Genomic DNA, 57,261 nt, shown 5'->3' with positions numbered 1-57,261 from the left:
CTGTAGGGGTACTAATTGCTATACCTTTACTGGTTTGCCTGAAGATAATTGCTTCTCATTTTGAGCTGTTTCCTTACTGGCGCATATTACTCAGTGCTGACAGCGACACAATAAGCAAAGAGTAATTGTCAGGAAAAAGTTACTCTGGCGTAAGTAATAATTGCTGATTTTTTGCTTTCCATCGTATGTTTATTTTAGAGTGCTAATTTTACCTTTTATAAATCAATGACTTGAGATTGGCTATTATTGGCATGCCATTCGCATAGTGAATAGCGAACTATTCACACTAAGTGCAAACCATGCACTAAGGAGCAAAAATGTTAGGATGGGCATTAACCTTTTTAGTTATCGCGTTGATTGCGGGTGTACTGGGTTTTGGCGGTATTGCCGGAGCTGCCGCCGGGATAGCGAAAATCATCTTTTTTATTTTTATTGTGCTGTTGGTTATCGCACTGATATCGGGTGCTATACGAGGCAAAGCGCCGAAGGTCTAGCCACAAGTACTTTGAGATCTGAAAAAGCCACTGCAACTTTGCAGTGGCTTTTTTTATCTGGCCGATTGAGGTGATTGATTCAGCGCAGGCGCTTTTTTTTAATATGCTGTAGCCGAAACTTGATTAGCCTGAGTTTGTCTGGCATGTCAGCGTTCTAATTGATATTTTTCCAGTTTGTTGTATAACGTTTTTACACTAACACCAAGCTGTTGCGCAGTATCTGTTTTATTACCGCCATTTTTAGCAAGGGTGCGCAATATTGCCGCTTTTTCTAACTCATCTAATCGCACCCCGGTTGGTATCGCGTCGACAACAATCTCAGCATCTGCCTCGCTTTTAGGTTCATCCAGTAATAAGTGTTCTGGCTCGATAATAGTACCCGCCAGAATATAGGCACGCTCCACGGCATGCTTTAATTCCCGGACATTGCCAGGCCAGCAATGATGAGCAATCAGGCGATGTGCTTCGGCGGAAAATTGCTTACTCTGTTGCTCCTGCACATTGCGATAGGCCAGAAAGTGTTGTGCAAGGCCAATGACATCATCTGCTCTGTCGCGAAGGGGTGGCACTGTTATTGGAAACTGGGCCAGTCGGAAATATAAATCTTCCCGCAGCATATCTTCGGCAATTGCCTGTATCGGGTCGCGGTTGGTTGCCGCGGCAATCCGCACATTGGCGGTAGACGTTTTATCGCTGCCGACCGGCCGGTATTCTCCGTTTTCCAGTACCCTGAGTAATTTTACCTGTTGCTCAAGCGGCATTTCGGTAATTTCATCCAGAAACAAAGTTCCGCCCTCAGCCTGAGAAAACACGCCCTGATGATCACGATGAGCACCGGTAAATGCGCCTTTGATATGACCAAAAAGTTCACTGTCGATCAACTCTGGGCTAAGTGCACCACAATTTATTGCTACAAAGGGCTTGTCGGCACGTAAACTGGCCAGATGCAGGGTATTGGCAACCAACTCTTTACCGGCACCACTTTCGCCTACTATCAGTACGTTAGCTTCAGTAACGGCTACCTTTCGTATAGTCCGGTACAGTTTTAGCATTGGCTTGGAGGAACCTACCAACATTCCGAATTGATCAAGTTCACTGGAGGTAGCCTTGATGTTTTTGCGCTCTGTACTTAGTTGCTGATAAAAATCCTGCAAAGTATCGATTACCGAACCGAAATCCAAAGGTGCCCGGAAATGATACCCTGCTCCCCGCTGCATTAATCTGTCCAGCAATTCAATGGGCTTACCGCTGCTAATAAAAATGAAATCGATCTCGGTGAGCTTTTTGCTGGCCAGCAGTCGGCTATAATCGTCGCTGTCATTCTCGTCGGACTCGATAAGGGCAAGATCACATTGCTGCTGAAGTTGTTCAGACCAGGCTGAACTGTCGCTGCTCTTTATGATGATAAATTGTCTGACGGCAGGCGATTGCAGTAATTTCTCAGTGAGTTCCGGGTCACGCAGATGAATAAATAACCGTGGTTTGCTCATGGCGTCACTCCTTCTATTCGTGCATTACTCTAGTTCAGCAATGTAAAATTAACAATGGCAATCAGTAAAATTTACTGAATTTATATTGAGGACACAAGACGCAATACTTAACTTATTAAAAATCAGAACTTTAAACTTGGTACATGAATTGAATATGAATTACTGGAAGTAAGTAGTTTAAGGAGATGGCATTGTGTTGGCATACGATTTAAAAGCAGCAAATCATTGTGCAGGCGATCAGGCAATTTTAAGTCTGGTGTTGGCAGTAAGTGAACAGGCAAGATTGTTCTATCAGCGAACCGCGCCATTAATAGCCGATAATAATATTCGACGTTATTTTATTGAGTTGGAATTGTTGCATCAGCAAGCGGCGACTTTTGCGGCAGCTGAAAATACCAAGGTTGCATCAGATCAGGATGTGAATGCGATTTGTCAGTGGTACAAGGACAACAGCGCAGAGCCAGAATCTGAACCAGAACAGCAGACATGGTTGGCAGAACTGCCACAACAACTTCGCTGGCAATTAGGCACATTTAAACGGTTGAACCGGGGCCTGACGCAGCCAGACAATGCCAGGGCATTGGCTAACTTAACGGCTGGCTTGCAAATTGTTACGGATCAGCTTTGCCCGCTATTATTGAGAATAAAATAGTGAATTATTTACCGGGTGATCGGTTAAAAATACAATCAAAAAATTAACACTAAATGAACGGTATTTAACATTTATTTGTAGATCAATAACTTGTATTTATTAAAGATGTTGGCATTAAACTGGCAAAGTTATTAGCGTCTCACAACGAAGGAGTGACTATATGAAACGTACAACTTTAGCCGTAATGATGACCGTGGCCCTGGCCGGTACTTCTCTATCAGCAACCGCCAACGACTGGAAAGACAGTTCAAAGGATGCCTGGATAGATGGCAAAGCTGAAACTACCTTATTACTGAACGGTAACCTGAACTCATTTAACATCAATACCGATGTAAAAAATGGTAAAGTCATATTAACAGGTAAAGTCGATAGGGAAGTAGATAAAGCGCTTGCTGCCGAACTAATTGAAAATCTGGATGGCGTAACATCGGTGGACAATAAATTAGTTGTTGTTAAAGACAGCAAAATGCGAAATAAGAAAGACCACGACGAAGACGTGGGTGGCTTAACTGATGCGAAATTGGCGACCGTAGTAAAAACCCGCTTGCTGTTTGAGTCGGAAACGAGTGGTACAGCTATTGACGTTGATGTTAAAAACGGCATGGTAATGCTGAAAGGTGAGGTCGATTCTGATGCAGAAAAAGATTTGGCTGAAGCTATTGCCAAAAAGACTAAAGATGTTAAGGGTGTTGATAATCAATTGAGAGTAGCAAAGAAAGACTACTAATGTGATTGCTTTCTGAGCAAATACCGATAACCCGTAAACAATAATACCGGCCAACTTAGGCCGGTATTTTTTTGCTGGTTTACCGGACAGTTATTGTCGAACCAGGTTAGATATAGGATGCACGACTGTGTTGTGAAATTGTGCGATTATGGGTGTGCTAACCAAGGGTTACTATGCTCGGGGTTTGCGATAAATTGCGGGTCGCTAAGGCTGTTTAAAAAAGCCAGGACTGCCTCACGTTCGCTGTTAGTAAGTTTAAACCCGCGGACAAACTGACTTTTAGCCGGATGTTGCCGACCATCACCTGCATAGTGCCCTGCTGTTATCGTTCTGCCGCCAGCCTGATAAAAATCCAAAACCTGCTCAAGTGTTGCCAGACTGCCATCATGCATATAGGGGGCGGTCAGGGCAATGTTGCGCAGGGTTGGCGCCCTGAAGCGACCATCGTCAGCGCTGTTCATGGTAATTTCTGCCAGGCCGCGATCGTGTTGCGGGTAGCCTGGTGCAGCCCGGCCGGGCCGTGCTGCAAAATATAACCCGGTGTTATGAAATGGTCGCAAGTCTAAACGCTGCTGACTATGGTTGGTAGCCTGAGTGAAATTAAAACCACCATGGCAGTGATGACATTCCAGCCGTTCAGAGAAAAACAGGTTCATGCCTTCAATTTGCACTGGGCTTAGTGCTGCATCTTCATTCTGATAAGCATAGCGGTCAAAATCAGACTGGAACGACAGTAAACTGCGGACAAAACTGGCCAGGGCAAATACGACCTGCTGCATATCAGGCTGCTCACTATTAAACGCCTGCTGAAATAACTGCGGGTAGGGGGGGCGTTCAAGTCGTTGCATCAGTTGCTGCTCAGCGCCGGTTAATCCCAGCTCCACCGGGGTCTCGCTAAATAGCGGAATCAGCAACTGTTGTTCAATGTCCGTCAGGCCATCGTGGGCCCAGGTAAGCGTATTGTTATACGCCACGTTTACCAAGGCTAATGCATTACGTCGATGTTGCTGACCGGTGCTGCCGACTGAGCGACCGCTTGGCTCTGCAAAGGCAAATTGCTGCTGATGACAACTGGCACAGCTTTGCTTGCCATTCGCTGACAGCTGCTTGTCATAAAATAAATAGCGGCCAAGCTCTACTTTTGCCCGGGTCATCGGGTTTTCTGCAGGTACAACCGGGTAAGGCATGCCTTCTGGCAGTGGCCATTGCCAGCTTGAGTCTGGCGAAGTTGGCTTGCCACAACTGGTAAGCATTAGCAGCACTATCATGCAGAAAGTGAGTGGCATTTGCTTGCAGGATGCGAATAATTTCATGGAGCAGAGCTCGCCGGGCTCAATTTCCACGGGGCGGTCAGGGTTAAATTATCAAAAAGCCGCTGACAGCTAGTCTGCAGGCTGTCAGACATGCAGCTGTTTTGTTGACTAAGTACAATGTCAGACAGCAGTGCCGCCAGGTTGAGCTGCAGTTTCTGATTTGGCTGATAATCCAGTGTTACTTCAAAGGTATTAACAGCGCGGCATGGCAGTGCCGGAGGGCGCAAAACGCTGGCGGACTGACAGCCTGTCGACCCCAGGTGAAACGCCCAGCCATAGTCGGGGCCTTGCATATCCAGCCGTAAAAACTTGTAACCCAGTTGCCAGCTCCAGAACATTTCGCTGAAATTCAGCGGTGAGATTGCAGTCAGGGGGTTCTGATGGTTAATCGCAAAGGGCAGGCCAAGGGTGAAACTCAGTTGACCTGGAGCCAGCGGTTCAGCAAAAGTGAGCTGCCAGTTATCGTTGCCATGACAATCGGTACCAAGCAACGCTAAGCCTGGCTGCTGCCATGGTGTAATTGTTAACAATTGCGGTTGCTGATTAAGCTTAAAATCGCTGAGATAAAACCGCAGATACTGCAGTTTCCACTGTTCGTTTTGTATCGTAATAGCCTCATGGCAAACTATCGGTTGTTGCTGCCAGGCTGGGTTGATATTCATAATAGTTAGTGCTTTACGATCAGGCTTGGGGTTGCAGGCAATTAAAAGGCCGCTAGCCACAACAAAGGTTATACTCAGAAAAGCGGTTTTAGCAATATTCATAATTAGGTTGTGTTTAAAAAATCTACGGTTAACAATACGCTAAACCTATTAAAAAATCGACTGGCGATACAGGCAAATGCCGGTAAGGCCCCAGCGATAAATAAGCACAGGCACCGCTATGAAAACGATTTACTGTTTGTCACTCTTTAGCCTAATTACCCTCTGTTGGTTTTGTCCATCGGTACTGGCGCATGCTGAGCACGACAAAGCCCGGTTTGTGGCGGAGACCGGGCAAGACACCGGACGCTGTGACAATGTGTTGCGGCCTTGTCGCAGCATCGGCTATGCATTAAGCCAGGCAGGTAAAGGCGATAAGGTGCTGGTAGCTTCAGGTCATTACCAGCTTAATAGTGTTGATGATGCGGTATTACTGCTAAGCGAAATTGTGCCAGTGCTGGGGGGTTATAACCGTTTTGATCACTTTTTACAGCAGGCGCCGCAATTAAATCAGACCGTATTAACCGGGGTGCCGGTTGCATTCGTCAATCAGTTGAGCAAGCGCGGTTTTCGGGTTATCAGCGATGGTCCCGGACGTTTTGGCGCTGAGCTTAACCAGCAACTTGCAGCCCATACTGCGCTGGGACAGTCGCAGCAGAGCGCAGCATGTGTGAATGGTAAGGCAGGTATTTTTAATTGCGATAAGATTGATTTGTTAGGCCATTTGCCGTTGACCGATTTTAGTTCTGCACCCAGTTCAGCCAATGACATCTGGGGCCATGTCGATCTGAACAGCGGTATTGAATATGCGCTAATCGGTTTGAATAACGGCACTGCAGTGGTCAATCTGGCAGACGTGGCAGCGCCGGTCGAGGTAGGAACCATTGGTGGCACTAATACCACCTGGCGTGACATTAAAGTATTGCAGTTTTTTAATGATGAACTGGGTCGCTGGCAGGCTTATGCTTATGTTTCCTCTGAGGCCAACAATAATATTCAGATTATTGATTTAAATAACTTACCGGCGAGTGTGAGCCTTGCCGTTGCAGATACTGCAGCTCGTTCAGCCCATAATTTGTATATTAGCAATGTTGATTACACCACTAATACGGCGTTAAGTGGTCAGGTTCCTGCGCTACATATCGCGGGTCAGCCAGAGCAAGGTGGGGCGGTCTCCAGTTATAGCCTGGCCAACCCTTTACAGTTAAGCGCCAACTGGTTACAAACCGGTGCCAGTCGCAGCGATTACAGTCATGATGTTGCTTCCATGCTGATTACTGATCAGCGCGCCAGTAGTCAGTGTGACCGGCCAGAGTGCCAGGTGCTATTTGACTTTAATGAACAGAATATCAAACTATGGGATATAAGCGGTGCCAGCAACCTGGCGCTGGCTGATTTTAGTTACAGCCTGGCCAGCTATGTGCATTCCGGCTGGTGGAGTGAAGATCAGCAATACTTGTTTGTGCATGACGAACTGGATGAGGTAAATCACGGTTTAAATACCACAGTACGGGTTTTTGAGCTGAGTAATTTAACGTCACCAAGCTTAGCTGCCACCTTCAGCGGACCTACCAGAGCAATTGACCACAATGGCTTTGTCCGGGGTAACCGTTATTACATGTCAAACTATCAACGTGGTTTAACTATCCTTGATATTACGGACCCGACAATGCCGGTGCAAGCCGGGTTCTTTGATACGTTTCCTGCTGCTGATAGCGCAGCGTTTAACGGCATGTGGGGGGTGTATCCTTATTTGCCTTCCGGCATCATCATCGGTAGTGATATTAATAGTGGTCTTTATCTCTTTCGTGATAACACCACTAATCTGCAAGCCGGCGCACTGGCGTTTAGTCAGAATGAGCTGCGGGTGAATCCTGGCGATGTGGCGCAGCTGCAGGTAATTCGCTTAGGTGGCACGGCAGCAGTAAGCGTTGGCTATGAAATCCTGGCCGGGCGGGCTGAACCGGGTCTGGACTATCAGAATAGCAGTGGTCGCCTAAGCTGGGTGGCAAATGACAGTAGTAATAAAACCATCAGTATTACCACCTTGGATCGGGGGCTGGACGCGGGGCGCGAGCTGTTTATCCGATTATTTGACCCGAAAAATGGTGCCAGCCTGCACAGCCCCTCTTATGTGCGACTGCGCTTTGGCGATGATCCTCCCAGGGCCGGGGTAATTAGTCTGGCAGAATCGGCACTATCGGTGTTAGAAGCTGATAGCAGTGTAGAGATAATCGTACGCAGGCTCGGTGGTAGCGACGGGGCGTTAAGTGTCAGTTATCAGTTACAAAGCGGCACCGCGACCATTGGTGAAGATATTATGGCGGCCAGTGGCGAGCTGAGTTGGCCGGATGGTGACAACAGTGAGCGACAAATTGAGCTGCAAATTGTCGCTGATACGCTGTTGGAAGAGGATGAAACGGCGATATTGCGGTTATCCGGTAGTAACGGCACAGAGATTGGCGCGAGCGCTGAGCTTACTCTGACAATTTTAGATGACGACGCCAATACGCCGCCGATGGTCACTATTGGTGAAAATCGGCAGCTTAATGCCAGCCAGAGCGTGACCTTAACCGCAGTGGCAACGGATGCCGAGGGCGATAGGATAGGTTATCAATGGCAGCAAGACAGCGGGCCAGGCGTTAGTTTGCAAAACGCCAATAGCAGTACGGTTAGTTTTATTGCACCTGCCAGTAGCAGTCAACTGGTGCTAAGTGTTACTGCTACCGATGCCAGAGGTGCTGCTGCCACCGCCAGCATTACCTTAACAATAGTGGCCGGCCCAACACCATTGCCAACGCCGCCGCCGGCTGCAGCAGAATCATCCGGTGGCAGTATGCCGTTTAGTATGCTGCTGTTGGGAGTGTGGCCACTGTGGCGCAGAATAAAGCAGGGGTATAAGCCTGTTAATACTGCAACTTAAACAGCAGCTCGGCTAAGTCAGGCTGCCAAAGCGTCGCTTTGCTCACCCGGTTATGTTTTAGCACTACACCCTCGGCGAGCAAGAGTTGCCGCTGTTCCAGTGCAGTGGCTGAACCTGGGGCAAATCCCAGGCTGCGATCACTTCGCAGTACCCGGTACCATGGCACGGCCAGTTCTGTGGGAGCGTAGCCTAGTGCTTTACCCACTAACCTGGCCCGGCCCGGCAGACCGGCTAAATCAGCAACCTGGCCGTAGCTGGCGACTTTACCAGCGGGAATTAATAATACGGTCTGCCAAATTTTCTGGTAGTTCTCTGCCGTCAAACTCTGCTCCCAGCCTATGGCTGTTTAATAACTGCATGCGTTAAATCGCGCGGCGTGCCACCACTGTTTTACCAATCGGTGCCAGGCTTAACATCGCCAGCTTTAAATGCTGAATGCCAAACGGAATACCGATGATCGTAATAAAGCATACTATGGCATGGCCTAAATGACCTATCGCCAGCCAAATTCCGAATAGCAAAAACCAGATAATATTGCCGAGCAGCCCTAAGGTACCGGTGCCAATATCATCATATCGGTTAACATAACGCCGGTTTACTGCATCCTGGCCGAATGGCCAAAACGCCATCTCACCAATGACAAAGCAACTGCGGCCAAACGGAATACCAATAATACTGATAAAACACAATACGCCAACCAGCCACCACAGCAGTCCCATCACAAAGCCGCCTAATACAAACCACAGTATATTAAATATCAGTCTGAACACACTCATTTTTAGTCCTTATTACTTTAATTTCATGTGTTACAGGCAGAAAACGAGCCAATATTTTTATAGCGTATAAACAATAGCTTAAGTGATTTTAGTGATGTTCGAAATTTGATTAAAACCAAAATTTAGCAAAACTGACTATCTGTTGCTTGATTTTATACTGTGCGTCGCCTAGTATGTTGCTGTGTGGCATACAGTATGCGTTGCACAGTATGCAACAACCGTATACAAGGACGGATTATGACATCAGCTCAACTAGATAAAATGCGCCTGGAATTGCGTCGCGGCGTGCTGGTGCTGGCGGTGCTGGCATCGTTACGTCAGCGCCACTACGGCTACTCGCTGCGCCGGCAGTTGCAGGATAACGACATTGATATAGACGAAGGTACCTTATACCCGCTGGTACGGCGCCTCGCCGATCAGGGCTTACTTGACAGTGAATGGCAACAAGGGGAAGGGCGGGAACGGCGCTACTATCAAATATCTGAACTGGGTGCTGAATTGCTGGCACAACTTACCGGAGAATGGACCACCTTAAACAATGCCCTGGGGCCGCTGTTGCAGCCAGAGCAAACCATGCTTATTCAGCAGGAAGAGGAGAAAAGCTGATGGATTTAGTTAAACGTTATATCGCGGCGGTGCAACGCGAACTGCCTGAGCCAAAACGGCAGGAAATTGGCCGGGAATTGCAGGCCAATATTATGGATCAGCTGGATGCACTGGCTGAACAAACTGGCCAAGATCTTACCGACCAGCAAGTGGCTGATGTTTTGAAAAATATGGGGCACCCAACACAGGTAGCCCGCCAGTTTTGCCCAACCGAACCGCTGATCAGGGCGCATCTGATGCCGCTTTATAAACATACCCTTTTTATGGTGCTAGGTGTGTTGTTTGTACTACAGGTGGTTTTTATGACCAAAGCCTGGTTAACGGGTGCTGATTTCGGCCTGATACGCTTTATTTTGGGACTGGCATCGGGGTTTATTGAAGATGCGGTATTTGGCTTTACTGCTATTACTCTGGGGTTTGCGCTGATGCCAGTTAATGCTGCTGCGGGCTCATCTAAAACTTATGATCAATGGCATCCGAAACAGTTGCCGCCGGTAGGTGCTGGTTGGCAGCATATTAGCCTTAGTGATATTTTCAGCGATTTGGCGACCTATGCCTTTCTGTTACTGATTATCTGGTTACCATTATGGCAGCAAAATTTTGCTGTCACTGCTGCGGCTCAATCCGTATTTAGCGCACACGTTTTACCGTTACTGATGTGGTTTAGTCCTGTTATTGTCTTGGGAGTTATTGGTAGTTTGTGGCAATTAAGCCGTCGATTGTGGCATACGCCATTGCTACGGTTAAATGTGCTGGTTAACCTGGCTTTTACGCTAATGTTGTTAACTCTGGCATTAAGCGGGCCGCTATTGCAATTGGACACAGATAATTGGGTCCGCCACTTTGATCCAAACTGGCTGCAGCGTACGATTAAATTCTTCGTGTTAAGTTTGGCGTTAATACCGGCTTACGAGGTGGTGCGCGATCTGCTGCGGTTAAAGCGGTTGTCGGTGAGTTAAGTCTTTTTATAGCGACACGAATAAAGCCCTGCCATGGTTAATCTGGCAGGGCTTTCCAGAAACTGCGGTTCGTCGGATGTTTTATTTAATACTGCTGCGTTTTGCGGTTGTCACGAATTAGCCACCATACCAGCCAGACAAACAGCAGTAAGGGTGCCAGGGTAACAATTGCAGTGATGCCCAGGGCGAATACTGCCGCGACCAGACCAAGCAAAATGCCAAATACTGAACCGATAATAGCCAAAATAGTTGGCAAGCAGTAAATACCCAGTGCGACAGCAATAATAATAATGATTGTTTTGTTCATGAGCATAGTTCCTTATGTTGGTATAACTACAGTAGTTCAAAAGCTATGCCATAAATTAAAAACTATATTTAACAATTATTTATGAATTTATTGTCGGGGTTTTTATATAATGTACTACCCGTAAAATAGTGATTTTGACTAATTAATAGTGAATTCTGTGACACCTAAAAAGCAAAAAGCTGCCGGCGAAGCGGCAGCAGTAATGGGCTAGCTACGTGCTCAGTTATAATTTATTAATTTGATCTTTCAACTGATATGATTTGTCGGTGACTATGCTTTCCAGGGTACTCACGCGTTCTCTGAGTCGTTGCAATTCAACACGTAGTGCCTCAAATTCACCTTTGCCAGCTTTAGCGTTGTTTTTCATATACACTTCGTAAGCTGCGTAAGCCAAGCCGCCGATAATCGCGATGGCGCCAACTTCAAATGGTCCCATGATGTTCTCCTTTCTTTTGTAAGTATGTAATGAAGTATGTAACGAAAAGCAAAGCTGATGCCATGTTTTAATTAATATATAAATCAATAGATTAATTTATTTTTGCTAATCCGGCTATAGTATAAAAACTAAAAGTTTAGTCAATATCACCAGATAGTAGTGGTAAACTTGTTCAAGGTGATGAAATTAATTGTAAGGGTTTATGACCGATCAATTCTGGATGGACAAAGCGTTACAACTCGCCAGTAAAGCCGAGCAGGCCGGAGAAGTGCCAGTTGGCGCGGTCATTGTCAAAGATGGCCAGCTGATTGCTGAGGGCTATAACCAGATGATCCGTTTAAATGATCCGTCAGCCCATGCTGAAATGCTGGCAGTACGCCAGGCTGGGGCAGTGTTACAGAATTACCGGTTAACGGACTGTGTTTTATATGTAACTCTGGAACCTTGCAGCATGTGCGCAGGCATGCTGGTGCATAGCAGGCTGGCACGACTGGTATTTGGTGCCAGTGATTACAAAACCGGTGCCGCTGGCTCTATCATGAATTTGGTCCAGCACCCGAAATTGAATCATCAGCTTGAGGTAACGGCTGGGGTGCTGGCAGAGCAATGTGCGGCTGCACTATCTGCTTTTTTTCAGCGACGTCGCCAGGAAAAGAAGTTAGCAAAACAGGCAGCTGTCAACCCGGCTCTGGCTGGGGCGGCTCCTGAAGTCCCGGATGATCCTGCATAATGGTCTGATAATTACGCCGTCTGCGGTGCAATTTAACTAAATCGGTGTTTCGTTTTACCCGGCGCCGACTGGAACTAATGGCAAAGGCGCTGAGTTTACGGCGCTTTAACGCTGGTTTCTTGCGAGCAAGCATAATTAACCTACATTTGTTGCTGACGTTGCCTGGGCAACGTAAATATGGCGTTACTATAGTGCCGCCGCTTGCTGACAACAAGAGCCGGCAGATAAAAGAGCTTTTTTATTGTTTTATATCGGGTTTGGCGGCTGCGGTGTCAGCTCCCGGGGAAAATTGCTCCGTCAGCTTTAAGCGTTGCTGCTCCAGCCGTTGTTCAGCCTGCTGCTTTTCGTCAGTCCAAATCAATGTGTCGTAGTAACGACGGATATTTTCGACGTAAGTCACGGCTTCATCGCCTCTGGCATAGCCAAAACGGGTATGCTGGTAAACCGCTTTTTGCCGTAGTAAGGGTAACCGTTGTTTCACCTCCAGCCAGGTATCAGGGTCTGCTCCCTGGCGCTGAGTAAGAATGCGGGCATCCTCAACATGACCCCAACCAATGTTATAAGACGCCAGCGCAAACCACAGACGGTCTGGCATGGCGATACGTTCCGGGATCCGGCTGACCAGCCGGTGTAAATAGCGGCTGCCACCCCGGATGCTTTGTTCAGGATGTAACCGGCTGCTAACACCCATTTGTTTTGCAGTGGGCAGGGTCAGCATCATCAGGCCGCGCACCCCGGTAGGGCTGCGGGCTTTGGGATCCCAATGCGACTCTTGATAAGAAAGAGCCGCCAGCAATCGCCAATCCAGCTCGCCAGCATATTGGATAAACAAGTCTTTGTAATCAGGTAAGGTGTGGTTGATGGCATCAATATATTGCAGGGTGTCAACATAGTCGAACTGACTGACATGACCAAAATAACGGTCTTCCAGCGTAATCAGCTCGCCGCTCTGATAAATATTGCCAAAAAATTCAATTAAAACTGTCAGCAGGGAATCGTCAGTATCAGCAGCAAGTAACCAGGCCACCGGTAAATTTTCGCTAACGGTAAAACCAATGCTTAAATTGGGATAAAAACGCCGGTTTATGGCTAACTGATTCGAGTCGGTCAGGGTATAGGGTATGCTGCCATCTACCACCAATTGCAACACATCGTCGGCATCGAGATCTTTTTGTTCCTGCCAGCGCAAGTTGGGATGGTCAATGCTCAGTCTGTCAAGGGTCTGAGCATGGCTGCTGTCCTGAATAACCACAATGGGCTCTTTAATATCATCAAGCGAGCGCGGCCAGTCATCGCCTTGCCGAAATACCAGTAGTTCATTGATCCAACGATAGGCAGGCGCAGCCCGATATCGACTGAGTCGCTGTGAGGTTAGCGTGAGTCCGCCGGCAATAAAATCTACCTGGCCGGTATCCAGTTTTTGTAATAGCTCGTCTAAGTGGTAGCTGGGGAATAGTTCCAGCTTAACGTCCAGGCGATGTGCCAGGGTCTGCGCAAGCTCGTATTCAAAACCAGAGGGGCCATCAATACCAATAAAATAACTGGTTGGGCCATGCAATAAGCCAACCCGCAAACTGTCGCGCTGATAAATAGTGTCAAGCTGAGATGTTTGTTCTGTTACGGGCGTACAGGCGCTTAACAGACAAATGGCCAGCCAGAACAACACCTTTAGTTGCATGCCAAACCTGATATTTACTACTTTGGCGACTGTTATACCAAACTTAAGCTAAACAGTCAGTTTTTTCACATACCACTTAGCGTCAAATTTCTTTATAATAGCGCGCTTAAATCAGCTTCCATCGACGCTCAACCAACGGAACCCTAGCCTATGTTGATCCTGCGTGGTGCACCTGCACTGTCCGAATTTCGAATTGCCAAGTTACTTGACCAATGTGCCGAACGCGCGGTGCCGGTAACCACAATTTATGCCGAGTATATGCACTTTGCGCAAAATAGCGCTGCACTGAGCAGTGACGAACAAAGCACCCTGGATAAACTGCTGACTTACGGTCCGGCTATCGCCAGCCATGACCCTGTTGGCCAGTTACTCTTAGTCACGCCGCGTCCCGGCACTATTTCACCCTGGTCATCAAAGGCCAGTGATATTGCCCACAATTGCGGCCTAGGCAAAATTAAGCGGTTGGAACGTGGTATCGCTTATTACATTGAGAGTGAGCGTACCTTAACTAACAGCGAATTGAACGTAGTTAGCGGTCTATTACATGACCGGATGATGGAAGTTGTGTTTAGCGAGTTTGACCAGGCCGGCGCTTTGTTTGCGCATGCTGCACCGGCAGAGTTAAGTTCGGTTGATATTATCAGTGGTGGCCGTCAGGCGCTGGCAGAAGCTAATATGGCGATGGGCCTGGCGTTGGCGGATGATGAAATTGATTATCTGGTCAGCAATTTTCAGCAGTTAGGCCGCAATCCCAATGATATCGAACTTTATATGTTCGCTCAGGCTAACTCTGAGCACTGCCGCCATAAAATTTTTAATGCCGATTGGACTATCGACGGTGTAGTACAGCCTAAGTCATTGTTCAAAATGATAAAAAATACCTTTGAGCATACGCCCGATTATGTTTTGTCTGCCTACAAAGACAATGCCGCAGTAATGACCGGTTCCGCTGCGGGTCGGTTTTTTCCGGTGCCGGATACGGCCGAATACAACTATCATCATGAAGATATTCATATTCTTATGAAGGTGGAAACCCACAACCATCCTACCGCTATTTCCCCTTACCCGGGTGCGGCGACCGGTTCTGGTGGTGAAATACGGGATGAGGGCGCCACCGGTGTTGGTTCAAAACCCAAAGCCGGTCTGGTGGGGTTTTCGGTGTCGAATTTGCGGATCCCTGGCTTTACCCAGCCGTGGGAAACAGACTTTGGCAAGCCTGAACGCATAGTCAGTGCGCTGGATATTATGCTGGAAGGCCCGCTCGGTGGTGCTGCGTTTAACAATGAATTTGGCCGCCCGGCGATTAACGGTTACTTTCGTACTTATGAAGAAAAAGTAACCAGTTATAACGGTGAAGAAGTCAGGGGTTACCATAAACCTATTATGATTGCCGGTGGACTGGGCAATATTCGCACCGATCATGTACAAAAAGGAGAGCTACCCCCTGGCGCTAAGCTGGTGGTATTAGGTGGTCCGGCCATGAATATCGGTTTGGGCGGTGGGGCGGCGTCATCGATGGCCTCTGGTCAGTCTGCAGAAGATCTCGACTTTGCCTCAGTGCAGCGGGAAAACCCGGAAATTGAACGGCGCTGTCAGGAAGTAATTGACCGCTGCTGGCAGTTGGGCGACGACAATCCGATTTGTTTTATTCACGATGTTGGCGCTGGCGGTTTATCTAACGCATTCCCGGAGCTGGTTAATGACGGTGGCGTTGGTGGTAAGTTTGAACTGCGCAATGTACCGAACGATGAACCCGGCATGTCGCCGCTGCAAATTTGGTGTAACGAGTCACAAGAGCGCTATGTGATGGCCATACCGCCGGAAAAAATGTCGGTTTTTGAGCAGATATGTCAGCGCGAACGAGCGCCTTATGCGGTAGTGGGTGAAGCCACCAGTGAGCAGCATCTGACCTTGACCGATACACATTTTGGCAATACACCCATTGATTTACCGCTTAGCGTATTGCTGGGTAAAGCACCGAAAATGCACCGTGATGTGCAAAGCGCTAAAACCCCTGGCCAACCCCTGCGCCGTGAAGGTATTAGCATTGCTGATGCCGCTGAACGGTTGCTGCGCTTACCCACCATTGCGGAAAAAACCTTTCTGGTTACTATTGGCGATCGGACCGTTACCGGCTTAGTGGCGCGTGATCAAATGGTTGGTCCGTGGCAGATCCCGGTTGCCAACTGCGGTATTACTGCCGCCAGCTATGATACTTACCATGGCGAAGCGATGGCAATGGGTGAGCGTACCCCGGTCGCCTTACTGGATTTTGCCGCTTCTGCCCGCTTAGCGGTAGCCGAGGCCATCACCAATATTGCCTGTAGTGATATCAGCGATTTAAAGCGAGTTAAATTATCTGCCAACTGGATGTCTGCTGCTGGCCACCCGGGTGAAGATGCCGGGCTTTACGCTGCGGTAAAAGCCATTGGTGAAGAATTGTGCCCTGCCTTAAATGTGACCATTCCGGTTGGCAAAGACTCGATGTCGATGAAAACCAAATGGCAGCAAAATGGTGAAGAGAAGGCGGTTACTTCGCCAATGTCATTGGTAATAACGGCATTTGGCCGGGTAGAAGATATTCGTAAAACGGTTACCCCACAGCTTCGCACTGACAAAGGTGCCAGCAGTGTGTTACTTATCGACCTGGGTCAGGGCGCTAACCGCTTAGGTGCGTCCTGTTTAACTCAGGTATATAAACAATTGGGTGAAACTCCAGCTGATTTAGACAGCCCACAACTATTACTGAATTTCTTTGCGGCAGTGCAGCAACTGGTGCGAGAGCAAAAACTGCTGGCCTATCATGATCGCTCCGACGGTGGTTTATTTATTACTCTGGCAGAAATGGCCTTTGCCGGTAAAGCCGGTGTTGCCGCCGATATCAGCAGCCTGGGTGACGATGATTTAGCCGTGTTATTTAGTGAAGAGCCCGGTGCAGTGCTCCAGGTAGCTGACAGCGAGTTGGCATATGTGCAGCAGGTTCTGGCTGAGCATAAACTGGCCGCGTGCAGCCATGCGCTGGGTCCGGTAACGACAGATGACAAACTGTCCTTCAACCGTGGCGAGCACACCGTATTCAGTGACAGTCGCAACCGCTTGCGCTGTATCTGGGCTGAAACGACATACCAGATGCAGGCAATGCGTGACAATCCGGCTGGAGCACTGCAAGAATTTACAGCGAAAGCCGATGAAACCGATCCGGGTTTAAATGTCAGTCTTAGCTTTGACGCAAATGAAGACGTCGCTGCACCTTACATTGTGAAAGGGGTTGCACCCAAAGTCGCTATTTTGCGCGAACAAGGTGTGAACTCGCACCTTGAAATGGCCGCGGCATTTAACCGTGCCGGTTTTAGCGCGGTTGATGTGCATATGAGTGATATTCTGGCCGGGCGGGTTAAGCTTAGCGACTTTAACGGCTTAGCTGCCTGCGGTGGTTTCTCGTACGGCGATGTGCTTGGTGCCGGCGAAGGCTGGGCCAAGTCGGTATTGTTTAACGATATTGCCAGGGCGCAGTTTGCGGCGTTTTTTGAACGTCAGTCTACCTTCTCGTTAGGCGTATGCAATGGCTGTCAGATGATGTCTAACTTAAAATCCTTGATCCCGGGGGCAGAACTTTGGCCACACTTTGTCCGCAATAAATCAGAACGGTTTGAAGCGCGCTTCAGCCTGGTAGAAGTGCAGCAAAGTCCGTCACTGTTTTTCAGCGGCATGGCCGGTTCACGCATGCCAATTGCCGTGTCACACGGTGAAGGTCATGCTGAGTTTGCTAGCAGCGAAGCCTTCGCCAAAGCCAATCACAGTGGCACGGTGGCCATGCGCTTTGTCGATAACTTCGGCAAAGTTACCGAGCACTACCCTGCTAACCCGAATGGTTCAGCAGCAGGTATTACGGCGCTGACCACCACGGATGGCCGGGTTAGCATTATGATGCCGCATCCGGAGCGGGTGTTCCGCACCGTTGCCAATTCCTGGCACCCGGATGACTGGCAGGAAGACAGCCCGTGGATGCGCATGTTCCGTAACGCCCGGGTCTGGCTGGGCTAACATCTGTTTTGTGTAGCTAAAAAACCCTGCATTTGCAGGGTTTTTTATTGTTTACGTTAAGGTTTTCGCCCGACTTAAAACATCCTGAGCAGGTCATTTTTTACTACATTAGCCCTTTTAAAAAAGCCACCACGCTGCGACCTAATGCGCTAAGGGCGTAGCCGCCTTCGAGCATGGCGACGACACGCCCCTGACAGTGTGTATTGGCCAGCGTTTTAAGCTCCGTCGCCAGCCAGTGATAATCGTCTTCACGTAACATAAAATGTGCCATTTCATCTTCGGCATGGCCATCAAAGCCAGCGGATACCAGAATAAGCTCAGGAGCAAAGGCATCCAGTGCAGGCAGCCAGTGTTGGCTGACTTCAGAACGCCATTGGCTGGCCTTACACCCCCCTGGTAATGGTAAATTAATAATGTGGTCTGAAACCGTGTCGGCACCGGTATTGGGGTATAACGGGTATTCAAATGACGAGCAAAACAACACTCTGGGCTCGTGTTTAAAAATATCTTCAGTGCCATTGCCGTGGTGAACGTCAAAATCGACTATCGCCACGCGCTTCAGCTGATATTGGTTCAGCGCGTACTCTGCTGCAATAGCGATGTTATTAAAAAAACAAAACCCCATCGCCTGTTCATGCGTGGCGTGATGGCCTGGCGGCCGAATAGCGCAAAAGGCCTGTTTATCGCTAGCCTGCATTACCTCATCTACTGCATTGATACCGCTGCCTGCGGCGTATAGTGCCGCCTGCAGCGTTTTATTCATCATCTGGGTATCCGGATCGAGCCAGATATGACCCTCAGTTGGCGCTTTGTTAAACAACTCGCTGACATAAAGCGTGCTGTGCGCCCGGCATAAATCGGCCCTGGTGGCGGCGGTGGCATCTTTTTGTTGTAAAACATAATCGAGCCCGGAGCGGATTAACTGATCGTTTATTGCATCTAAGCGCTCAGGACATTCCGGATGATCTGCGCCAACATCGTGCTGGCGACAAAAGGCATGGCTAAATACAGTAATGGCCATCAGTGGGCTCCTCTGTCTGCTGCAGTCGCTAAATCGAGTTCCAGAAATACCTCACTGGGATCATCATAACCTTTGCGTTTAAAGCCGGCTTTGGTAAATACGCTAAGCATGGGTTTATTTTCTGCGCGGACATAGGCGGTCATTTTGCTTAGTTTGCGGCTGCCAGCGATATCAATCATTTCTTGCAGCAGACGTTTGGCCATGCCTTTACCCTGGTGTTTCTCCCGGGTAACAAAAGCCACTTCACAGCTGTTATTGGCTTTAATCAGGTAATAGCGACCGACAGCCTGAATTTCGACCACTGAGCCTTTTTGTCTGACGATACACAGGGCTAAATCTTCTGTCTGATCGACACTGACCAGAGTGCATGATTTCTCCCTGCTCATTTGGGTCGGTATGGTGTTGTAGCGCATTTGCAGGGTTTCTTTGGTATGAGAGTAAAAAAACTCCTGTAATCGACGCTCGTCCGAAGGATTCAAGGGTCGTAAATCAAAAAATTCACCGTCAAGCTGTAATTCCTTAAAGCCGACTGCGCCCAGTTCGGCAACGTCTACCGGTGTCTGCAGCTGATAATGGGGTACCCAGTAAAATTTCCGTACCTCTGCCAGCAACTGACTGCGAAACTTCGGATGCGCTACCCGAATCAGTTCCAGCGCCCGCTCACGCACACTTTTACCACGCAAAGACGCTACCCCGAACTCGGTTACCACATAATGGACATGGCCACGGCTGGTCACCACCCCGGCACCTTGTCTGATATGCGGCACAATACGGGAAATACTGCCATTTTTAGCGGTGGAGGGCAGGGCGATAATCGGTTTGCCGCCATTACTCATTGACGCGCCGCGGCTAAAATCAACCTGGCCGCCAATACCGCTGTAAAAATGATGACCAATTGAATCTGAGACAACCTGGCCGGTTAAATCTACTTCGATGGCACTGTTAATGGCGACCATTTTATCGTTGCGCGCAATATTGGCCGGTGAGTTAACATACTCGCTGGGATAAAAGCCGATATGCGGGTTTTGATCGACAAACTGATACAGCGCTTTACTGCCGATACAGAAACTAACCACGGCCTTACCCGGATGAAAGGTTTTGCGCCGGTTATTGATGACGCCTTTTCTGATCAGTTCCAGCACGCCATCGGTGAGCATTTCGCTATGCAGGCCCAAATCTTTATGATTACTGAGGTACTTGGTAACTGCAGCACAAATACGACCGACACCCAGCTGGACTGTAGCGCCGTTCTCCACCAGTAGTGACACATACTGGCCTATTCGTTCGGTACGGGCATCCAGCTCGGGCATTACTGCCTCAGGCAAGGTTTGATCAGCATAATAAAAGGTGTCAATGTCGTCACGGTGAATAAAGGACTGGCCAAAGGTAATAGGCATTTGCGGGTTTACCTGCGCAATCACTTTTTTAGCCGCTTTGGCTGCGGCGGCCACCACGTCAACTGAAACCCCAAGCGAATGATAACCATGTTCATCTGCCGGGCTTACCATGATCAAAGCGGCATCCAGCGGTAACACACCGTCGGTAAACAGGGCCGGTATATCCGTCATAAAGCAGGGGGTATAGTCAGCCCGCCCTTCCGCTACCGCCTGACGAATTTTTTCACCGCCAATAAAAAAGGTATTCACTTTAAATAAATGCTGATATTGCGGCTCTGCCCATTTATTGTCGGCCAGCGTTACCAGCTGAACAATTTCAATATCGTGCAGACTGTTGGCGTGGTTAATTAAATCGTCAATAAGGGCTGTAGGCACCGCAGCGTGCGAACCAATAAAAATCCGGTTACCGGATTTAAGCAACTGTTGCCAGTTAAGCGGGGCAGGTGCCATAGTGCGTTACCTGAAAATTAACGGTTGCTGCTACTGTAAAGCACAGTAAGTGCCGTTGCCAGCCCCAACTTTAGTCGAAAAAAAGCCAGGGCATGATTGCTCTGGCTTTTTTAACAGCTGATACAAGAGCCGGGCTATTCAATACGCTGTGCCTCGCGGTTGCCGCGTACTTCGCGACTGGCACTGGGGGCCGGCCGCTCTATCTGTCGCTGTGGCTGGACCTGACGTTGTGGCTGGACCTGACGTTGCGGTTGAACCTGGCGCTGCACCTGTGGCTCTGGCCGCTGCACCGGGGTTATCCGCTGTTCTGGCCTGGTCTGTTGTTGACGCACCACCTGCTGGCGCTCAGCCGTCATCGGCGTAGCAGTGTGCATCGGCCGGCTTACCGTGGTTCTTGCCGGCTGACGTTCAGCTTGCTGCCGGCTGGCCTGTTGCTCACGATGGTTTAATTGAGGCCTTTCGTTCTGCTCAATCCGCTCAGCCCGCTGCTGGCTATTAAGCTGACGGCTGGCGGTGGCTGCAGAGTTCTGGCGTAAATTAACCTGCTCAGCGGTACGCCGCTGCATAATGGTGCGTTCACGGCTTTGCTGATTGTTGTTGTACTGTTCGCGATGTTGCTGTTCGCGTTGTTTGCCGGTTTCTGCCCGGTATTCCTTTGTTACCTGCCGGGCATAGCCAAAGTTATGCTGACGGTTCAGCACCTCGTGCCGGTAGTGCACACCACGTCTGTGGTAACTGTCATGCTGCCAGCGCCGGGCGTCAGTATAGTGCTTATTTCTACGCGGATAATAACGAGGTGGGGTGTGATAATAATGGTGATTAACCACTATATGGCGATGATGCCAGTCAAATATACTGAAATAGAATGACGGACGTACCGTAAAGCTGGGACCCCAGTAAAAATGATTACTAACGTGAAAGCCACGGGGGGCATGCCAGTATATCGGTGGGTACGCCGACCAGCGCCAGTTACCATACACCACGCGGGTATCGTAGTAAGGCACATAAATCACTTCAGGGCGGCGTGGTTCAATGACAATCACCTCACGTTCACGCTGTACCGTCAAATGCTTCATTTTATCCAACGAACCCTGCTGATAAGCACGCTCACGCAATTGCTGAATACTGGCCAGCACGGCAGCTTCGTCCGTTAAAAACATTTCACCCAGTTGCTGCGTCCAATTCAGGTCATTACTAAGGCGTTGTAATAAATCAGGAAATGCCACCAATGCCTTGACGCTGGGCTCCCAATCTTCAGAAGCGACAGCTTGTACGGCCGCATCACCGTCTAAATCAGGGTTCAATTCAGACCAGCGGGCAGCCTGAACGACTTCCAACGGATAGGTTGCGGCAATCAGCACATGCGTCAGCACGGTATCCGGATAAAGTGCCACCGGCGCCAGCATCTGGTCCATTTCTGCCTGAGACAGGGCGTCACTGGCTTTAGCGCTAATGCTAAACATCAGTAGCACACTGAGTAGCAGGGCTTTTACGCTTACACTGTTACTTAACATAGTGGTTTCCTCCACAGTGGGCGGCAATGCATCAACAACGTAGATAACACATTACACAAGTGTAGAGGTTATAGGCGGCTTTGGCTTAATGCTAACTGAACTTTGGTTAATCTTTACACTGCCTTTACGTAATCTAAGCTTGCCAGTTGCGGCAGATACCGGGCTTGTTTGGCCGGTTTTAATTGTTGAAGATCGACCAGCACCAGGCCATCAACGCAGTCAGCAAAAGCCGGATCGGTGCTGAATGCCAGAAAACTGACGCCGCCTGGTTGGCATAATTCACTGTATTGTTTATATAAAGTCGGAACATTAAGTCCCATGTTAGCCAATAAATGTTTTAACTGGATAAAATCAGCATGGTAATCATTGCCAGAAAAATGCAGCTCCAGCTCATGCTGATGCGTCGAAGAAAATAAGTAAGGATGAACTGCCATAGCCAGAGAGGGTTCAGAGCTAAAATATAAGGAGTAAAAATAAACCAGTAGGTCTCGCGCAGTTTGTGGGTAGCTGGCCGAAATACTGACCGCTCCGAACAAATAACGAATATGAGGGTGGTATTGTAGATATGCGCCGATGCCATGCCATAAATAATCCAGGCTCCTTTTACCCCAGTATCGCGGTTGAATAAAACTGCGACCAAGCTCCAGCGCCTGCGCTAAATAAGGTTGCATGGTCTGGTTATAATGAAACAAACTTGCGGTGTATAAACCACTGACATCGTGATTTGTGCATACTTGTACTGCAGGCACTAGCCGGTAAGCGCCAACCATTTCTAATTCGGCAGGGTCCCACAGAATTAAATGATGATAGGTACTGTCGTATTTATCAATGTCCCGTTTATTGCCAGTGCCTTCGCCCACAGCCCGAAACGCCAGTTCCCGTAAACGGCCAATTTCTCTCATTAGCGCGGAGCTTTGCTTATGATGATACAGATAAATAAGTTTGCCATCGCTGGTAGTTCCAAGCTGCTGGCAATTCGCTAAGTCAGCTTTTAATTGAGCTCGGGTTTCCGGTTGGGCGATAGTACTTTGAGTACGCAGCAATGGCGCTTTGTCTTTGGCGAGTCGATACAGGTGCTTTTTAAATAATTTAAGCTGTTCTTTTGTGGATGACGGCAGTTGGCCATAGCTGTCGTAAGGGATCTGTTCACCAATTCGCATAGAGATGTTTTTGCGTTGTTGTTTAAACATCTCCTGCACCAACAACATCGTCGCCAGCGGTTTGTAAAGCATAGAGGCGCCATAAAACAGGGCTGAGTTTCTGCCATCGATATAGATAGGTAATATGGGCGCTTTGGCGCTGCTGGCAAAGCGTAAAAAGCCATTGTGCCACTTACCATCACGCACCCCGTTTGGTTTTAAGCGTGACACTTCTCCTGCCGGAAACAGCACCAGAGCACCTTCCTGCTGCAAATGCGCTCTGATCCGACTTAAGTGTCCACGCTCAGTACCGCCGCCCATATTATTGACGGGCAACAGCAGGCTATGCAGTGCACTTACCGACATCAGCAACTGATTGGCGATAATTTTAACGTCTGGCCTGATATCACTGATCAGTTTAATCAGCGCCAGTCCATCCAGAGAGCCAATGGGATGATTAGCAATAATCACCACTTTGCCACTGGAGGGGATGCGGGCAATTTCATTGTCGCGGGCACTGTAGCTGAAATTAAAGTACTCCAGAACCTGCTCGACAAAGTCCAGCCCCTGCAAATGCGGATATTGTTGGCCAAATGCAGCAAATTCCTGCTCATGCAGTAAATAACTTAAGGCACCTTTTAGTGGTTTATACAGCCATGGCTTGCCGCTGATACCCGGCATTTGTTGCTGAATAACCTGCTCGACATTAAACATAAAACCTCCTGCATAGTGTCGGTTCACCGACCTCTACCTGCAGGCTATCGCTGCAGTATGACAGCGGCGCGACAGTTTTATGGCAATTTACAGAAGTTTTCCGGGTACTGCATCAGCACTTTATGAGTTAGTATTAGCGGGTGTTATTGGCTGGTTATATACGGAATTGCCCATGAGTATTGCCCTGATCATTCCGGATCGGAAATTAGATGATTTACAGCAACGGCTGCAGCAAGCCTTGCCAGACATACCCATTGAAATCTGGCCGGAGCTGAATGAACCGGCTGAGGTGGAGTTTGCCGTGGTATGGAAGCAACCCCATGGTTGCCTGAACGGCCTGGTTAATTTAAAGGCGATTCAGTGTTTCGGAGCCGGTGTCGACTCCATTCTGAGTGATCCGACGCTACCCGATGTACCAATCAGCCGGATAGTAGACCCTGCTTTAACCGACGCCATGGTCAGTTATCTTGACGGCGTGGTAAGCTACTATCGGTTAAGACTTGATCTGTTCAGCGCTCAGCAGCAGCAATTATTATGGCGGCCTAAAGGCCCCCGTAAGTTTAGCCATATTACGGTTCTGGGGCTGGGGGAACTTGGCAGTGCTGCCGCACAACATTTTACCCGGTTGGGTTTTCATGTGGCAGGTTGGTCCCGCAGCAGTAAAAGCCTGCCAGGTATTCAGTGTTATGCAGGTGAGGAACAGCTACACCAGGCAGTCGCGTCAGCAGACGTTATTATTTGCTTGCTGCCACTGACTGCGGCCACCGAAAGTAGGCTTAACACCAATTTTTTTCAGGCTCTGCAACCTCAGTCAATTTTTATTAACGTTGCCAGGGGCGCTATTGTTGATGACGCTGCGTTATTGGCAGCATTGAATAACGGCCCGTTGGCGGCAGCATGTCTTGATGTATTCCGCCAGGAACCCTTACCCCAAGACAGCCCACTGTGGCAGCATCCGGCGATACTGGTTACTCCCCATGTATCAGCGGTAACGAATGTAAGCACGGTAGTCAGCCAGATTGCCGATAATTATCAACGCAGTCAGCAAGGTCTGACGTTGCACCATCCGGTTAATTTACTAAAAGGCTACTAACTTACTGGTTAAAAACACAGTTATTGTAAATTTGTAACAAATTAACTAAACTCAGCAACGGTTTAAGGTTTCTTAAACTCTAATAAAAAGAAGAAAATGCGTTACTGAGGTATATTATGAGTAAAGCGTCCAGTCGTGGTTTTGGCTTTACTGCAATCGCCGTTGTGGTGTGTCTTATGGCACTGTCGGCGTTTCTGACCAAAGCCGAAGCGGCCTGGTTGTTAATCTGATTGGTTAATAATAGTTAAGGCTGCAGGGAAAAATTCGGTCAAATGGAATGACCAACTATCAAGGGGTTAGGGTTGTTACCGGTGTAAGCTGGTTAATTGCTCTGGCCCCTTGATGTTTAAGACCATCGTTTGAGACCACCCCCACCATCCACTATTTTATCGTTTAACCCTTAGTATGCCGTTCCCGATTTTGCCGTTTTTGCTCCGCATTCTTCTGTAGTAACACATAGGTTGCACTATAACCGCCATGCTGGCGCTGAGCAGTATGAGCCGCCAGCACCGCCGGTAACTGTGGCAACCACTTAAATACGTAGCTGCGAAGAATAGCCGGGTGGGGTTTGCTGTTACGCCCCATACCATGATGAACCAATAAGGTACGGATACCACGCTTATGGCAATCCTCAATAAAATGCAACAGCTGGCTGCGCGCTTCCGTCAGGGTTTTTCCCAGCAGATTTAAGGTCGCATCCAGCTGATACTTGCCCAGCCGTAAATTGCGATATACGCCTTGCTGCACCCCGTCTTTACAAAATGCGAAAGGATCATCCGGTTTCACTAAATCAACATATTCCATGCTCAGATAGTTTGGATCGTACTCCATTTCCTGTTCGGCGGCTTTGCGCCTCGCTTGCTGGGCTAAGGTAGGGCTGAATTCGGTTTGCTGACGCACTTCATCTTGTGACAAAGGTTTAACATCAGTCATTTCCTGTAGAAACAGGTCAAGTTCATTGTCTTGCATTAGCCGGCTCCAACTACTCTGGGCGGCTAAGTATAGCGTGTCAGTGAACCTGAAAAAAGCCTGAAGCAGCAGTACCTGCTATGTGGCTAGTTTTCTGTCGTTAATACGCCAGGCGCTGGCGTAGCGACTTTGCTGGCGATCAACGCTTTTCTGCGGGCATTGGCAAAACGCACTAAATAGTAAGCATTAATCAACAATACCAACAGGTTAGAAATAACGCCCTGCGGTATAGAGATATGGCTGTAATATACGAATAACAGGCTGCAACCTATTAGCGTAGCTAATCTAAGTAAAAGTACATCTTTGATAAAAAACGCACCAATACAAATGGTTAAACCTATCCAGCTGATGATGTCGTACACTACATTTTCCATACGTTTCCGCCACAAAGCCTACTGCAATGGCGCGCATTATGCGCAGTGGCTAACATTTCATCAACTGAGTAATTTTATAACTTTATCATTATATATTCTAATGTATATGAGTGGTGCTTTTTGCTCTCACCGCTTTAACAGTATGATTTGTATGCTTTAGTGCTTCGTAACGGTTTAGAAAAGCTAATCTGCGAATGGTTACTGATCATCAGGTTGCACAAAAAACAGGCAAAGCATGCACGGGCTTCTATACTTAAGGGTGTTGTTAAGGTTGATATTAGAAGGTGATGTTGTGCTACCAACTAAAATATATGAACCGTTGCCTTACAGTTATATGCTTGCAGGCTTAATCAGTATGGTGCTGTTACCGTCTTTGCTTGGAATGATGTCAGGTACCCTACTGTTTATGGCTGGCGCTTTGGTGTGGATAGTGCGTTCGGAGCACCGGCGCGAAGATGACGTTTTTGCAGAGCGAAAAAAGGGCCCTGTGCCATTTTGGGGTTATGAGCTGCTGCCTTTTGTCTGCTTATTATCGGCGCTGATTATTTTTACCATGCCCTTTAGCCAGCTTTATTATCCATCGGCCGTCATTTTGCTCATCGTAGGGGTACAATTGTGGTTAACCCGTAATTTGCAGCGCCGGCATCGCCGGGCGCTGACAAACTGATTGTGAAAACGGTACCGCAACTTAACCGCTTATTTAAGCGCTCACTTTCTTAAATCAACCTTGCTGTTGGCTACAGCGCGGGTCATTATCAGCCAGGCTTGCAGATTTTGCTGCAGTGCAGCCGGATCAATCTTATCCAGCGTATCGTTGGGGGTATGATGGTAATCGAAGTAATCGGTACCGTCTTGCTGCAAGCTGGCTACCGGTACACCCATGGCTTTTAACACGGACACATCGGGTCCACCAGAAGCGGTATTGCTGCCGGCCTCGATACCAAGATGTTTAAGTTGTTGCTGAATGTCAGCGCCAAATGCCAGTGCCTGCTCACCAAAGCCAGTATCAAAACGCCAGATCCGGCCGGCGCCAAAGTCAGATTCTGAGGCAAATACATGATTGGTTAACTCAGCGGCATGGCGTGCAGCATAGGCACGGGCGCCGATTAGTCCTCCTTCCTCGTTGCCAAACAATACTACCCGGATAGTGCGCTCTGGCCGTTGTTGTTTCAGCAAGGCGGCAGTGGCCATCACCAGGCCTACACCTGCGCCATCGTCCAGTGCGCCAGTACCTTCATCCCAGGAGTCGATATGGGCGCCAATTAGCACGATTTCATCGGGTCGTTTACTACCCGTTATTTCTGCTATGACATTATGGCTGGTCACTTCACCTGGCAGGTTGTTCTGCATATGCAGACTTAAACGAGTTTCGGGGTTAAGTGTCAGCATTTTGCTCAGCTGCTGGGCATCAGGTACCGAAATCGCAGCAGCCGGGATCCTTGGCACATCTTCCTGATAACGCATAATGCCAGTGTGGGCGAAGCGGTTATTACTGGTCCCGACCGAGCGAATAATAATAGCGCTGGCGCCCAGTTTCGCGGCTTCTACAGCGCCCTGAGCACGTGCACCAACCACCTGGCCATAAAAGCTGCCACGAATATCTTTGCGCAGCGTCTGGTTAATAAAAACAATTTTATCTTTAACCGTTTTAGGATCCGCTTGCTGCAGCTGCTGTAAACTGTCAAACATCACCACCTGGTTGGTGATCCCATCAAAGGGGGTACCGACTGACCCGCCTAGAGCCGTCAGGACTAACGCCTGATTAAAAGGCGCCTCGACTCTCAGGCTGGCGTTGCCTCGCTCCCAATATTGCATGGTAAAAGGTTCGGTCCAGACTTTATCAAAGCCCAGCTGTTTAAATTTCTGCTCTGCCCATGCCACGGCCCGGGCGTCGGCTTCACTGCCAGCAAGGCGGGGGCCGACTTCAACTGTTAATGATTCTACTAATTTATAGGGGAGATCATTATTCAGTTCCAGTTGGTTAGCCTGAACGCCGCCACTTATGGCAAAGCTGGCTGCCGCTATTATTGTTGTAAACCACAATTTCATCTTTTCATTCTACCTTGGTGTTGTTACATTATCGGAACTTTAGCATGCTTTCTATACCAGCCCTAGCGGCGGGCGTTGAAATGCATTTTGTTCAGGATAAGGCTTCCTGACAACGCTTTTTAAGGTTTTTTCAGTAACGAGGCTTCAGGGATGCAAGCACTACAACCTTTCACTTCAGCGTTACTGGTAGATGACACCAGCACGGTACGCGATTACTTACGACAGATTTTGGGACAGCTTGGTATTACCACTATCTATGAGGCAGCTGATGGCGCCAGTGCCGATCAGCTATTTTCAACTTACCACCCACAGTTAGTTTTTCTTGATATTCAGCTGCCAGACATCAATGGCAAGGTACTATTGCGGCGTTTCAAACAATTGGATGATCAGACGAAAGTTTTTATGGTGTCTGCATATTCCAGTGTAGAAAATTTGAAGGATGCGATTGCCGGCGGTGCCAATGCTTTTGTGGTAAAGCCCTTTTCGGCAAAACGAATTTGTAATCTGGTACAGTCAATTCAGCACTAGCTGCAATGGCTATTCTTTGCCTTATTCATGTTTGTTTATTGTTTTATTTTGTTAATTAACAATGATTATCTTGTCGCATTCAGGTCTAATCGGTACTATTTTGCCAAATACAGAAAGTCAGAGAAATGAAAATGAACTTGAATGACATGCTGGAAAATTCAGCGCAAGCAGTGAAACTGTTAAAAGCAGTGTCGAATGAGCGACGTTTAATAATTTTATGCCACTTGCTGGAAGGCGAAATGTCAGTAGGTGATATCAATGACAAGCTGGATTTAAGTCAGTCTGCTTTGTCGCAACATTTGGCATTGTTACGTCGCCACAAGCTGGTTAAAACCCGTAAAGTAGCACAGACCGTTTATTATCGGTTGAGCAGTGATGAAGCAGAGCAACTTATTGCGTTAATGCACAAAATGTATTGCAGCTAATTACCAGTGCTCACCAACAAAAAAGCCAGCTTGCGCTGGCTTTTTTGTTGGTCACGACCAATTAAGCGGTTTTTAATGCCTTAACATGCGCATTTAAACGAGCTTTATGACGTGCTGCTTTGTTCTTATGGATAAGGCCTTTGGCCGCCATACGATCAATTACAGGTACCATTTTGTTGAACGCTTCAGTAGAAGCGGTTACGTCAGCAGTTAATACCGCTGCGTAGGTTTTCTTGATGAAAGTACGCATCATAGAACGTTGACTGGCGTTTTGCTGACGACGTTTTTCTGATTGAATTGCGCGCTTCTTAGCAGACTTAATGTTAGCCAAGGTAACACTCCTAAAAACTAAAACCGGACTCTTTAAAGGCCGCATAATATGCCTATTTAATGGCCCGTTGTCAAATGCTTTAACGCTAAAGTGCAGGAAAAAGTGCAGGAATTAAATTGTTGCAGCTACTGGTAATCATTACTAATAAAGAGCCAAAATAGCGATAGCGAAAATAAAGGAGCAGCGGGTGTCGGGAAAATTATTAAAATCTGGCTTGATTGTCAGTGCTATGACACTGATTTCACGAGTGTTAGGTTTAGTTCGTGATGTCGTGGTGGCAAATTTCGTTGGCGCAGGGGCCGCCGCCGATGTGTTCTTTTTCGCTAATCGGATCCCTAACTTTTTAAGACGACTGTTTGCTGAAGGCGCATTTTCTCAAGCTTTTGTGCCGGTTTTAAGTGAAGTTAAAGCGCATCATGGCGATGATGCGGTAAGGGAATTGATCGCAAAAGTTGCCGGTACGCTTGGCGTAATTGTCACCCTGGTAACCTTGTTTGGCGTGATAGCGTCACCGCTTATTGCCATGTTATTTGGGATGGGCTGGTTTATTGAGTGGCTGAACGATGGACCTGATGCTCACAAGTTTGAGCTTGCCAGTCTTATGCTGAAAATTACTTTTCCTTATCTCTGGTTTATTAGTCTGGTAGCGTTAAGTGGGGCATTGCTAAATACTTATAACCGGTTTGCCGTTGCTGCCTTTACCCCGGTTTTCTTAAATATCGCGATTATTGGCTCGGCGCTTTATCTGGCACCGCAGCTGAATGAGCCCGCCATGGCGCTTGCCTGGGGGGTATTTATTGGTGGGTTGGTGCAGCTGCTGTTTCAGCTGCCGTTTCTGGCAAAAGCAGGTTTACTGGTCATGCCCAAATGGGGCTGGCGTGACCCTGGCGTGAAGAAAATCCGTACCTTAATGCTGCCTGCCTTGTTTGGCGTGTCAGTAAGCCAAATTAATTTATTACTAGATACGGTTATCGCGTCATTTTTGCTGACCGGCGCCGTAAGCTGGCTTTATTATTCAGACCGGTTAATCGAGTTTCCGCTGGGGTTGTTTGGCATTGCCATTGCCACCGTTATTTTACCTAATTTGTCGCGCCATCATGCGACGGCCAGTGCAGCTAAATTCCGACATACTTTGGATTGGGCTATCCGGTTTGTTGCCATGTTTGGTTTACCGGCAATGGCGGCACTGATGGTATTAGCACAACCGATTATCATGCTGTTATTTATGCGTGGCGAATTCAGTCAGCAAGATGTGATGATGGTGTCGTACAGCCTTATTGCGTACGCCAGCGGTTTGCTGAGTTTTATGGTGATTAAAGTCCTCGCCCCGGGTTTTTACGCCAGACAGGATATTAAAACCCCGGTACGCATTGGTATTATCGCCATGGTGGCCAATATGGTGTTTAACCTGATACTGGCACCCTGGCTAAGCTATGTCGGCCTGGCACTGGCTACGGCAATGTCGGCAAGCTTAAATGCGTTTTTACTATACCGCGGGCTGGCACAAGCAGAGGTATTTCATTTTAGTAAAAGTAGCTGGATATTTCTGGCAAAAATTGCCCTGGCAAGTGTCGCTATGGCGGGCGGTTTATTCTGGCTAAGCCCACCGTTTTCGCTGTGGCTGAGCCTGGATTTCTGGTCTCAGGCTGGCCGGTTGGCGCTTTTGTGCGTATTGGGTATTGTCAGTTATTTTGTCATGTTATGGTTGTTGGGCGTGCGGTTATCAGATTTTAGGGTGCAAACTGTTGCTGAAAGCAATTAAGTTAGTGGTTATAATGCCGCGTTTATCAGCAGTAACAGCAACCTTAAGGCAGGCATGGAGTTAATTCGCGGCTTACATAACATACAACCCCGGCATCATGGCTGTGTGTTGACCATAGGTAACTTTGATGGTGTGCATCTTGGGCATCAGGCGGTACTGCAGCAAGTACGGGCCATAGCGGAGCAACGTAACTTACCCTCCTGCGTTATGGTGTTTGAGCCGCAACCACTGGAATTATTTGCCGGTAGCGCAGCGCCTGCCAGGTTAAGCCGCTTTCGGGAGAAATATAGCCAGTTGTCCCGGCTGGGCATTGACCGTTTAATTTGTGTTAACTTTAACCCGCGCTTTGCGTCAATGCAGCCCGAGGTATTTATCGAGCAGCTGTTGTTAAGCCAACTGGGAGCGAAGCAGCTTATCGTCGGCGATGACTTTCGGTTTGGTAACAATCGGGAAGGTGACTTTAACATGCTGGCAGCGGCCGCAGCGCGCTATCAGTTTGGGCTGAGCAGCACCTCGAGTTTGAAACTTGGCCAGCAACGGGTAAGTAGTACCTTGATCCGTCAGGCATTGCAGCAGGACGATTTATACGCAGCTGAAACCATGTTGGGTCGGCCGTTCAGTTTAACCGGACGGGTGCGGCACGGTCGTAAGCTGGGGCGGGATCTAGGCTTTCCAACGGCTAATGTCTGGCTTTACCGGCGCAAATTGCCGGTTAGCGGCGTTTACGCCATTACCGCCGAGACCAAATATGGTCGTTTTCAGGGCGTGGCAAATATTGGTAACCGGCCTACAGTGCAAGGTCAGCGAGAACAGCTTGAAGCGCATCTTTTTGATTTCAAAGGTGATTTATACGGCAGTCAGATAGCGGTAACGTTGCGCCATAAGCTGCGATCTGAGCAGCGTTTCTCAGACCTGACCGCCTTGCAGCAACAAATTACGGCAGATATGCATGCTGCCAAAATGTATTTTAGTCGCCTGGCTACTAATGCCAGCAGCGTCAGCTAACTTTTAAAACGGAATAAAACGGATGAGCGATTATAAGCATACCCTTAACCTGCCTGAAACGGCGTTTGCCATGCGCGGCAATCTGGCGCAGCGCGAGCCGCAAATGCTGGCGAAGTGGACAGAAGATAACCTGTATCAGCAGATCCGCAGCGCCAAAAAAGGCAAAAAAAATTTTATTTTGCATGACGGTCCTCCCTATGCCAACGGCAACATTCATATTGGCCACGCCGTTAATAAAATTTTAAAAGACATTATTGTTAAAGCGAAAACGCTGTCAGATTTCGATGCCCCCTATGTACCTGGCTGGGATTGCCACGGTCTGCCCATTGAGCTGGTTGTTGAAAAGAAATACGGTAAACCCGGCACTAAACTGACGGTAGCCGAGTTTCGCCAGCATTGTCGTGATTACGCGCAAACCCAAATTGAAGCGCAGAAAACGGATTTTGTGCGCTTAGGCGTGTTGGGTGACTGGGATAATCCTTACCGCACCATGGATTTTAGCTCTGAAGCCAATATTATCCGGGTATTGGGCCGGATTATTGAAAACGGTCATTTGCAGCAGGGCTTTAAGCCAGTGCATTGGTGTACTGACTGTGGTTCGGCGTTGGCCGAAGCGGAAGTGGAATATCAGGATAAGGTATCACCCGCAATTGATGTGCGCTTTAAGCTGGTTGACGAGCAGCTGGTTGATAAATTTGACCATCCTGAGCAACATCGTGGCCAGGGTCCGGTGTCGGTCGTAATCTGGACCACCACGCCCTGGACAATTCCTGCCAACCGGGCCGTCGCGGTTAATGCCAAATTGGACTACAGCCTGGTGCAGGTAGAGCAGGGCCCGAATGGTCAGGAGCGTTTAATTATCGCCACCGATCTGGTGAACGAGGTAATGGCACGCGCCAATATTGAACACTATCACGCGCTTGGCTTTTGCAAAGGTGAAGCCCTGGAGTTGGTGCAGATCCGCCATCCACTTTATGATTTCAGCGTGCCGGTTATTCTGGGTGAACATGTTACCACCGAGTCGGGAACTGGCTGCGTGCATACTGCGCCTGGCCATGGCCAGGAAGACTTTGTGGTGGGCAAACAATACGGGCTGGAAGTTGCTAACCCGGTAGGCGCCAATGGCGTCTATCTGCCAGATACACCGTTGTTTGCCGGCCAGCACGTATTCAAAGCCAATGACAGCGTAGTCGAAGCATTAAAAGCCGCCGGGGCGTTGCTGGTTCACAAGGCTTACAAACACAGTTATCCGCATTGCTGGCGCCATAAAACGCCGATTATTTTCCGCGCCACACCGCAGTGGTTTATCAGCATGGATAAACAAGGTTTACGCCAGCAATCATTAACTGAGATTGCTAATACCCGTTGGATCCCGGATTGGGGCCAGCAGCGAATAGAAAAAATGGTTGCCGGTCGGCCAGATTGGTGTATTTCCCGCCAGCGTACCTGGGGCGTGCCGATTGCGTTGTTTGTTGATAAAGACACCGGAGCTTTGCACCCGCAAACTCAGGCTTTGCTTGAGCAGGTAGCCCAAAAGGTTGAACAGGGCGGTATTCAGGCCTGGTTCGATTTAGAGGCAAGCGAACTGCTGGGTACTGATGCTGAGCGTTATGTCAAAGTGAGTGATACGCTGGATGTCTGGTTTGATTCAGGGGTAACCCACGCTTTTGTGGTTGACCAGCGGCCGGAGTTTAATCAGGCGAAGCAGGCAGATTTATATCTGGAAGGCTCTGATCAACACCGCGGCTGGTTTATGTCGTCCTTAATGACTGGTGTAGCGAGTAAAACGCACGCGCCTTATCGTCAGGTGCTGACCCACGGTTTCACCGTTGACGGCGAAGGTCGCAAAATGTCGAAGTCACTGGGTAATGTAGTGTCTCCGCAAGAGGTCATGAACAAATTAGGGGCTGATATTTTACGGTTGTGGGTCGCCACTACCGATTACACCTCTGAAATGACCGTTTCAGATGAGATCCTGAACCGGGCTGCCGATAAATACCGGCGTATTCGCAATACCGCGCGTTTTTTACTGGCTAACCTGAACGGCTTTAATCCGGCAACGGATTTGGTGCCATTTAATGAAATGGTTGAGCTTGACCTGTGGATGGTAAGCCGGGCGGCCAAACTACAGCAGGAAATTGTTGAGGCCTACGATAATTACCAGTTTTTACAGGTCAGCCAGAAGTTAATGAATTTCTGTACGGTAGAGCTTGGCAGTTTTTATCTGGATGTGATTAAAGACCGCCAGTACACCGCACACAAAGACAGTGTTGCCCGCAAGTCGTGCCAGAGTGCGCTGTACCATATTGCTGAAGGCATGGTGCGCTGGATGGCCCCGGTAATGAGCTTTACCGCCCAGGAAATCTGGCAAGCGCTGCCCGGAGAGCGCAGCAAGTATGTCTTTACGGATGTCTGGTACGACGCGCTGGCGGCTATGCCTGCAGGAAAGTTTGATGACGAATACTGGCAACAACTTTTGCTGGTACGGGATGAAGTGAACAAGGTACTGGAAGCGGCGCGACGCGAAGATCGGATTGGTGCTTCGTTGCAGGCCGAAGTCACCCTGTATGCCAATGCAGAATTGGCCGCGGCGCTGGCTAAACTGGGTGACGAGCTACGTTTTGCATTAATTACTTCAACCGCGCAGGTAAGTAGCGATGACGCTCCAGCCGATGCGGTAACCACCGATATTGACGGTTTAAAAGTGCTGGTTGTCGCCTCAGCCGCTGCCAAATGCGAGCGCTGCTGGCATCACCGGCATGATGTGGGTGCCGATAGTGCTCACCCCGGAATTTGCTTACGTTGCGTCAGTAATGTCGCCGGCGTTGGTGAGCTGAGGAAATTTGCCTGATGCAGTTACTTAAAGAAACGGGCTGGCGCTGGTGGTGGTTGATCCTGCTGCTGATCATAGCTGATCAGGCATCAAAACAATGGGTGTTGCATGCTATTCCGTATCAGGGCAGCATACCGCTATTACCCGTATTTGAGCTGGCGCATGTGTACAATCACGGTGCGGCATTTTCATTTTTAAGTCAGGCTGGTGGCTGGCAACGCTGGTTTTTCACGGCTATTGCAGTGGTGATCAGTATGGTTATTGCCGTCTGGTTAAGCCGGGTAGGGCGTGGACAGCAAAAGCTTAGTCTGGCCCTGGCGTTGGTACTGGCAGGCGCCATTGGCAATTTAATTGACCGGGTGGTTTATGGTTATGTTATTGATATGCTGCATGTGTTCTATAAAAGCTGGAGCTATCCGGTATTTAACCTGGCAGATTCGGTGATCTTTATTGGCGCCATCTTACTAATATGGGATAGTTTTAGCAGTAAACCCGAGGTAAAAGCATGACGCAGGCAGCAATTAGTACAAACAGTAGTGTGCTGTTTCATTTTGATATTACTCTGGCCGATGGCAGTGCCGCAGACAGTACCCGGGTGCATAATAAACCGGCTAAGTTGCAAATGGGTGACAGTAGTATTTCTCCTGCTTTTGAAGCTCAGTTATTAGGCTTGGTCGCCGGTGAGAAGAAAACGTTTACCCTGGCACCACAAGATGCTTATGGTATGCCTAATCCTGATAATATTTACTATGTTGATCGCAGCAAGTTTTCTGGTGATGCTCCTGCCAAGGTGGGCAGCATTATTGGCTTTGGGATGCCGGATGGCTCTGAACTGCCGGGCTTAGTGCGAGACGTGGTGGGTGATTCAGTAACAGTAGATTTTAATCATCCCCTTGCCGGACAAACCCTGACTTTTAACATTGAAATCGTAAAAGTGAGCTAAGCAAATGGATATTTTATTAGCCAACCCGCGTGGCTTTTGTGCCGGGGTAGACCGCGCCATCAGTATTGTCGAGCGGGCTCTCGAATTATATGAGCATCCTATTTATGTGCGCCATGAAGTCGTGCACAACAAGTTTGTGGTAGATGGCTTGCGCCGCAGTGGCGCTGTGTTTGTGGATGAACTGGATGAAGTACCCGATGGTAACATCGTCATTTTCAGTGCGCATGGTGTATCACAGGCCGTGCGCGAAAACGCCAAACAACGCGGGTTAAAAGTATTCGATGCTACCTGTCCCTTAGTGACCAAAGTGCATATGGAAGTGACCCGGGCCAGTCGCAAGGGTATTGAATGTATTTTGATTGGCCACGCCGGACATCCTGAAGTAGAAGGCACCATGGGCCAGTATGATAATCCGCAAGGCGGCATTTATCTGGTTGAGTCGGTTGAAGACGTCGCCAGGTTGCAGGTAAAGAATTCAGAACAGCTGTGTTATTCCAGCCAGACCACGTTGTCGGTTGACGATACTGCAGATGTTATTGCCGCACTGCGCCAGCGCTTCCCTGATATCGACGGCCCTCGAAAAGATGATATATGTTATGCCACTCAAAACCGGCAGGATGCAGTACGTGATTTAGCATCAAAAGCTGATTTACTGTTAGTGGTAGGGGCAAAAAACAGCAGTAATTCGAACCGTTTACGTGAGCTGGCCGAGAAAATGGGCTGTACGGCTTACTTAATTGATACCGCCAATGATATTCAGCAAAGCTGGCTGCAGAACATTAACGCGGTAGGGGTTACTGCCGGCGCATCAGCACCTGAGGTACTCGTGCAGCAAGTGGTAGCGCAACTTAAAATGTGGGGCGGCCAAACGGTGAACGAAAATCCGGGCAGGCCAGAGAATGTGGTGTTTGCCATACCGGCAGAGCTGCGTTAAGCCATACATAACATCAGGCAGGAGGACAGGTGAATAATTCAGTAACCGGCAAGTCTAACCTGCTATTTCCTCTGCCTGATCTATGCCACGGCAGGATGGTGCTCAGAGTACTGGTACTGGCACAGGCTGTGGCTATTTTACTGGCTTTTGCGCCAGGTACCGCTGAAAGCCCCTGGCAACGTTTGGGGTTAATCAGTTTATTTGTGCACTGGATAGCCCTGCTGTCGGGTTACAGTTACTGCAAGCTGCGGCCGGTATTGGCCCGGCAAAAACCACTATCCATAGCCGCCAGCTGTCTGTTAATTTTGTGTGTGATCACAGCGCTGATAAGTAGTCTTGCCTGGTTATGGTTGCATGATGCCGGCGTGTTGCTTTCCCAACATTTTGTCCATTTTATTCTGGCAAATCTGATGATAGCTCTGGTGGTGGGGTTAATGGCCATTCAGCTTGGACTGATGCATGCCGAGCGCAGTCAGCAGCTTGCAGCACAGAGCCGGGCCGAATTAGGAGCGTTGCAGGCACGGATCCAGCCACACTTTCTATTTAACAGTTTAAATACTGCAGCTGAACTTACTCAGCATGACAGCCAGGCTGCCGAGCAGGCCTTATTAAATCTGGCCGACTTATTTCGTGCGGCAATGCATGCGGGCGAGCAAATTAGTCTGACCGATGAGCTGACCCTTGCCAGGCAATATCTGGCGCTGGAGCAGTGGCGGCTGGGTGAGCGCATGTGCCAGAACTGGCAGTTACCAGCAAGCTTACCCAAATTACAGGTACCGGCGCTGACCATACAGCCTTTGCTGGAAAATGCCGTGCGTCACGGTATTGAAAGCGCGCAATATGGCGGTACCATTGATATTGAACTGATTAACAGTACTCAGTCGGTTACTGTGCTTATTACTAATCCTTTTGCACCTGCGCTGGATAGAAGCCGCAGTAATGGCGTGGCGCTGGCCAATATCCGGCAACGCTTGCAACTGTATTTTGGCGACAGCGCCAGTTTAAACCGCAGTATTGTTAATGGACAGTTCCGGGTTAAACTGGTGCTTCCTAAAAACCAGGCTGGCCCGGGCGGATGAAAGTACTGATTGTTGATGATGAACCACTGGCAAGAGCCAGGCTTCGACGTTTACTTGGGCCGATTAGCGGTTTCAGTTGTGTTGGTGAGGCGCATAACAGCCAGCAAGCGCTGACAATGTGCCGACAATTGCAGCCCGATGTATTGCTGCTGGATATCGCCATGCCAGGTGGTGATGGTCTGCAACTGGCCGCGACTCTGGCCAGTCAGGCGCTGCCACCGGCTATTATATTTGTCACAGCGCACCCACAGCATGCGCTGGATGCGTATCAGGTTTGCCCGGCGGATTATATTTTAAAGCCGGTTTCAGCTGAACGGCTTGCTGCAGCGCTGGCTCGGCTGGGGAATCGAACCCGGGCGCACATCGGTCGCCAGGCAGCAGCAGATGAGACTATCAGCTATCAGCTTGGATCCGCAACCCGCCAGATTGGACTAAGCAAAGTGCAATATTTTAGTGCTGACAGTAAATACGTACGCATGGTTTTTGAAGACGGTGAAGCTTTACTGGAGCTTAGCCTGAATCAATTGCAGCAACGCTTTCCCGAGCAATTGGTGCGTATTCACCGTAGTACGTTAATAAACAAAAGCTATTTTAGTGCGTTACGGTCAACCGCTGATGGCAAACATTATATTGAGTTATTCGCGCTTGACGACCGGCTGGAAGTTAGTCGCCGGGCGCTCGGTCAGGTAAAAGAGGCGTTAAAGCTCAACCGGAGTTAACGTGGCGGTAATAACCGTTTAGACACGATGCCGCTTATCGGCAGAATAAACCTTTAGTCCGGGTCGCAATAGGAATAGACAACGCCTTTTGTTAGGGTAACGCTATCAAAAAGTTTTAATCAATTAAATAACACAGAAATGGGAAACACTATGGCATTAGTGGTTGCAGATAACAGGCAGAACCAGCACTTACCCATCGGCTGGCAATATGGCTTTACCCTGATTGAATTGATGGTAACCGTCGCGGTGTTAGCCATAGTGCTGACTGTGGCGGTGCCGAGCTTCGCCAGTTTGGTGAACAGTAACCGGCTTACATCTCAGGCTAACGATATTCTGGCCGGCCTTATTCTGGCCAGAACCGAAGCTATAAAGCAGAACCAAAGCATGATTTTTTGTCATTCTGCAGATGGCGAAACTTGCTCCGCGGCGCCTTCAGCGGGTTGGCAGGGCTGGTTAGTTCGCGGCACTATTGACGCCACTCCGATTGCCAGCAGCGTGATGTTGTCATCCAATTTAACGGTTCAGGGCAGTGACAGTGTGGTGGAGGCAACAATTGGTAGTACCGGGAGTTCTATCCGGTTTAGTCCGCAGGGATTAATTCGCAGCGGTACCGCCAATAACGCCTTAAATGGCATTATACGTATTTGTCTGCCAGACAACCCCATTACCCCGAATAGTCGGGATATTGAGCTTCGCTCCGGGGGCCGTACCCGGGTGGTGAGTAATGATGTAGCTGATAGCTGTCCAACCCCGGCTAATCCGGTTTGATAAGGTGCTAAAAATGAGAAATCACCCATTAGGTTTAAAAAAACAGCATGGCGTATCCTTACTGGAAGTACTGGTATCGGTGTTGGTGCTGGGGATCGGTTTGCTGGGCGTTGCCGCGTTACAGACATCCAGTATGCGTAATACTAACAGCTCGTTGGAGCGCACCATGGCGGTGATTCTTACTGATTCTCTGGCGGAACTGTTACGTGCCAACCCGGCACAGGCACGGTTAGGTAATTATGCATTCAGTGATTGTGTAGGCAGTACGGAATTAGGAACCGCTAACTGGGTGCTGGATGTTAAAGAAGCTACCCGTCAGGAAACATGCCCTGAAGTAAGCTGGGATGTAGACCGTTATACCGTAAAAATTAACTGGGGTGATGAGCGGTTAGGTGCTAATAACGAAATTGTAACGCAGGTAATGCCATGAAAATTAAACAGCAGGGTTTTTCACTGGTTGAGTTAATGATTGCCATGGTACTGGGATTAGTAGTTCTTGGCGGCGTTATTGGTGTCTTTATTGCCAACCAAACTACCAGTCGGGCAAATATGGCATTAAGCGAACTGCAAAGCACGGCTCGCCTTAGTTTTCAGTTAATGTCACAGGATATTCGTAATGCCGGCTTTTCAGGTTGCAATAACTCTCCCAGAGTGGGCAATACTATCGCGTTAGCCGGAGTGCGCCCGGCTTGGGCAGACTGGACTAATGGTTCTGGCATTGTTGGAATAGCCGCACCAGCACCGGCAATTAACGGGCTTGCGCCAAAAAATGATACTCAGGCTTTACGATTGATGTTTGCTGCGGGTAACAGTAATTCTATCCGCAATTATGACGGCACAACGTTTACCTTAAATGCTGATTCAGTGGTGGATGCCGGAGAGGTAGCTATCGCATGTGACGAAAATGAGGCCAGTATTTTTCAAGTAGCAACGGTTACAGGTGATACCGTAACTCATGATGACAATGGTTTAAATGCCGATGCTAATTTGGGGTTTATCAGCCCATGGGTTCCGGGTACCGCACCAGCGCGAAGTTTTACCAACAACGCGATGTTTATGCGCTTTGAGTCAATAGCCTGGTTTGTGGCACCCAGTCAGGATGACGCAGCAGTGCATTCGTTATATCGCGCTTCCTTAATTGGTGATAGCCAGGTTAACGAAGAAGTGTTGTTTGGTGTCGTTGATATGCAAATGCTGTTTTTAAACGGTATTACGATGAATTTTGAAACCGCTGCAGCGGTGACTGCCGCTGGCAACTGGGGCAGGATTATCGCGGTAAATGTCACTGTTGAGCTGGACGAGGCGGTAATGCAAGGGCTCGAAGTTCCAGATAGCGTCCGGAATATTAGTTTTCTGGTGTCACTTCGTAACAGGTTAGGGGGTAATGGTGCACAAGTTATATTCTAAACAACAGGGCGTCGCTCTGGTCGTCAGTTTACTGTTGCTATTGGCAATAACCTTGCTGGCTGTCAGTAATATGAAACGTACCACTGTCCAGGAACAGATGACAGGTAATTTACATGATCGCCAGCTTGCGTTACAGCAAGCCGAAGCTGCCTTGTTAGTTGCAGAGCGAACTCTGGATACCGCACCGCTGCCTGGTGGTCCGGTAGCTTTAATTAATAACGCGGGTTTTTATGATATTCCAGATCCGGTTGCTGCCGATCGCTGGGCACCGGGTGTGCCGGCAACCTGGTTAGGGGCACCACCAATGAACACTGGCCTGGCCAACCCGGCAATCTATATTGTGGAGTATATGGGAGACTGGGCTTTCCCACCACTCTGTGACCGTGCCACTACACCTCCGGTAGGCTGTTTACAACCTACCTTTCGGATTACTGCCAGGACCCCGGCCACACCGGGCCGGGCTGAAGTGACTTTGCAAACTATCTGGCGCCGCTGAGGATATGACAATGAAATTATTACGCTCAAAAATGCTGCCAGTGAAGTGTGCTTTTCTGGCGAGCATGTTATTTGGCTCAGCGGTAGCGCATGCGGCAATAGAAATTTCGCAAACGCCGTTGCAAACCGGTAGCTCTGTACCACCGAATATTATGTTTATTATCGATGACTCCGGTTCGATGCAATTTGAATTGTTACCCGATGAAGCAATTTTAGAAAGCGCCCGTTATATCTTTCCTCGTGCTGACGGTATTTACGAAGCTGGAGATTATAATAACCGGGTGCCCACGGTGCAGGATGGTCAGCCTTATAATGCTTTTTCCCGTTCGCCGCAAATGAATAAAAGTTACTACGACCCTTCTGTAACCTATAAAACCTGGGTGAACGCAGATGGTACGGCTATGCCAAATGCCAATCCCTCTTGTGCGTGGCATAACCCAGTCAGAACAGGCTCTTGCCCAAGTAGCGCAGTGAATAGTAGGGCCCGAAATTTGACGGTGACCAACTCTAACTATAACGATAGCCGTTGGGTGCGTTGTACCAGCAGCACGGGTGGCTGTACTACGGAAAGTGATGAATCAGTAAGAAATTTTTGGCCGGCGTCATATTTTAATCATAATGGCGGCAGTAACTGGGTCTGGGGCAATTACACCAAAGTCGAAATAAAACCTACCACCGCGGTTTATAGTGGTCATGGCCGGACAAGCCGTACAGATTGTACTGCGGGCGTATGTACATACGCCCAGGAAATTCAGAATTTTGCCAATTGGTACACTTATCACCGTTCGCGTATTCTGACCAGTAGAGCAGGTATCGGCCGTGCCTTTGTCGGTCAATCAGAGAAAATGCGGGTTGGCTTTGGTGCTTTGAATAAATCTAGCTCAAGTGTTGATGGTGTCAACACGAGTGTTATCGTTCGAGGTGTGCGCGAGTTTAAAGAGGGTGCTAAAGCAACTTTCTTTAGTGATTTATATAACAGAGCGATGCCAGCTGCAGGTACACCCTTGCTATCGGCGCTAAATGCGGCAGGCGAATATTACTCCAGAGACGATAGTAAAGGCCCTTGGGGAGTTAACCCGGGTTCAGGTACGGAAGCACCTGTTGATCATATATCGTGCAGACAGAGTTTTACGATATTAATGACGGATGGCTATTGGTCAGATTCCGATGATATTTCAGTAGGTAACCAAGACGGTACCGCTGGAACCACTATTTTAAGACCTGTCGGCGATACTGGCGGAAATTACACTTATACACCGGTTGCGCCTTTTTCAGATAGCCGTAACAAAACGTTAGCTGATATAGCGATGAAGTTTTGGAAGGCCGATTTACGCACTGATCTGGATAACCGGGTACCCACCAGTACCATCAATCCAGCATTCTGGCAGCATATGGTCACCTTCGGTATTGGTTTAGGCGTTGTTGGTAATATTGAACCAGATGATGCCTTCGCGGCAATAAACAGCGGTGCCACGATCAATTGGCTTAGTCCAAGTTCAAATCCAGCAAAAATCGATGATTTACTGCATGCCTCTGTGAATGGTCGGGGTGGCTTTTTCACTGCCGATAAACCGGATGAGTTTGCATCAAAGCTGGAGCGTACGCTTACTGCGATTATTGACCGTGTAGCGTCTGCATCTAACCTGGCAGGTACTACCACCTCAATGCAGGCTGATAACTTCGTGTACCAGGGTAGCTTTAACTCTGGTGAGTGGAGTGGTTCGCTGAAGTCCTTTAATATTGACGATGTGAATACCCCCATATGGGAGTCAAATTTCCCGGCTTGGGACAGTCGCAAAATTTTATTTGGCAAAACCAGTGGCATCGCTGCCGACTTTACACCAACTAATGTGACTGCTGATGGCAATGCCTTGAGTGGCAAAATTAACCTGATTAATTACCTGCGTGGTGATCAATCGCTGGAGGTAGGTGATAGTGCCCAGTTCCGGCGTCGGGTGTCGTTGCTGGGTGATATTGCTAACTCTTCGCCACTTTATCTTGCCGCGCCGGTTAACCGCAATTACCAACGGTATAACTGGGACGGTGCCAGCAGCTACCGGTCGTTTTTAATCAGTAATGCTGCCAGAGCGCCTATGGTTTATGTTGGTGCGAACGACGGTATGTTGCATGCGTTCAACGGCAGCAACGGTACTGAAGTGATGGCCTATGTGCCAAGACAGATCTTAACTGAAGATGCAGATTTAGAATCTTACGCAGATCCTGAGTATCAACATAAATATTATGTTGATGGCTCTTCTGTGGTGTTTGATGCTTATATAGGTAGTGCCTGGCGTTCAATATTGCTGGGTTCACTGGGCCGTGGTGGTGATAGTTTATTTGCCATTGATGTTACTGACCCCTCTGCCTTAACGTCGGCAACCGCTGCAGGTAAAGTACTTTGGGATAAGCGTTATCCTGAACTTGGCGTGACGACAAATAAACCGGTTATTGCCCGTTTGAATAACGGTAAATGGGTGGCAGTCGCGGGCTACGGTTATAACAACAGCACCAATAAAGCAGGGTTGCTGATTATAGACCTGGCCAATGGTGAAGTTTTGAAAAAACTGGAGACCACCAGTGGTTCACCAAATGGTTTAGGCCAGGTTGAGGGCTGGGATGCGACTGGCGACGGCAATACCGATTGGTTCTTTGGCGGTGATTTATTAGGCAATATCTGGAAGTTTGATCTTTCTTCTACTAATCCATCAGAATGGAATGTTGCTTACAGTGGTCAGCCTTTATTTGCTGCCAAAGATGCCGTAGGCGATGCGCAAGCGATAACCGGTGGTCTGTCTTTATCTGCGCAGCCGGAAACCGGCCATTTATGGGTATTTTTTGGTACCGGTAAAATGCTGTCCAGCGAAGACCCACTGCTAAGCGATCCAAATAGCTGGTATGGCATTCGTGACGGTATTGTGATTAATGGCAGAGCAGATTTAAAACAACGTGATATCGTGTCACAGGCTGATAATGCCAGGGTTATTGAGCCTGGTGCGCCTTACGATATGTTAAGTATGCGGGGCTGGTATATCGATTTAGGTGATGCCAGAGAACGGATAGTTAACCGGCCTCAGCTGGTCGGTAATAGTCTGGTGATCAATACCATTACGCCGGGCGACAATGACTGTAACCCTCAGGGTAGTGGTTGGGTTATGTCCGTTAGCCCCTATACCGGCAGTCGTTTAAGTTATTTATTTTTCGATAGAAACAATGACGGTGTGGTGGATAGTGAAGATGGCTTAACGGTTGATGACGTTGTAGTGCCGGTCACTGGCGTCCGTTTTGACGGTATGCCAAGCGAACCGGTATTTTTTGAGGACAAAATGGTTGTGGGTTTAGCGGATACCCGTATTGCTAATTTAACTGTTGCTCCCGGAGTACTTCGCGGCCGGGTATCCTGGCGCGAGCTTACTAATCAATGAGTGGTATTATGAAATATAAACAGCAAGGCGTGACCCTGATTGAGCTTATGGTGGTCGTAGCAATAATTGGCATTTTAGCTGCTATTGCTTACCCCTCTTATCAGACTTATGTGCAGCGTACGAATCGCACGGCGGCAGCTTCCTGCCTGATGGAGCAAGCCCAGTTTATGGAGCGCGGGTACACAGCGGCCTTTTCTTATGATGGAGTCGTATTGCCGGCAATGCAATGCATGGATGATGTGGCTGGTCGCTATACTTTTGAGTCTGCTGAACCAACAGCACGTACGTTTCTGCTAAGCGCTGTGCCTAGCACAGCTCAGGCTGCTGATGGCTGCGGCACGCTTACCCTGAATCAGGCCGGGCGCAGAGGGGCTAATGGCGGTTTTGCTGTTGCTGATGTGCAACGCTGCTGGTAATTAATTTTGGCTAAAATTTGATCTTTTGAAATAATGTTGTAACTTTATAGTTAAATTAATTGGCTATGGCATACGGATATGCGGTTACAACGCGGTGTGAGTCTGCTGGAAGTTTTAATCACCTTACTGATCCTTAAATTGGGGTTGCTTGGCGTACTAGCCGGGCAAACCCTCGCTTTACAATACGTAATAGATGCCACGCAACGAACTACCGCGGTTGCACTAAGTGCTACCCTGGTACAGGAGCTTGGCGCCGTGCTTACCGACCACCCTGCTTTTTCCCTTGAACTTAATGCAGCTAGCCTGGCAGAAATGCCAGACTGTTCGGCTGAGGTTAGCTGCAATGCTACGCAATTGCGTGATTATCAGTTAGCGCGTTGGCAGCAGTTGTGGCAAAGCGAAACAGAGCGTGCAGCACCTTTATTCTCGCCACAGTTTTGTCTGCAGTTTGCCGGGAGTAGCGTGCAGTTGCAGGCTAGCTGGCAGCAAAGAGCTAATGCAGAAGATACCACCACATTAAGCTGCGAAGCGGGCCCGGGTCGCTCTGCTCTGGCATTGACCGCGCGGGTTCCGTAATAATGTCCGGCCGTGGGTTTTCACTGGTAGAACTGTTAATCGCCATGCTGCTAGGGCTGGTGCTGCTCGGTTTCACCGTGCAAATTTTTATCAGCCTGGCAGCGTCCTCCAAACAAAGCCAGCAATTGGCACAGTTGCAACAAAATGGCCAGCTGGCGCTAAACCTGTTGCACAACGAATTACAGAATACCGGCTTTTGGGGTGGCGTTAGTCTGAACGATATAAGCCAAGCGGCTGTTGAGATAGTGCCGCCAGCGCCGGATTGTATTGAAGATGAGCTGGATAGTGGCAGTTTTCCCGTCGCGGGTCAGGCTTTTACCAGTTTGTATGGCAAAGTCGCAACATCAGGGCGCCAGCTTAATTGTCTGACATCGCTAGCCGTCGATAGTGAAGTATTACAACTGAAAAGAGCGATTGGCCTGGCGGTCAACTCAGCAGAGTTGAGGCCCAACCGGTTTTATATTACGCCACATTGGCAACAAAGCCGTTTTGTCAGTCAGGATAGTCCGGGGCTTGAAGTTGACAGTCTGTATTATCCTTATCAGCATTTAGTTTTTTATATTCAAAATCAGCGTGTTGATGGAAAGATCATTCCGGTATTGATGCGAAAAAGGTTAGTTCGCTCCGCTGCGGGTAGCGCCCGGATCGCAACCGATTCAGTTATCGACGGGGTAGAGCGCCTGCATTTTGAATTTGGCATCGATAGTGATGCGGATGGCCGCTTAAATTATACGCTGCCAACTGCGTTAATGCGCCGCGAACACTGGCAACAGCAACTGGGCCATATTGTCAGCATCCGGTTTTATATTTTAGTGCGCAGCACGTTACCGGATCCGAGTTATGTCAATCAGCAAATTTATCAGATGGGTACCATCCGGTTTGAAGCGCCCGATGATCATTACCGACGGCTGCTATTGGCCGGTAGCGTTTATTTTAATAATGCTGCCTTTTAGTCGCAGTCGCCGCGCCGGCAACTTTTAGTTAAACAATCGAAAAGCAGTTATTTCATCTACAGAGAATGACTACCCACAACAGGGAGGTTGTATGCGACAGAGTGGTATGGCGCTTATAAGCGCATTAATATTTCTGCTGATAATGCTGTTAATTGTCAGTGCAAATTTATTTATCAGCCAGATGAGTATTAAATCGGCCCAAAGTGCCCAGCGGCAATTGCTGTTTGAGCAACAAGCCCTGGCACTTCATCTGAATTCAGTGACTGACACCACCGATGACATTAGCGAAACCGATTTAACCGTTGTCAGCCGTTGCCCGGCCAGTTATGCGGTGTGGTCTGACACACTTGTGCAATGTGATTTGCTGACACTGGCAACCAGCTTGCTATCGGACGACAGCCGCTTTGCCACCAGTTACAGCAGTATGTTGCTGCGCCAAAAAATTGTCGACGGGGAGGTGCTAAGTGCAGACTAACCGTGCAAGTGCGCAGTTTAAAACCAGTAGAAAAACAGCGGTGCAGATCCAGCAGTGGTTAAAACTCGCTCCGCTACTGGCCATAGTCTTACTTTCCTTGCTCGCGACTGTCGTGTTTTGCTTCAGTGCTCTGGCAACCACTGCAACATGCTGGCGTGCACCGGCAGAACCACGGATGCTGGAAATAAAAGGTAGCAGTAGTTCTGGTCCGGTACAGCGATTCTTGCATCACAACGAGCATGATGGCGCTGGTCAGCTTCAACTGTATTCCGCTGATAGTCCGCTAGCACTGGCATCATTGTACCGCTGGCCATTGCCAGACAGTACAGGCGTTGCCGCTGCCTTTTATGCCAGACCCGAGCCGCTGGACAGCGATTATGATGGTCTTATTGATCAACTTATCAGCACCGATATTGCTGGCCGGATTTGGCTAACCCAGGTAAATGCAGCAGGCTTTGGCCCAACACGCCTGCTAGCCGATTTAACCCAACCAGACTGGCGGTTTATTGCCAGCGCAGGGGTAATTGACGTGAGCTTACCTTTGCTGTTGCGCCCGGAGGGTTTAGCAGGCAGGCACCATAAGTTGCTACTGATTGCCAGGAATATTGCAACTGGTGAGGATGCATTGTTTACGGTGCGCCTGCCAACTCATGTTCCGGTATCAGACCCTATTGAGTTTGATGCCTTGTTTGACCGCACTGTGTTAACCGAGATTGAGCGGGAAGAGGGACTTAGCCGCGAACAATGGAGAAATATCGTCAATAGTGCCGGCTGGTGGGCCCGCTTATCTGGTCAGGTTACCCAGCCACCCAAGGTAGTGGCAGGTGTAATCTACAGTGCGGTGGCTACCAGTGACTTTAGTGCAGAAACATGTGCAGATCAGAGCGCAGAGCACGATATTGTGGCCATGCAATTGCACAGTGCCGGTCTGGTGTACAGTCAGCGCCGTTTTCGGCTGCTAAATGGCGAGGGGCAATTAAAGTTGCAGCGGCAATCTGATGGCACTGCAGCGTTGGTTCTGGACAATACCGATGAGCAGCAACGGGTACTGGAAGATCTACAGGTGATCTCGTCCGCATGCCCGGACTGTACCGAGCAATTAAAACTGGACGAGTTTCCCCGTTGGCTGAAGTTGGCAACCTACCGGCATGAAACAGGGGCACATTAATGGTCGCAATAGTGCGCAACGGTTTTACCTTAATCGAGCTAATGGTTGCGGTTGCGATAGTAGGCATTCTTAGTGCGATTGCCTACCCGTCTTATCAGCAGTATGTGTTAAAAACCCATCGTGCTGAGGCGAGCCGGGTGTTGCTGACGGCTGCGAATATTCAGGAGCGGCGGTTAGCAGATTATGGTTTCTACACCGATAATGTTGCGGCACTGGGCGTAGCATCAGATGGTATGACCGCCAGCGGACGCTATCAGTTACAGGTAGTGCTGCGTGATGCTGGCAGCTTTACCCTTGAAGCAACGGCCCGGGGCCCACAGACGGCAGATACTGAGTGCCTGGTATTCACCCTCGACCATACCGGTCAGCGTAATCGTAGTTTGCCATCGTCATTGTTTTGCTGGGACTAACTTTAGTCAGGGCAGGGACTGTGATGAAAGGTTAAACGGTTCCGTCCTGCCTGGTTCAGTACCAGTGTATAATGCCAGCGAAACGTTGGCTGCGGGCAATAATAGAAAGTGCCATTCTCTAACGCATTTAAACTGCCATCCCGGCGGAACTGTATCTGACTGCGGTTATATTTTAATTGGTGCTGGCTGAAAACCGGCGGTATCTGCCGCAACATAAATTCGGTATCAGTGTGTGGGTTAATTAAGCTCATTATCAGGGGGTAATTGTGCCAGTTGCTCTGACATTCGCTACCCGACAGGGGGCAGACTCTTACCGGCTGCTGGCTGTTTGCCGCCTGGATCCTGGCGAAACCCAGGTGGCGGCTAAACTGCGCCATATAACTACCAGCGCGCTGCTTGTTAATTAATTCAGCCATGGCGGGCAGGGCAACCTGCAACAAAATAGCCATAATTGCCAAACCCAGCACTAATTCAAGCAGGGTGAGCCCTGCATGCTTTGAAAAGTGAGTCATTAATGCATTCCTTGCAAACCAGAATTAAGGTAAGCAAAGTGTAGCAAAGATATTTAATAATTGTATTTTTGTGTCGGTATGCTGGCACCATGATGCGTTAACGATGTAATTATTGACCTGTATACGATTCAACAGTGCACGAGGCGTTAGTCGTAAATCGTCGGTATAGGGTCGCGTTTATGTTGGGTTTTCAGATAAATACTTATTAAACGCTGCGCAACTTCAGGTGCGACAGGTTTCCCCTCCAGAAAATCATCTATTTGATCATACGTCAGCCCCAATGCAGCCTCATCGGCTTTTTGTGGAGCAAGGCATTCTAAATCTGCCGTTGGCGTTTTTCCAACCAGCACTTGTGGCGCGCCTAACTTAGCAGCAAGGGCGCGAACCTGGCGTTTACTTAAGCCAAAGAGAGGGGCTAAATCGCAGGCACCGTCACCCCATTTGGTATAGAAGCCGGTAATATTTTCAGCAGAATGATCGGTACCCAGCACCAGGCCATTATTAAGCGCCGCAATGTGATACTGCGCTATCATCCGGCAGCGAGCTTTAACATTACCTTTAGCAAAATCGGCTTTTGCTTCACTTATTGTGCTGTCGCTGGCACCTGAAAGTGCGGTCAGAGTAGTCTGATGCATGGCATCAGCCGATGCTTTAATATCGACGCTTATTACGCTGGTTGGTTTAATAAAGCGGATAGCCAGTTGGGCTTCATCTTCATCATGCTGTTTACCATAGGGCAGACGAACCGCAATAAACTGATAGCCAGCACCATGCTCAATGTTGAGTTCGTCGATGGCCATTTGAGCCAGCCGGCCACAGGTCGTCGAATCTACGCCGCCGCTAATGCCAAGGACCAGACTGGTCATGCCGGCATCACGTAATTGTTGTTTTATAAATTTGATCCGGCGCTGGATTTCAACTTCTGCATCTATTTCAGGTAAAACCCGCATTTGGGCAATGATGTGTTCAGCCTGCATTTTAGTTAGCCTGTGGTTTTAAAAAGCACAATATCTTAACGTATCTGACAGAAATAGGATCAACTAATTGCTGCTAAAAAGCTGATGCAGGCCGGCGCATGTATTATACTGGCGCTAACTTCTGGCCCTAAGCTTTGGAATTCGTGATGAAAAAAATTGAAGCCATTATTAAGCCTTTTAAACTTGACGATGTGCGGGAAGCACTGGCCGATATCAAAATAACGGGCATGACAGTGACCGAGGTAAAGGGCTTTGGCCGGCAAAAAGGCCATACCGAACTCTATCGTGGTGCAGAGTATATGGTTGATTTTCTGCCTAAGGTTAAATTAGAAATTATCGTTGGTGATGAATTGGTAGAGCGTTGTGTTGAGGCCATAATGAAGACCGCACAAACCGGTCGGATTGGCGATGGTAAAATATTTGTGTTTGAAGTGGAGCGGGTGGTTCGGATCCGGACAGGCGAAGAAGATGAGGACGCCATCTAAGCTAATCTGAATACGATTTACCAGTCAAAGCTCAACTGATCTTTAGAGGGTGTTTTTTTGCGTGCCTCGGGTCGTTTGCGACTGGCATGGCGCTGCACTACTGCCTGTTTCTGGTGTTGCCATTGCGCTTTGGGCCGGTTGTTAAGCCAAAACCGTAATTTTGCTCTGGCTTGCTGCTGCGCCTGCTGTAAATCAACAATCGGTGCCGGGTAACTGCCATCAATAATACAGCCATATTGCTGCTGCAGTACTGGTGGCAGTAGCCAGGGCGTGTGCAGCCAACTGTTCGGTAACTGCCGCAGCTCTGGCAACCACTGGCGGATAAACTGGCCATCGGCATCTTTTTGCTGACTTTGTTTTATCGGGTTATACATCCGATAGGGATTAATGCCGGTAGTGCCCGCCTGCATCTGAATTTGTGGATAATGTATCCCGGGTTCGTAATCAACAAAACATTGCGCTAAATGCAGCGCGACCGGGCGCCAGTGCAACCACAGGTGATAACTGGCAAAGGCCACCAGCATAGCGCGACCACGAAAATGCAGCCAGCCAGTGGCCAACAGGCAACGCATGGCGGCATCAATTAACGGGTAGCCAGTCTGACCATTTTTCCAGGCGTTGAACAATGCCGGATTAAAATCATCCTCGCGCATACCATCAAAACCCCGATGCATATTATAAAACTCAATCGCCGGTTCATCTTCCAGTTTCTGCATAAAGTGACAATGCCAGCGTAAGCGGCTGAAAAAGGCCTGCAACCCTTGCTTATGCCGCAGCTCGGTTTGCTGTTTCAGCGCCAGCAAACTGTCTTGCTGCAATTGGCGTAAACTAAGCTGACCATAACTAATGGCTGGGCTTAAGCGGGAACCGCTGCGCTCTGCTTTGGCTGGCAATGAAATATGCTGTCGGTAGTGGCGGCTGCGCTGCTCAGTAAAGCTGTGAAAGGTAGCTTCGGCGTCTGCTGCTGTTTGCAGGATGCTAACTGCAGGTAAATCTTTGCCACGGTGGGGCCAGAGTGACGCAGCGCTGCTGCCTGAGGTAAGCCACGGCAGTTTGTCAGGCGTGGGACATGTCGCTGATTTCAGCCAGTTGTCTGCTAATTCAAACCAATTGTCGCGGTCTGCTAAGCGGCGGAACACGGCAAACTGGCGGTGTTGTTGCCAGGGGATCTGTAGGTTTTTCAACAGCCTGCCAACAGCCAGATCACGCTGATAGGTCCATAAATTACCGGTTTCCTCGTGGCTGAATACCCGTTGTATCGCAAACTGCTGGCACAGTTGGCGAAGCACCACGGTGGCTGCGCCTTTAACAACTAATAACGGCTGACCGAGCGCGCTTAGCTGCTGATCAAGTTCTTGCAAAGCCTGGGCAATATATTGCCAGTGACGCAGTGACGTATCGGGCTGCTGCCAGTAATCGGGTTCAATAATGTACACCGGTAATACCGGGCCTTGCTTAGCGGCATCCCACAAAGGCTGGTGATCCTGCAGCCGTAAATCCCGTTTAAACCATACCAGACTGGTCATTTGCTCAGGTCTTACTATCAGTCAGTTTCGACAGCCAATGTTGCCAGTGCTCAGGAACATTTACCCCCGGGCCAGGCTGATGGATCAGGCTGCCCTGCGCTGAAAGTTCCGGCAACATGGTACGAACGAAATCACCGCTTCTATCATAGTTAAGCGCTTGCTTAATCACGTTAAACTGGCGCTCGCCGCTGTTGCCGCTGCCGGCAATATAAGCCCAGTTGCCCCAGTTGCTGGCGACATCGTAATCGAGCAGACGCTGCTCAAAATAAGCAGCGCCAAGTCGCCAGTCAATGCCAAGGTCATGGATCAGAAAGCTCGCCACATTTTGCCGGCCGCGATTGCTCATTAACCCAGTGGTGTTTAGCAAGCGCATATTGGCATCGATAAAGGGAACCCCGGTTTGTCCGGCGCACCAGTGGTTAAAGTTTTTTTGCTGTGACGCGTTAAGGTGGGGCTTACTGAAATCCAGTGGGCCTTTTATCGCACTGTTACTAAACCAGGCTTTACCATATTTTCGAAACTGCCAGCGGAAAAACTCCCGCCATAACAGCTCAAATTTAAGCCAGTATGTTGAGTCGTTCGCCAACTGTTGCTGCTCAAATTGAACAATCTGCTGCCAGCAAAAGCGCACAGATAAACAGCCAGAAGCCAACGCTGCCGAAAATTTGCTGGCATAATACTCACCCAGCAAACCATTACGGCTGATTTTGTAATGACGAATAGCCTGTTTTTGCCAGATAAAATCATCAAGCCGGTGCAGTGCTTGTCGCTCGCCGCTACCCGGTAGGCTGCCTGGCTGACTAAAGGCGGCTAACTGGCTGAAGTTCTCACAAAACTCAGCGGTGTTTGCAGGTGTCAGCCATCGCTGCTGTGGCTGGGGTGTAAACTCAGGCACCGCAACGTCAACTTGCAACAGCGGTTCCCGCTGCTTGCGAAACTTACTGAAGCTATCCGGCAAATCAGGTAATTGCGGTGCGAGGGAGGGGCTACCCAGTAAACTGTTTACATCGTCGGTAATAACCTCAAAGCGCTGTGCAAGTTGCATAACGAGTTGTTGCTCGTGATAGCCAACCGGTGCTGCTGTCAGGATCTGAGTTACATTAAGTGCCTGGGCCAGGGCAGTTAATTCAGTTATCGGTTCACCAAATAAGGTCACCAGGCCAATATTTAATTTAGCCAGTGCCTGCTTGCTCTTTGCTATCAGCTGCAGTTGCTGTTGCAGCCGGAGCAGACTGGCTCGTGCTACGCCATACTGATGGCCAAAAAAAGCTTTTTCATCAAGGCAAACCACAGCCACTAAAGGCAGGCTGCTATCTGCTATGCCTGCCTGACATAACAACGGGTTGTCATGCAGTCGCAGGGTTTTGTCCAGCAATACCAGGCAGCTCAAAGTTGCTCCAGATTTATCAAATATTCATCTGCTTTATCGCGGAGTGCCTGTTGCTGTTCTGCTGTTTTGTTGTACCAATTTTTATAGGCCAATTGCATTCGGGCATTGCCACCAAGCTTGTCTTCGTTTCTGGCCAGAAAGTCCCAGTAAAGCGCATTAAACGGACAGGCATGCTCGCCGGTACTTTCTTTTACCTTGTAGTGACAATTCTGACAGTAGTTACTCATTCGGTTTATATAGGCACCACTGGCGGCATAGGGTTTTGATGCAAGCACGCCTTCATCCGCAAATAACGCCATGCCCAAAGTATTAGGCAACTCCACCCACTCATAGGCATCGGCGTACACAGCCAGATACCAGTCTGTGACTTCAGTAACATCAAGGCCGCTTAGCAGCGCGAAATTACCGGTTATCATCAGCCGTTGAATGTGGTGTGAGTAAGCGTGCGTCATGGTGTGGCTGACCGCTTGCTGCATGCAACGCATTTTGGTTTTGCCGTGCCAGTAAAACCCGGGTAAGGGTCGTTCTGCTTTTAAAAAGTTTCGTTCTTTATATTCTGGCATGAGCAGCCAATACAAACCACGCACGTATTCGCGCCAGCCAATCAGTTGCCTGATAAAGCCTTCCGCCGCATTTATCGCGACGTTATCTTCCTGATACGCCGCCTCAACTTTCTGACACATCCAGCGCACATCAAGCAACCCACAATTTAAATATATTGAACAAATACTGTGAAACAGGAAAGGTTGATCCAGCACCATCGCATCCTGGTAGTCGCCAAATTTAGCCAGTTGCTCTTTAACAAAGTGTTTAAATGCTGCCCTGGCTTGCTTGCCCGTTACTGCGTAACAAAAGTTATCTGCTGATCCCGGATTATCTGCAAAATGTAGCTGCACCAGCTTTATCACGTCAGCGGTGATCTCATCAGGTTTAAATTGTAACGGGGCAACCGCTTTCAGATCTGATGGCGGGCTCTTCCGATTGGCTTTATCAAAGTTCCACTGGCCACCAACAGGCTGCTGCTTTGCGTCAATCAGCAGTCCGGTGTAGCGGCGCATCTCCCGGTAGAAATATTCCATTCGTAGTTGCTTACGTCCATCTGCCCACTTGGCAAACATCCTGGCGCTGCACAGAAAACGGTCATCTTCTAAAATATCGACGGGTAAATTGAAAGCCTGCTGCCATGCGTTAATTTCCTGCGCCAAGCGATACTCGCCGCATTCCGTCAGCATAATGCCACTAAGCTTCGGATACTGTTTCAGGCTATGTTCAATCGCAGAAGTTAATGAATCAAAACCTTGTTGATAGTCTAAATAGATAACGTTACGGTCTTGCTGGCGTAACACCTCGGCAAAGTGTCGCATGGCACTAAACAGTAAAATAATTTTATGTTTATGGTGCTTAACGTAACTGGCTTCCTGTTTAACTTCAGCAAATAAAAAAACGTCGTCACTTTTTGCTTCACGCAATGAGGGTAATGCCGGACTAAGCTGGTCTGCGAGGATAACGATAAGCTTGGCCATAAATCCTGACTCTTGAGAATAGTAGTCAATGTTACGCCGCTCTGCTGCCGCCAGATCAGCCATTTAAAGGGGTTACTATCTGCCGGATGCGGCAATATATTGCGTTGCATTAACAACTGGGTATGATAACAACACGAAGAAAAAGCAAGGAACTGACAGATGGCATTTTTACGTTTTAGCGCAGCGACACGCTGTTGGCTGCAGGTGATAACCCTGGGGGCCGCTTTAGTCGCAACGCCAATGGCGCTGGCCCAACAAACGGGGGCGACAGATGAGTATCAACATGATCATAAACATGGCCATGAACACGGCGAAGACGATTTCGGCAGTCCTGGCACACATGTGCATGGTCAGGCTACGTTAACCATCGTGGTTGAAGGTAATGAGGCGATGGTAGCGTTGCAGTCTGCTGCTTACAATATTGTAGGCTTTGAACATGCGCCGAATAACGCAGAGCAGCGCCAGGAGATCAATGCCGCCTTGGATATATTGCGTCAGGGCAACTGGTTTAGCATTAACCCACAAGCCGGCTGTGATGTTGGAGAAGCTGATGCGAATACCGATTTAACTGCAAAAGTGAGCAGCAAACATAGTGATTTTTACGCCAACATCAGTTTGGTTTGTCAGCAACCGGCACGGTTTAATGAATTAACAGTAAGCTTGTTTAATCTGGTGCCAACGTTAGAAACAATATCAGTACAGTGGGTAATTAATGGTCAGCAGGGCGCTACTGACTTAAGTTTAGCAAAGAGTTCCGTTAGTTTTTAACACGATTAAAAACGTTTAGTTGATCTGCTTTCCGGTATAAAAAGCCCCCGTCATACCTTATGGTCGCGGGGGCTTATGTTTTGCAGTAACAGCGTTAACGTCAGTAGCTACACTTTTAGTAAGTATACTCTTCCACCGCATCTGCTTTCAAACTGTAAGCCGCATTGGCTAAATCATGGCTCATTGGCTGGGTAGTGATGGTGCCAACAATCCAGAATGGTGAATAAATCATATCGGCTTTCAGGTTTTTTGCGCCACTGACGTAAATAATCTGATTTGGCGGCGGTGGCGGCACATGAATACAAGCGCCAAAGTAAGGTACCAGGAAGAAGCTGGTGACATTTTGCTCGCTATCAAACTCCAGCGGTACAATAAACCCCGGGATCCGGACTTTGGTGTTGTTGTACTCTTCTTTCACCTTAGCCGACTGCAGGATCTGCTCCCAGGCACCTGCGGCCGGGTCGTCGCCATTGTAGTTATCATCAAACGGTGACGGCTGACTGTAATCATGCTGTACTTCAGGCATTGCTTGTAACGCCGCTAAGTCTTCTTCCGGCATTAAATCGGTCCATTCAATTGTTTTCACTTCGCTGGCACTGAGCAACATGCTAAAGCTTGCGACCAACACCATAGATAACGTAACAGATAACTTGTTAAGCATTGGAGCTTACCCTCTTAATTTTGCATAATAGACGCCAATTAATGGAGTAATCATAACATGACCGGGATTAAACCTGTGACCGACAAGCCGAAAATTCCTGCTATTGAGCTCAAAAATGTCGTGTTTTATTACCGGCGTGGGGGCTGGCAACTGAGTTTGCCTGAGCTGTCATTGCCCCCCGGCCAGCATTTGTTTATCAAAGGTGCCTCGGGTA

57 protein-coding genes (2 of these 57 cut by a window edge) are annotated in these 57,261 nt (G+C 48.8%); 35 read left to right on the top strand and 22 right to left on the bottom strand.

Going from position 1 to position 57,261, the window contains the following annotated elements; genetic code table 11:
* Both B2X65_RS13240 and B2X65_RS13235 read left to right on the top strand, forming a co-directional pair.
* A protein-coding gene (locus tag B2X65_RS13240; RefSeq protein ID WP_290613281.1) for an AI-2E family transporter crosses the window boundary here: on the top strand, positions 1–125 show its 3' end. Its footprint begins 961 nt before the window's first position; 125 of the gene's 1,086 nt are visible here — the last part of the coding sequence; its start codon lies off the left edge, out of view; the stop codon is at positions 123–125.
* A 192-nt stretch (positions 126–317) separates the two neighbouring features.
* A complete protein-coding gene (locus B2X65_RS13235; protein WP_290613279.1) occupies positions 318–494 on the top strand; it encodes a DUF1328 family protein in 177 nt (58 codons plus the stop codon).
* A gap of 146 nt (positions 495–640) precedes the next feature.
* Here the strand turns inward: B2X65_RS13235 and B2X65_RS13230 are convergent, their stop codons facing one another.
* Positions 641–1,984, bottom strand: a complete 1,344-nt coding sequence (locus B2X65_RS13230) for a sigma-54 interaction domain-containing protein (RefSeq protein WP_290613277.1) — start codon at positions 1,982–1,984, stop codon at positions 641–643.
* Between the two features lie 193 nt (positions 1,985–2,177).
* On the opposite strand from B2X65_RS13230, the gene B2X65_RS13225 reads away from it, so the two are divergent.
* Both B2X65_RS13225 and B2X65_RS13220 read left to right on the top strand, forming a co-directional pair.
* Entirely contained in the window at positions 2,178–2,636 is a 459-nt protein-coding gene (locus B2X65_RS13225) for a hypothetical protein (RefSeq protein ID WP_290613275.1), read from the top strand.
* Between the two features lie 160 nt (positions 2,637–2,796).
* Positions 2,797–3,363: a BON domain-containing protein gene (locus B2X65_RS13220; RefSeq protein ID WP_290613273.1), complete on the top strand. Its 567-nt coding sequence runs from the start codon at positions 2,797–2,799 to the stop codon at positions 3,361–3,363.
* Between the two features lie 146 nt (positions 3,364–3,509).
* On the opposite strand, the gene B2X65_RS13215 is transcribed toward B2X65_RS13220, so the two are convergent.
* Together B2X65_RS13215 and B2X65_RS13210 are read right to left on the bottom strand one after the other, a co-directional pair.
* Entirely contained in the window at positions 3,510–4,676 is a 1,167-nt protein-coding gene (locus B2X65_RS13215; protein ID WP_290613271.1) for an MbnH family di-heme enzyme, read from the bottom strand.
* Entirely contained in the window at positions 4,673–5,338 is a 666-nt protein-coding gene (locus tag B2X65_RS13210) for an MbnP family copper-binding protein (RefSeq protein WP_290613268.1), read from the bottom strand. The genes B2X65_RS13215 and B2X65_RS13210 overlap by 4 nt, the downstream gene beginning before the upstream one ends.
* A 220-nt stretch (positions 5,339–5,558) precedes the next feature.
* Between B2X65_RS13210 and B2X65_RS13205 the strand changes: the two genes are divergently transcribed.
* Positions 5,559–8,300: a choice-of-anchor B family protein gene (locus tag B2X65_RS13205; RefSeq protein WP_290613266.1), complete on the top strand. Its 2,742-nt coding sequence runs from the start codon at positions 5,559–5,561 to the stop codon at positions 8,298–8,300.
* On the opposite strand, the gene B2X65_RS13200 is transcribed toward B2X65_RS13205, so the two are convergent.
* Entirely contained in the window at positions 8,284–8,622 is a 339-nt protein-coding gene (locus B2X65_RS13200) for an MGMT family protein (protein ID WP_290613263.1), read from the bottom strand. The genes B2X65_RS13205 and B2X65_RS13200 overlap by 17 nt on opposite strands.
* A 40-nt stretch (positions 8,623–8,662) precedes the next feature.
* Positions 8,663–9,076 (bottom strand): YccF domain-containing protein, encoded by a 414-nt coding sequence (locus B2X65_RS13195; protein ID WP_290613261.1) that lies wholly within the window; start codon positions 9,074–9,076, stop codon positions 8,663–8,665.
* 237 nt (positions 9,077–9,313) lie between these two features.
* Here B2X65_RS13195 and B2X65_RS13190 point away from each other — a divergent pair, with 237 nt between their 5' ends.
* On the top strand, positions 9,314–9,682 hold the full coding sequence (locus B2X65_RS13190; protein ID WP_290613259.1) for a PadR family transcriptional regulator: 369 nt from the start codon (positions 9,314–9,316) through the stop codon (positions 9,680–9,682).
* Positions 9,682–10,641 carry an HAAS signaling domain-containing protein gene (locus tag B2X65_RS13185; RefSeq protein ID WP_290613257.1) on the top strand — a complete coding sequence of 320 codons (960 nt, stop codon included), beginning with the start codon at positions 9,682–9,684 and terminating at the stop codon, positions 10,639–10,641. The genes B2X65_RS13190 and B2X65_RS13185 overlap by 1 nt, the downstream gene beginning before the upstream one ends.
* Positions 10,642–10,726: 85 nt before the next feature.
* On the opposite strand, the gene B2X65_RS13180 is transcribed toward B2X65_RS13185, so the two are convergent.
* Entirely contained in the window at positions 10,727–10,948 is a 222-nt protein-coding gene (locus tag B2X65_RS13180; protein WP_290613255.1) for a hypothetical protein, read from the bottom strand.
* A gap of 223 nt (positions 10,949–11,171) precedes the next feature.
* Positions 11,172–11,384, bottom strand: a complete 213-nt coding sequence (locus B2X65_RS13175; protein WP_290613253.1) for a hypothetical protein — start codon at positions 11,382–11,384, stop codon at positions 11,172–11,174.
* Positions 11,385–11,586: 202 nt separating this feature from the next.
* Here B2X65_RS13175 and tadA point away from each other — a divergent pair, with 202 nt between their 5' ends.
* On the top strand, positions 11,587–12,114 hold the full coding sequence (gene tadA, locus B2X65_RS13170; protein WP_290613251.1) for a tRNA adenosine(34) deaminase TadA: 528 nt from the start codon (positions 11,587–11,589) through the stop codon (positions 12,112–12,114).
* A 238-nt stretch (positions 12,115–12,352) separates the two neighbouring features.
* On the opposite strand, the gene mltF is transcribed toward tadA, so the two are convergent.
* Positions 12,353–13,792 carry a membrane-bound lytic murein transglycosylase MltF gene (mltF, locus tag B2X65_RS13165; protein WP_290613249.1) on the bottom strand — a complete coding sequence of 480 codons (1,440 nt, stop codon included), beginning with the start codon at positions 13,790–13,792 and terminating at the stop codon, positions 12,353–12,355.
* 150 nt (positions 13,793–13,942) lie between these two features.
* On the opposite strand from mltF, the gene purL reads away from it, so the two are divergent.
* A complete protein-coding gene (gene purL / locus B2X65_RS13160) occupies positions 13,943–17,836 on the top strand; it encodes a phosphoribosylformylglycinamidine synthase (protein ID WP_290613247.1) in 3,894 nt (1,297 codons plus the stop codon).
* Between the two features lie 103 nt (positions 17,837–17,939).
* Here the strand turns inward: purL and B2X65_RS13155 are convergent, their stop codons facing one another.
* The 4 genes from B2X65_RS13155 to B2X65_RS13140 form a co-directional block, all read right to left on the bottom strand.
* Positions 17,940–18,857: a histone deacetylase family protein gene (locus tag B2X65_RS13155; RefSeq protein WP_290613245.1), complete on the bottom strand. Its 918-nt coding sequence runs from the start codon at positions 18,855–18,857 to the stop codon at positions 17,940–17,942.
* The gene (locus B2X65_RS13150; protein WP_290613242.1) at positions 18,857–20,704 is read right to left on the bottom strand and encodes a GNAT family N-acetyltransferase; all 1,848 of its coding nucleotides are present in this window, start codon (positions 20,702–20,704) and stop codon (positions 18,857–18,859) included. The genes B2X65_RS13155 and B2X65_RS13150 overlap by 1 nt, the downstream gene beginning before the upstream one ends.
* Positions 20,705–20,838: 134 nt before the next feature.
* Entirely contained in the window at positions 20,839–22,218 is a 1,380-nt protein-coding gene (locus tag B2X65_RS13145; RefSeq protein WP_290613240.1) for a DUF3300 domain-containing protein, read from the bottom strand.
* 113 nt (positions 22,219–22,331) lie between these two features.
* On the bottom strand, positions 22,332–24,071 hold the full coding sequence (locus tag B2X65_RS13140; protein ID WP_290613238.1) for a lysophospholipid acyltransferase family protein: 1,740 nt from the start codon (positions 24,069–24,071) through the stop codon (positions 22,332–22,334).
* 79 nt (positions 24,072–24,150) lie between these two features.
* Here B2X65_RS13140 and B2X65_RS13135 point away from each other — a divergent pair, with 79 nt between their 5' ends.
* Positions 24,151–25,164 carry a 2-hydroxyacid dehydrogenase gene (locus tag B2X65_RS13135; protein ID WP_290613233.1) on the top strand — a complete coding sequence of 338 codons (1,014 nt, stop codon included), beginning with the start codon at positions 24,151–24,153 and terminating at the stop codon, positions 25,162–25,164.
* 393 nt (positions 25,165–25,557) lie between these two features.
* Here the strand turns inward: B2X65_RS13135 and smrA are convergent, their stop codons facing one another.
* Together smrA and B2X65_RS13125 are read right to left on the bottom strand one after the other, a co-directional pair.
* Entirely contained in the window at positions 25,558–26,133 is a 576-nt protein-coding gene (smrA, locus tag B2X65_RS13130; protein WP_290613229.1) for a DNA endonuclease SmrA, read from the bottom strand.
* An 86-nt stretch (positions 26,134–26,219) separates the two neighbouring features.
* Positions 26,220–26,507, bottom strand: coding sequence for a YgjV family protein (locus B2X65_RS13125; RefSeq protein WP_290613226.1), 288 nt, complete (start codon positions 26,505–26,507; stop codon positions 26,220–26,222).
* A 292-nt stretch (positions 26,508–26,799) separates the two neighbouring features.
* On the opposite strand from B2X65_RS13125, the gene B2X65_RS13120 reads away from it, so the two are divergent.
* The gene (locus B2X65_RS13120; protein WP_290613223.1) at positions 26,800–27,174 is read left to right on the top strand and encodes a hypothetical protein; all 375 of its coding nucleotides are present in this window, start codon (positions 26,800–26,802) and stop codon (positions 27,172–27,174) included.
* A gap of 41 nt (positions 27,175–27,215) precedes the next feature.
* On the opposite strand, the gene B2X65_RS13115 is transcribed toward B2X65_RS13120, so the two are convergent.
* The gene (locus B2X65_RS13115) at positions 27,216–28,556 is read right to left on the bottom strand and encodes a M20/M25/M40 family metallo-hydrolase (protein WP_290613221.1); all 1,341 of its coding nucleotides are present in this window, start codon (positions 28,554–28,556) and stop codon (positions 27,216–27,218) included.
* Between the two features lie 150 nt (positions 28,557–28,706).
* On the opposite strand from B2X65_RS13115, the gene B2X65_RS13110 reads away from it, so the two are divergent.
* Positions 28,707–29,084, top strand: coding sequence for a response regulator transcription factor (locus B2X65_RS13110; protein ID WP_290613219.1), 378 nt, complete (start codon positions 28,707–28,709; stop codon positions 29,082–29,084).
* A gap of 125 nt (positions 29,085–29,209) precedes the next feature.
* Positions 29,210–29,509 carry an ArsR/SmtB family transcription factor gene (locus tag B2X65_RS13105; protein WP_290613217.1) on the top strand — a complete coding sequence of 100 codons (300 nt, stop codon included), beginning with the start codon at positions 29,210–29,212 and terminating at the stop codon, positions 29,507–29,509.
* A 61-nt stretch (positions 29,510–29,570) separates the two neighbouring features.
* Here the strand turns inward: B2X65_RS13105 and rpsT are convergent, their stop codons facing one another.
* Positions 29,571–29,840 carry a 30S ribosomal protein S20 gene (gene rpsT, locus B2X65_RS13100; protein ID WP_046555958.1) on the bottom strand — a complete coding sequence of 90 codons (270 nt, stop codon included), beginning with the start codon at positions 29,838–29,840 and terminating at the stop codon, positions 29,571–29,573.
* A 187-nt stretch (positions 29,841–30,027) separates the two neighbouring features.
* Here rpsT and murJ point away from each other — a divergent pair, with 187 nt between their 5' ends.
* The 19 genes from murJ to B2X65_RS13005 all read left to right on the top strand — a co-directional run bounded on the left by murJ (position 30,028) and on the right by B2X65_RS13005 (position 49,205).
* Entirely contained in the window at positions 30,028–31,602 is a 1,575-nt protein-coding gene (gene murJ / locus B2X65_RS13095) for a murein biosynthesis integral membrane protein MurJ (protein ID WP_290613209.1), read from the top strand.
* Between the two features lie 54 nt (positions 31,603–31,656).
* Positions 31,657–32,607, top strand: coding sequence for a bifunctional riboflavin kinase/FAD synthetase (gene ribF / locus B2X65_RS13090; protein ID WP_290613207.1), 951 nt, complete (start codon positions 31,657–31,659; stop codon positions 32,605–32,607).
* A 22-nt stretch (positions 32,608–32,629) separates the two neighbouring features.
* The gene (gene ileS, locus B2X65_RS13085; RefSeq protein ID WP_290613205.1) at positions 32,630–35,458 is read left to right on the top strand and encodes an isoleucine--tRNA ligase; all 2,829 of its coding nucleotides are present in this window, start codon (positions 32,630–32,632) and stop codon (positions 35,456–35,458) included.
* Positions 35,458–35,949, top strand: a complete 492-nt coding sequence (gene lspA, locus B2X65_RS13080; RefSeq protein WP_290613203.1) for a signal peptidase II — start codon at positions 35,458–35,460, stop codon at positions 35,947–35,949. Before ileS ends, lspA begins: the two co-directional genes overlap by 1 nt.
* On the top strand, positions 35,946–36,383 hold the full coding sequence (gene fkpB, locus B2X65_RS13075) for an FKBP-type peptidyl-prolyl cis-trans isomerase (protein ID WP_290613201.1): 438 nt from the start codon (positions 35,946–35,948) through the stop codon (positions 36,381–36,383). Before lspA ends, fkpB begins: the two co-directional genes overlap by 4 nt.
* Before the next feature lie 4 nt (positions 36,384–36,387).
* Positions 36,388–37,317 carry a 4-hydroxy-3-methylbut-2-enyl diphosphate reductase gene (gene ispH / locus B2X65_RS13070; protein ID WP_290613199.1) on the top strand — a complete coding sequence of 310 codons (930 nt, stop codon included), beginning with the start codon at positions 36,388–36,390 and terminating at the stop codon, positions 37,315–37,317.
* 29 nt (positions 37,318–37,346) lie between these two features.
* Entirely contained in the window at positions 37,347–38,396 is a 1,050-nt protein-coding gene (locus B2X65_RS13065; RefSeq protein ID WP_290613197.1) for a sensor histidine kinase, read from the top strand.
* Positions 38,393–39,115 carry a LytR/AlgR family response regulator transcription factor gene (locus tag B2X65_RS13060; RefSeq protein ID WP_290613194.1) on the top strand — a complete coding sequence of 241 codons (723 nt, stop codon included), beginning with the start codon at positions 38,393–38,395 and terminating at the stop codon, positions 39,113–39,115. The genes B2X65_RS13065 and B2X65_RS13060 overlap by 4 nt, the downstream gene beginning before the upstream one ends.
* A 150-nt stretch (positions 39,116–39,265) precedes the next feature.
* Positions 39,266–39,883: a GspH/FimT family pseudopilin gene (locus B2X65_RS13055; protein WP_290613191.1), complete on the top strand. Its 618-nt coding sequence runs from the start codon at positions 39,266–39,268 to the stop codon at positions 39,881–39,883.
* Between the two features lie 13 nt (positions 39,884–39,896).
* The gene (gene pilV / locus B2X65_RS13050) at positions 39,897–40,313 is read left to right on the top strand and encodes a type IV pilus modification protein PilV (protein WP_290613189.1); all 417 of its coding nucleotides are present in this window, start codon (positions 39,897–39,899) and stop codon (positions 40,311–40,313) included.
* The gene (locus tag B2X65_RS13045; RefSeq protein WP_290613187.1) at positions 40,310–41,290 is read left to right on the top strand and encodes a prepilin-type N-terminal cleavage/methylation domain-containing protein; all 981 of its coding nucleotides are present in this window, start codon (positions 40,310–40,312) and stop codon (positions 41,288–41,290) included. The genes pilV and B2X65_RS13045 overlap by 4 nt, the downstream gene beginning before the upstream one ends.
* Complete coding sequence (locus tag B2X65_RS13040; RefSeq protein ID WP_290613185.1) at positions 41,268–41,786, top strand: pilus assembly PilX family protein; 519 nt, start codon at positions 41,268–41,270, stop codon at positions 41,784–41,786. The genes B2X65_RS13045 and B2X65_RS13040 overlap by 23 nt, the downstream gene beginning before the upstream one ends.
* 10 nt (positions 41,787–41,796) lie before the next feature.
* Positions 41,797–45,207, top strand: a complete 3,411-nt coding sequence (locus B2X65_RS13035; protein ID WP_290613183.1) for a pilus assembly protein — start codon at positions 41,797–41,799, stop codon at positions 45,205–45,207.
* Between the two features lie 8 nt (positions 45,208–45,215).
* Complete coding sequence (locus B2X65_RS13030; protein WP_290613180.1) at positions 45,216–45,623, top strand: type IV pilin protein; 408 nt, start codon at positions 45,216–45,218, stop codon at positions 45,621–45,623.
* A 78-nt stretch (positions 45,624–45,701) separates the two neighbouring features.
* Complete coding sequence (locus tag B2X65_RS13025) at positions 45,702–46,199, top strand: hypothetical protein (protein WP_290613178.1); 498 nt, start codon at positions 45,702–45,704, stop codon at positions 46,197–46,199.
* 2 nt (positions 46,200–46,201) lie between these two features.
* On the top strand, positions 46,202–47,152 hold the full coding sequence (locus tag B2X65_RS13020) for a PilW family protein (RefSeq protein ID WP_290613176.1): 951 nt from the start codon (positions 46,202–46,204) through the stop codon (positions 47,150–47,152).
* A gap of 91 nt (positions 47,153–47,243) precedes the next feature.
* Positions 47,244–47,627, top strand: a complete 384-nt coding sequence (locus B2X65_RS13015) for a hypothetical protein (RefSeq protein WP_290613171.1) — start codon at positions 47,244–47,246, stop codon at positions 47,625–47,627.
* On the top strand, positions 47,617–48,795 hold the full coding sequence (locus B2X65_RS13010) for a hypothetical protein (RefSeq protein ID WP_290613169.1): 1,179 nt from the start codon (positions 47,617–47,619) through the stop codon (positions 48,793–48,795). Before B2X65_RS13015 ends, B2X65_RS13010 begins: the two co-directional genes overlap by 11 nt.
* A complete protein-coding gene (locus tag B2X65_RS13005) occupies positions 48,795–49,205 on the top strand; it encodes a type IV pilin protein (protein ID WP_290613167.1) in 411 nt (136 codons plus the stop codon). The genes B2X65_RS13010 and B2X65_RS13005 overlap by 1 nt, the downstream gene beginning before the upstream one ends.
* A 2-nt stretch (positions 49,206–49,207) precedes the next feature.
* Here B2X65_RS13005 and B2X65_RS13000 read toward each other — a convergent pair whose 3' ends face one another.
* Together B2X65_RS13000 and nadE are read right to left on the bottom strand one after the other, a co-directional pair.
* Positions 49,208–49,717 (bottom strand): GspH/FimT family pseudopilin, encoded by a 510-nt coding sequence (locus tag B2X65_RS13000; protein WP_290613165.1) that lies wholly within the window; start codon positions 49,715–49,717, stop codon positions 49,208–49,210.
* A gap of 146 nt (positions 49,718–49,863) precedes the next feature.
* Entirely contained in the window at positions 49,864–50,694 is an 831-nt protein-coding gene (gene nadE / locus B2X65_RS12995) for an ammonia-dependent NAD(+) synthetase (RefSeq protein ID WP_290613163.1), read from the bottom strand.
* Positions 50,695–50,840: 146 nt separating this feature from the next.
* On the opposite strand from nadE, the gene glnB reads away from it, so the two are divergent.
* Positions 50,841–51,179, top strand: a complete 339-nt coding sequence (gene glnB, locus B2X65_RS12990; protein WP_290613161.1) for a nitrogen regulatory protein P-II — start codon at positions 50,841–50,843, stop codon at positions 51,177–51,179.
* Between the two features lie 17 nt (positions 51,180–51,196).
* Here the strand turns inward: glnB and B2X65_RS12985 are convergent, their stop codons facing one another.
* The 3 genes from B2X65_RS12985 to B2X65_RS12975 are packed head-to-tail and all read right to left on the bottom strand — an operon-like array spanning position 51,197 to position 55,681.
* Positions 51,197–52,705, bottom strand: a complete 1,509-nt coding sequence (locus B2X65_RS12985) for an FAD-binding domain-containing protein (RefSeq protein ID WP_290613159.1) — start codon at positions 52,703–52,705, stop codon at positions 51,197–51,199.
* A gap of 4 nt (positions 52,706–52,709) precedes the next feature.
* On the bottom strand, positions 52,710–54,095 hold the full coding sequence (locus B2X65_RS12980; RefSeq protein ID WP_290613157.1) for a DASH family cryptochrome: 1,386 nt from the start codon (positions 54,093–54,095) through the stop codon (positions 52,710–52,712).
* The gene (locus tag B2X65_RS12975; protein ID WP_290613155.1) at positions 54,092–55,681 is read right to left on the bottom strand and encodes a cryptochrome/photolyase family protein; all 1,590 of its coding nucleotides are present in this window, start codon (positions 55,679–55,681) and stop codon (positions 54,092–54,094) included. The genes B2X65_RS12980 and B2X65_RS12975 overlap by 4 nt, the downstream gene beginning before the upstream one ends.
* 96 nt (positions 55,682–55,777) lie before the next feature.
* On the opposite strand from B2X65_RS12975, the gene B2X65_RS12970 reads away from it, so the two are divergent.
* Positions 55,778–56,386 (top strand): ZrgA family zinc uptake protein, encoded by a 609-nt coding sequence (locus tag B2X65_RS12970; RefSeq protein WP_290613153.1) that lies wholly within the window; start codon positions 55,778–55,780, stop codon positions 56,384–56,386.
* A gap of 115 nt (positions 56,387–56,501) precedes the next feature.
* Here the strand turns inward: B2X65_RS12970 and B2X65_RS12965 are convergent, their stop codons facing one another.
* Entirely contained in the window at positions 56,502–57,047 is a 546-nt protein-coding gene (locus B2X65_RS12965) for a DUF3299 domain-containing protein (protein WP_290613148.1), read from the bottom strand.
* 57 nt (positions 57,048–57,104) lie between these two features.
* Here B2X65_RS12965 and B2X65_RS12960 point away from each other — a divergent pair, with 57 nt between their 5' ends.
* Positions 57,105–57,261: the 5' end (the start) of an ABC transporter ATP-binding protein gene (locus tag B2X65_RS12960; RefSeq protein ID WP_290613146.1), read on the top strand. 554 nt of this gene lie beyond the right edge of the window; 157 of the gene's 711 nt are visible here — the first part of the coding sequence; it begins with the start codon at positions 57,105–57,107; its stop codon lies off the right edge, out of view.

Origin of the sequence: Arsukibacterium sp. UBA3155, assembly GCA_002364615.1 — a bacterium.
Classification (GTDB): Bacteria; Pseudomonadota; Gammaproteobacteria; order Enterobacterales; family Alteromonadaceae; genus Alishewanella.
This window is presented reverse-complemented; position numbering and strand designations above follow the sequence as displayed.

Bases quoted from the DNA above. Each gene is read 5' to 3' on its own strand.
- B2X65_RS13235 (WP_290613279.1), top strand. From the start codon at position 318: ATGTTAGGATGGGCATTAACCTTTTTAGTTATCGCGTTGATTGCGGGT.
- B2X65_RS13230 (WP_290613277.1), bottom strand. From the start codon at position 1,984: ATGAGCAAACCACGGTTATTTATTCATCTGCGTGACCCGGAACTCACT.
- B2X65_RS13220 (WP_290613273.1), top strand. From the start codon at position 2,797: ATGAAACGTACAACTTTAGCCGTAATGATGACCGTGGCCCTGGCCGGT.
- B2X65_RS13215 (WP_290613271.1), bottom strand. From the start codon at position 4,676: ATGAAATTATTCGCATCCTGCAAGCAAATGCCACTCACTTTCTGCATG.
- B2X65_RS13210 (WP_290613268.1), bottom strand. From the start codon at position 5,338: ATGAATATCAACCCAGCCTGGCAGCAACAACCGATAGTTTGCCATGAG.
- B2X65_RS13205 (WP_290613266.1), top strand. From the start codon at position 5,559: ATGAAAACGATTTACTGTTTGTCACTCTTTAGCCTAATTACCCTCTGT.
- B2X65_RS13195 (WP_290613261.1), bottom strand. From the start codon at position 9,076: ATGAGTGTGTTCAGACTGATATTTAATATACTGTGGTTTGTATTAGGC.
- B2X65_RS13190 (WP_290613259.1), top strand. From the start codon at position 9,314: ATGACATCAGCTCAACTAGATAAAATGCGCCTGGAATTGCGTCGCGGC.
- B2X65_RS13185 (WP_290613257.1), top strand. From the start codon at position 9,682: ATGGATTTAGTTAAACGTTATATCGCGGCGGTGCAACGCGAACTGCCT.
- B2X65_RS13180 (WP_290613255.1), bottom strand. From the start codon at position 10,948: ATGAACAAAACAATCATTATTATTATTGCTGTCGCACTGGGTATTTAC.
- B2X65_RS13175 (WP_290613253.1), bottom strand. From the start codon at position 11,384: ATGGGACCATTTGAAGTTGGCGCCATCGCGATTATCGGCGGCTTGGCT.
- tadA (WP_290613251.1), top strand. From the start codon at position 11,587: ATGACCGATCAATTCTGGATGGACAAAGCGTTACAACTCGCCAGTAAA.
- mltF (WP_290613249.1), bottom strand. From the start codon at position 13,792: ATGCAACTAAAGGTGTTGTTCTGGCTGGCCATTTGTCTGTTAAGCGCC.
- purL (WP_290613247.1), top strand. From the start codon at position 13,943: ATGTTGATCCTGCGTGGTGCACCTGCACTGTCCGAATTTCGAATTGCC.
- B2X65_RS13155 (WP_290613245.1), bottom strand. From the start codon at position 18,857: ATGGCCATTACTGTATTTAGCCATGCCTTTTGTCGCCAGCACGATGTT.
- B2X65_RS13150 (WP_290613242.1), bottom strand. From the start codon at position 20,704: ATGGCACCTGCCCCGCTTAACTGGCAACAGTTGCTTAAATCCGGTAAC.
- B2X65_RS13145 (WP_290613240.1), bottom strand. From the start codon at position 22,218: ATGTTAAGTAACAGTGTAAGCGTAAAAGCCCTGCTACTCAGTGTGCTA.
- B2X65_RS13140 (WP_290613238.1), bottom strand. From the start codon at position 24,071: ATGTTTAATGTCGAGCAGGTTATTCAGCAACAAATGCCGGGTATCAGC.
- B2X65_RS13135 (WP_290613233.1), top strand. From the start codon at position 24,151: ATGGCAATTTACAGAAGTTTTCCGGGTACTGCATCAGCACTTTATGAG.
- smrA (WP_290613229.1), bottom strand. From the start codon at position 26,133: ATGCAAGACAATGAACTTGACCTGTTTCTACAGGAAATGACTGATGTT.
- B2X65_RS13125 (WP_290613226.1), bottom strand. From the start codon at position 26,507: ATGGAAAATGTAGTGTACGACATCATCAGCTGGATAGGTTTAACCATT.
- B2X65_RS13115 (WP_290613221.1), bottom strand. From the start codon at position 28,556: ATGAAATTGTGGTTTACAACAATAATAGCGGCAGCCAGCTTTGCCATA.
- B2X65_RS13110 (WP_290613219.1), top strand. From the start codon at position 28,707: ATGCAAGCACTACAACCTTTCACTTCAGCGTTACTGGTAGATGACACC.
- B2X65_RS13105 (WP_290613217.1), top strand. From the start codon at position 29,210: ATGAAAATGAACTTGAATGACATGCTGGAAAATTCAGCGCAAGCAGTG.
- ribF (WP_290613207.1), top strand. From the start codon at position 31,657: ATGGAGTTAATTCGCGGCTTACATAACATACAACCCCGGCATCATGGC.
- ileS (WP_290613205.1), top strand. From the start codon at position 32,630: ATGAGCGATTATAAGCATACCCTTAACCTGCCTGAAACGGCGTTTGCC.
- lspA (WP_290613203.1), top strand. From the start codon at position 35,458: ATGCAGTTACTTAAAGAAACGGGCTGGCGCTGGTGGTGGTTGATCCTG.
- fkpB (WP_290613201.1), top strand. From the start codon at position 35,946: ATGACGCAGGCAGCAATTAGTACAAACAGTAGTGTGCTGTTTCATTTT.
- ispH (WP_290613199.1), top strand. From the start codon at position 36,388: ATGGATATTTTATTAGCCAACCCGCGTGGCTTTTGTGCCGGGGTAGAC.
- B2X65_RS13060 (WP_290613194.1), top strand. From the start codon at position 38,393: ATGAAAGTACTGATTGTTGATGATGAACCACTGGCAAGAGCCAGGCTT.
- B2X65_RS13055 (WP_290613191.1), top strand. From the start codon at position 39,266: ATGGCATTAGTGGTTGCAGATAACAGGCAGAACCAGCACTTACCCATC.
- pilV (WP_290613189.1), top strand. From the start codon at position 39,897: ATGAGAAATCACCCATTAGGTTTAAAAAAACAGCATGGCGTATCCTTA.
- B2X65_RS13045 (WP_290613187.1), top strand. From the start codon at position 40,310: ATGAAAATTAAACAGCAGGGTTTTTCACTGGTTGAGTTAATGATTGCC.
- B2X65_RS13040 (WP_290613185.1), top strand. From the start codon at position 41,268: ATGGTGCACAAGTTATATTCTAAACAACAGGGCGTCGCTCTGGTCGTC.
- B2X65_RS13035 (WP_290613183.1), top strand. From the start codon at position 41,797: ATGAAATTATTACGCTCAAAAATGCTGCCAGTGAAGTGTGCTTTTCTG.
- B2X65_RS13030 (WP_290613180.1), top strand. From the start codon at position 45,216: ATGAAATATAAACAGCAAGGCGTGACCCTGATTGAGCTTATGGTGGTC.
- B2X65_RS13025 (WP_290613178.1), top strand. From the start codon at position 45,702: ATGCGGTTACAACGCGGTGTGAGTCTGCTGGAAGTTTTAATCACCTTA.
- B2X65_RS13020 (WP_290613176.1), top strand. From the start codon at position 46,202: ATGTCCGGCCGTGGGTTTTCACTGGTAGAACTGTTAATCGCCATGCTG.
- B2X65_RS13015 (WP_290613171.1), top strand. From the start codon at position 47,244: ATGCGACAGAGTGGTATGGCGCTTATAAGCGCATTAATATTTCTGCTG.
- B2X65_RS13005 (WP_290613167.1), top strand. From the start codon at position 48,795: ATGGTCGCAATAGTGCGCAACGGTTTTACCTTAATCGAGCTAATGGTT.
- B2X65_RS13000 (WP_290613165.1), bottom strand. From the start codon at position 49,717: ATGACTCACTTTTCAAAGCATGCAGGGCTCACCCTGCTTGAATTAGTG.
- nadE (WP_290613163.1), bottom strand. From the start codon at position 50,694: ATGCAGGCTGAACACATCATTGCCCAAATGCGGGTTTTACCTGAAATA.
- glnB (WP_290613161.1), top strand. From the start codon at position 50,841: ATGAAAAAAATTGAAGCCATTATTAAGCCTTTTAAACTTGACGATGTG.
- B2X65_RS12985 (WP_290613159.1), bottom strand. From the start codon at position 52,705: ATGACCAGTCTGGTATGGTTTAAACGGGATTTACGGCTGCAGGATCAC.
- B2X65_RS12975 (WP_290613155.1), bottom strand. From the start codon at position 55,681: ATGGCTGATCTGGCGGCAGCAGAGCGGCGTAACATTGACTACTATTCT.
- B2X65_RS12970 (WP_290613153.1), top strand. From the start codon at position 55,778: ATGGCATTTTTACGTTTTAGCGCAGCGACACGCTGTTGGCTGCAGGTG.
- B2X65_RS12965 (WP_290613148.1), bottom strand. From the start codon at position 57,047: ATGCTTAACAAGTTATCTGTTACGTTATCTATGGTGTTGGTCGCAAGC.